Origin of the sequence: Silvibacterium dinghuense (genome assembly GCF_004123295.1) — a bacterium.
GTDB lineage: Bacteria > Acidobacteriota > Terriglobia > Terriglobales > Acidobacteriaceae > Silvibacterium > Silvibacterium dinghuense.
Genome location: NZ_SDMK01000001.1, coordinates 1,901,310 through 1,958,980, shown reverse-complemented (window position 1 = coordinate 1,958,980; position 57,671 = coordinate 1,901,310). Strand labels below are relative to the sequence as shown.

Annotated in this window: 38 protein-coding genes and 1 other RNA gene (1 of these 39 only partly in view); 18 read left to right on the top strand and 21 right to left on the bottom strand. The window is 62.2% G+C overall.

Annotated features, from left to right (window positions below; all coding sequences use genetic code 11):
* Positions 1-55 precede the first annotated feature (55 nt).
* Positions 56-1,333, bottom strand: a complete 1,278-nt coding sequence (locus tag ESZ00_RS07645) for a serine hydroxymethyltransferase (protein ID WP_129207510.1) — start codon at positions 1,331-1,333, stop codon at positions 56-58.
* Positions 1,334-1,594: 261 nt separating this feature from the next.
* Between ESZ00_RS07645 and rnpB the strand changes: the two genes are divergently transcribed.
* From rnpB to ESZ00_RS07630, 3 genes are all read left to right on the top strand, one after another.
* Positions 1,595-2,042, top strand: an RNA gene (gene rnpB, locus ESZ00_RS07640) — RNase P RNA component class A.
* Positions 2,043-2,269: 227 nt separating this feature from the next.
* On the top strand, positions 2,270-3,754 hold the full coding sequence (locus tag ESZ00_RS07635) for a M20/M25/M40 family metallo-hydrolase (RefSeq protein WP_129207509.1): 1,485 nt from the start codon (positions 2,270-2,272) through the stop codon (positions 3,752-3,754).
* Positions 3,755-3,994: 240 nt separating this feature from the next.
* The gene (locus ESZ00_RS07630) at positions 3,995-6,532 is read left to right on the top strand and encodes a M1 family metallopeptidase (protein WP_229741022.1); all 2,538 of its coding nucleotides are present in this window, start codon (positions 3,995-3,997) and stop codon (positions 6,530-6,532) included.
* 123 nt (positions 6,533-6,655) lie between these two features.
* On the opposite strand, the gene ESZ00_RS07625 is transcribed toward ESZ00_RS07630, so the two are convergent.
* The 7 genes from ESZ00_RS07625 to ESZ00_RS07600 form a co-directional block, all read right to left on the bottom strand.
* Entirely contained in the window at positions 6,656-7,039 is a 384-nt protein-coding gene (locus ESZ00_RS07625) for an RNA-binding S4 domain-containing protein (RefSeq protein ID WP_129207508.1), read from the bottom strand.
* Positions 7,040-7,051: 12 nt separating this feature from the next.
* The gene (locus tag ESZ00_RS20295; protein ID WP_229741021.1) at positions 7,052-9,484 is read right to left on the bottom strand and encodes an exo-beta-N-acetylmuramidase NamZ domain-containing protein; all 2,433 of its coding nucleotides are present in this window, start codon (positions 9,482-9,484) and stop codon (positions 7,052-7,054) included.
* A 24-nt stretch (positions 9,485-9,508) separates the two neighbouring features.
* Positions 9,509-11,005, bottom strand: a complete 1,497-nt coding sequence (locus ESZ00_RS20290) for a sodium:solute symporter (RefSeq protein WP_229741020.1) — start codon at positions 11,003-11,005, stop codon at positions 9,509-9,511.
* Complete coding sequence (locus tag ESZ00_RS07615; RefSeq protein WP_129207507.1) at positions 11,006-13,102, bottom strand: glycoside hydrolase family 20 zincin-like fold domain-containing protein; 2,097 nt, start codon at positions 13,100-13,102, stop codon at positions 11,006-11,008.
* A gap of 239 nt (positions 13,103-13,341) precedes the next feature.
* A complete protein-coding gene (locus ESZ00_RS07610) occupies positions 13,342-14,070 on the bottom strand; it encodes a hypothetical protein (protein WP_129207506.1) in 729 nt (242 codons plus the stop codon).
* Positions 14,071-14,249: 179 nt separating this feature from the next.
* Positions 14,250-15,587 (bottom strand): MFS transporter, encoded by a 1,338-nt coding sequence (locus tag ESZ00_RS07605; protein WP_129207505.1) that lies wholly within the window; start codon positions 15,585-15,587, stop codon positions 14,250-14,252.
* 90 nt (positions 15,588-15,677) lie between these two features.
* A complete protein-coding gene (locus ESZ00_RS07600; RefSeq protein WP_164981389.1) occupies positions 15,678-16,676 on the bottom strand; it encodes a peptidylprolyl isomerase in 999 nt (332 codons plus the stop codon).
* A gap of 271 nt (positions 16,677-16,947) precedes the next feature.
* Between ESZ00_RS07600 and ESZ00_RS07595 the strand changes: the two genes are divergently transcribed.
* Together ESZ00_RS07595 and ESZ00_RS07590 are read left to right on the top strand one after the other, a co-directional pair.
* Positions 16,948-19,326, top strand: coding sequence for an Orn/Lys/Arg family decarboxylase (locus ESZ00_RS07595; protein ID WP_129207503.1), 2,379 nt, complete (start codon positions 16,948-16,950; stop codon positions 19,324-19,326).
* A 219-nt stretch (positions 19,327-19,545) separates the two neighbouring features.
* Positions 19,546-20,442, top strand: a complete 897-nt coding sequence (locus ESZ00_RS07590) for a hypothetical protein (protein WP_129207502.1) — start codon at positions 19,546-19,548, stop codon at positions 20,440-20,442.
* 54 nt (positions 20,443-20,496) lie between these two features.
* Here ESZ00_RS07590 and ESZ00_RS07585 read toward each other — a convergent pair whose 3' ends face one another.
* Both ESZ00_RS07585 and ESZ00_RS07580 read right to left on the bottom strand, forming a co-directional pair.
* A complete protein-coding gene (locus ESZ00_RS07585) occupies positions 20,497-21,249 on the bottom strand; it encodes an SDR family oxidoreductase (RefSeq protein ID WP_129207501.1) in 753 nt (250 codons plus the stop codon).
* A 195-nt stretch (positions 21,250-21,444) separates the two neighbouring features.
* Positions 21,445-22,941, bottom strand: a complete 1,497-nt coding sequence (locus ESZ00_RS07580; RefSeq protein ID WP_129207500.1) for a TolC family protein — start codon at positions 22,939-22,941, stop codon at positions 21,445-21,447.
* A 487-nt stretch (positions 22,942-23,428) separates the two neighbouring features.
* Between ESZ00_RS07580 and ESZ00_RS07575 the strand changes: the two genes are divergently transcribed.
* Positions 23,429-24,691: a sensor histidine kinase gene (locus tag ESZ00_RS07575; RefSeq protein WP_129207499.1), complete on the top strand. Its 1,263-nt coding sequence runs from the start codon at positions 23,429-23,431 to the stop codon at positions 24,689-24,691.
* A 212-nt stretch (positions 24,692-24,903) separates the two neighbouring features.
* On the opposite strand, the gene ESZ00_RS07570 is transcribed toward ESZ00_RS07575, so the two are convergent.
* From ESZ00_RS07570 to ESZ00_RS07560, 3 genes are read right to left on the bottom strand one after another with little or no spacing between them, the layout of a single operon-like run.
* Positions 24,904-26,181: an alpha/beta fold hydrolase gene (locus tag ESZ00_RS07570; protein WP_229741019.1), complete on the bottom strand. Its 1,278-nt coding sequence runs from the start codon at positions 26,179-26,181 to the stop codon at positions 24,904-24,906.
* A complete protein-coding gene (gene alr, locus ESZ00_RS07565; protein ID WP_129207498.1) occupies positions 26,168-27,361 on the bottom strand; it encodes an alanine racemase in 1,194 nt (397 codons plus the stop codon). Before alr ends, ESZ00_RS07570 begins: the two co-directional genes overlap by 14 nt.
* Positions 27,362-27,372: 11 nt before the next feature.
* Positions 27,373-28,014, bottom strand: a complete 642-nt coding sequence (locus tag ESZ00_RS07560) for a nuclear transport factor 2 family protein (protein WP_129207497.1) — start codon at positions 28,012-28,014, stop codon at positions 27,373-27,375.
* Positions 28,015-28,284: 270 nt separating this feature from the next.
* Here ESZ00_RS07560 and dnaB point away from each other — a divergent pair, with 270 nt between their 5' ends.
* The 5 genes from dnaB to ESZ00_RS07530 all read left to right on the top strand — a co-directional run bounded on the left by dnaB (position 28,285) and on the right by ESZ00_RS07530 (position 38,438).
* A complete protein-coding gene (gene dnaB / locus ESZ00_RS07555; RefSeq protein WP_129207496.1) occupies positions 28,285-29,679 on the top strand; it encodes a replicative DNA helicase in 1,395 nt (464 codons plus the stop codon).
* Positions 29,680-30,158: 479 nt separating this feature from the next.
* A complete protein-coding gene (gene dnaA / locus ESZ00_RS07550) occupies positions 30,159-31,589 on the top strand; it encodes a chromosomal replication initiator protein DnaA (RefSeq protein ID WP_129207495.1) in 1,431 nt (476 codons plus the stop codon).
* A 679-nt stretch (positions 31,590-32,268) separates the two neighbouring features.
* Positions 32,269-35,655, top strand: coding sequence for a TonB-dependent receptor (locus tag ESZ00_RS07545; protein WP_164981388.1), 3,387 nt, complete (start codon positions 32,269-32,271; stop codon positions 35,653-35,655).
* A 228-nt stretch (positions 35,656-35,883) separates the two neighbouring features.
* Positions 35,884-36,897, top strand: coding sequence for a hypothetical protein (locus ESZ00_RS07535; RefSeq protein ID WP_129207492.1), 1,014 nt, complete (start codon positions 35,884-35,886; stop codon positions 36,895-36,897).
* A gap of 227 nt (positions 36,898-37,124) precedes the next feature.
* Positions 37,125-38,438 (top strand): PQQ-dependent sugar dehydrogenase, encoded by a 1,314-nt coding sequence (locus tag ESZ00_RS07530; protein ID WP_129207491.1) that lies wholly within the window; start codon positions 37,125-37,127, stop codon positions 38,436-38,438.
* Positions 38,439-38,733: 295 nt separating this feature from the next.
* Here the strand turns inward: ESZ00_RS07530 and ESZ00_RS07525 are convergent, their stop codons facing one another.
* Positions 38,734-39,606, bottom strand: a complete 873-nt coding sequence (locus tag ESZ00_RS07525) for a lipase family protein (RefSeq protein WP_164981387.1) — start codon at positions 39,604-39,606, stop codon at positions 38,734-38,736.
* Between the two features lie 236 nt (positions 39,607-39,842).
* Positions 39,843-40,808 (bottom strand): M23 family metallopeptidase, encoded by a 966-nt coding sequence (locus ESZ00_RS07520; RefSeq protein ID WP_129207489.1) that lies wholly within the window; start codon positions 40,806-40,808, stop codon positions 39,843-39,845.
* A gap of 352 nt (positions 40,809-41,160) precedes the next feature.
* Between ESZ00_RS07520 and ESZ00_RS07515 the strand changes: the two genes are divergently transcribed.
* Positions 41,161-42,345 carry a thiamine-phosphate kinase gene (locus ESZ00_RS07515; RefSeq protein WP_129207488.1) on the top strand — a complete coding sequence of 395 codons (1,185 nt, stop codon included), beginning with the start codon at positions 41,161-41,163 and terminating at the stop codon, positions 42,343-42,345.
* A gap of 375 nt (positions 42,346-42,720) precedes the next feature.
* Positions 42,721-43,284 (top strand): hypothetical protein, encoded by a 564-nt coding sequence (locus ESZ00_RS07510; RefSeq protein ID WP_129207487.1) that lies wholly within the window; start codon positions 42,721-42,723, stop codon positions 43,282-43,284.
* Here the strand turns inward: ESZ00_RS07510 and rsmD are convergent.
* Positions 43,261-43,875 (bottom strand): 16S rRNA (guanine(966)-N(2))-methyltransferase RsmD, encoded by a 615-nt coding sequence (gene rsmD / locus ESZ00_RS07505; protein ID WP_129207486.1) that lies wholly within the window; start codon positions 43,873-43,875, stop codon positions 43,261-43,263. The two genes, ESZ00_RS07510 and rsmD, sit on opposite strands and share 24 nt — an antisense overlap.
* Positions 43,876-44,184: 309 nt before the next feature.
* On the opposite strand from rsmD, the gene ESZ00_RS07500 reads away from it, so the two are divergent.
* A complete protein-coding gene (locus tag ESZ00_RS07500) occupies positions 44,185-45,282 on the top strand; it encodes a CBS domain-containing protein (protein WP_229741018.1) in 1,098 nt (365 codons plus the stop codon).
* On the top strand, positions 45,283-46,176 hold the full coding sequence (gene rsmI, locus ESZ00_RS07495; protein ID WP_129207484.1) for a 16S rRNA (cytidine(1402)-2'-O)-methyltransferase: 894 nt from the start codon (positions 45,283-45,285) through the stop codon (positions 46,174-46,176).
* A gap of 117 nt (positions 46,177-46,293) precedes the next feature.
* On the opposite strand, the gene prmC is transcribed toward rsmI, so the two are convergent.
* Positions 46,294-47,133 carry a peptide chain release factor N(5)-glutamine methyltransferase gene (gene prmC / locus ESZ00_RS07490; protein ID WP_129207483.1) on the bottom strand — a complete coding sequence of 280 codons (840 nt, stop codon included), beginning with the start codon at positions 47,131-47,133 and terminating at the stop codon, positions 46,294-46,296.
* 326 nt (positions 47,134-47,459) lie between these two features.
* On the bottom strand, positions 47,460-48,536 hold the full coding sequence (gene prfA, locus ESZ00_RS07485) for a peptide chain release factor 1 (protein ID WP_129207482.1): 1,077 nt from the start codon (positions 48,534-48,536) through the stop codon (positions 47,460-47,462).
* A 193-nt stretch (positions 48,537-48,729) separates the two neighbouring features.
* Here prfA and ESZ00_RS07480 point away from each other — a divergent pair, with 193 nt between their 5' ends.
* Entirely contained in the window at positions 48,730-50,559 is a 1,830-nt protein-coding gene (locus ESZ00_RS07480; protein WP_229741017.1) for an ATP-dependent DNA ligase, read from the top strand.
* Positions 50,560-50,777: 218 nt separating this feature from the next.
* Here ESZ00_RS07480 and ESZ00_RS07475 read toward each other — a convergent pair whose 3' ends face one another.
* Positions 50,778-51,752, bottom strand: a complete 975-nt coding sequence (locus ESZ00_RS07475) for a cation diffusion facilitator family transporter (RefSeq protein WP_308419047.1) — start codon at positions 51,750-51,752, stop codon at positions 50,778-50,780.
* 216 nt (positions 51,753-51,968) lie between these two features.
* Here ESZ00_RS07475 and ESZ00_RS07470 point away from each other — a divergent pair, with 216 nt between their 5' ends.
* Complete coding sequence (locus tag ESZ00_RS07470) at positions 51,969-53,150, top strand: PHP domain-containing protein (RefSeq protein ID WP_129207480.1); 1,182 nt, start codon at positions 51,969-51,971, stop codon at positions 53,148-53,150.
* A 21-nt stretch (positions 53,151-53,171) separates the two neighbouring features.
* Complete coding sequence (locus ESZ00_RS07465; RefSeq protein WP_229741016.1) at positions 53,172-54,458, top strand: glycosyltransferase; 1,287 nt, start codon at positions 53,172-53,174, stop codon at positions 54,456-54,458.
* Positions 54,459-54,791: 333 nt separating this feature from the next.
* Here ESZ00_RS07465 and ESZ00_RS07460 read toward each other — a convergent pair whose 3' ends face one another.
* Both ESZ00_RS07460 and ESZ00_RS07455 read right to left on the bottom strand, forming a co-directional pair.
* Positions 54,792-55,589 (bottom strand): plasmid mobilization protein, encoded by a 798-nt coding sequence (locus ESZ00_RS07460; protein ID WP_129207479.1) that lies wholly within the window; start codon positions 55,587-55,589, stop codon positions 54,792-54,794.
* A 127-nt stretch (positions 55,590-55,716) separates the two neighbouring features.
* On the bottom strand, positions 55,717-57,671 hold the 3' portion of the coding sequence (locus tag ESZ00_RS07455; RefSeq protein ID WP_129207478.1) for a phosphoenolpyruvate carboxylase. 862 nt of this gene lie beyond the right edge of the window; only the last 1,955 of its 2,817 coding nucleotides appear in the window; its start codon lies off the right edge, out of view; the stop codon is at positions 55,717-55,719.

Here is a 57,671-nt window from a genome sequence, read left to right as displayed (position 1 = left end):
GTCGCCCTGCGCGCAGCAGCCGAAGGCGAAAGGCCAGGCCGGCTAGTCCAGGCAGCTACTTTACAGCCACCGGCTCACGCAGCCAGCCATACAGCGGGAACTGCTCCGCCAGCTCGGCCACCTGCCCCTGGATCTTCTTGAGCGCGTCGGGATTGTTCCGTCCCTCGAGTGCTGCGACGATCCACTTGCCGATCGTCTGCATCTCGGCTTCCTTCATGCCGCGCGTGGTCAGTGCTGGCGTGCCAATGCGGATGCCGCTTGGCTTCAGCGGGGGATTGGTGTCATACGGAATCGCATTCTTGTTCACCGTGATGCCCGCCGCGCCCAGCGCCGCCTCGGCCTCGCTGCCCAGAATGCCCTTCTCAAAAACATCCACCAGCATCAGGTGCGTATCCGTGCCGCCCGAGATGATGCGCAGCCCCTCGGACTGCAGCGTCGCGGCCAGCACCTTCGCGTTCGCGACCACCTGCTTGGCATACTCTTTGAAGTCCGGCTGCAGCGCCTCGCGGAAGGCCACGGCCTTGGCCGCCATGATGTGCACCAGCGGTCCACCCTGTTGGCCGGGGAATACGCTGCGGTCGAGCCCTGTAGCAAATTCCTGCTTGCACAGCACCAGTCCCGAGCGCGGACCACGCAGCGTCTTGTGCGTGGTTGTGGTGACAAAGTGCGCGTGCGGTACGGGCGAAGGATGCGCTCCGCCCGCCACCAGGCCGGCGAAGTGCGCCATATCTACCATCAGCAGTGCGCCCGCCTTATCGGCGATCTCGCGCATCCGTGCAAAGTCAAAGATGCGCGGATAAGCGCTGCCGCCGCCTACGATCACCTTTGGCTTCTCGCGCAGTGCGATCGACTCGAGCTCATCGTAGTCGATCACTTCCGTATCCTTGCGGACCGTGTAGCTGACGACCTTGTACAGCTTGCCTGAGAAGTTCAGCTTGTGGCCGTGCGTCAGGTGGCCGCCATGCGCCAGATCGAGGCCCAGAATCGTGTCGCCCGGCTGCAGGACCGTCATGTAGGCCGAGGCATTGGCCTGCGAGCCCGAGTGCGGCTGCACGTTCGCATGCTCGGCACCGAAGAGCTCCTTGGCGCGGTCGCGCGCCAGGTTTTCGACGATGTCGGCGAACTCGCATCCGCCATAGTAGCGCCGTCCCGGATAGCCTTCGGCATACTTGTTGGTGAAGACCGAACCCGCGGCTTCAAGAACCGCCTCGCTCACAAAATTCTCGGAGGCGATCATCTCCAGCCCTTCGTGCTGGCGATGAACCTCGTGGTCAATAGCGGCGGCGATCTCCGGATCGGCCTGCGAAAGCGGCAAAGACATACGGTCGGACATGTCTAAATTGTAGCTCCACCCTCAGCTCTGTCATTCCGACCGAAGCGAAGCAGAGTGGAGGAACCTGCGGGTTCCAGGCGCTACAAAGATAAAGGTGGTCCATATAAGCCCGAAGTTGGCTTATGTGGGGAGGTGCGAACCTAGGTGCTTCACATCTCGCTTTTGAGACGTGGGTTCTCAGCATGCAGGATCGCGACCAAAGGGAGCGGGTGCCGAAGGCGATTCGCCCTGCGCGAAGCAGGCGCGGTATCATAGACACTGCAGGCAGGCCGGGCGGCCGCTGCCGGAGAGGCGCAAGCTTCGATGGGAGAGGAAAGTCCGAACTCCGCAGGGCAATGTGCCGGATAACGTCCGGGATCGCAGCGTCAAGGCTGCGAGACGGCCAGTGCCACAGAGAACATACCGCCCGCGTCCCGTAAGGGCTGCGGGTAAGGGTGAAAAGGTGCGGTAAGAGCGCACCGCGCTGACGGTAACGGCAGCGGCATGGTAAACCCCACATGGAGCAAGACCAAATAGGGAGGAAATCCCCGGCTCGACCCGAAAGCCGTGGATGCGCATCGGCCCGGTGCGCCAACGCGGGTTATTCAACAGTCGCGCAAGCGGCTGAAGAAGCGGAAACCTCCGGGTAGGTTGCTGGAGCGCGTCAGTAATGGCGCGCCTAGAGGAATGGCCGTCCTCGACAGAATTCGGCTTACAGGCTGCTTGCAGTATGGCCCCGGCGATCCTTCCGATCGCCGGGGCCTCCTCGTTTCCCCATCCCGCAAGAGATTGGCATCCCCGCCGGATGCGGAGGGACTTGCGTTTCTCTCCGCACAGCGAGGACCAGGGTGCCCCATCCAAGCTCCGCTTGGGTGGGAGGCACGAACCCGAGGGAGCGGGCCCGCAAAGCCCAGGGCCCGGACGGCCAGTCCCGCAGCAGCGTGATAGCGTAACGCCATGAACTCCAGAGCTTGTCTTGCTCTCGCCGCCGTGCTCGGCTGCGGGCCTCTTTGTCTTTCCTCCGTTGCTCAGACGCAGGCTGCTACTGCTACGAATCTCACCCCCCAGCAGCGCGTTGAGCAGATGATCGCCGTTCCCAACGGAGCATGGACTGCCGGCGACCTCGCCACTATGGCCCGCCTGCGCGATGCCGCCATGAGTGACGACTACGCCTACCGCGAGCTGCGCCACCTCACAGACAACATCGGTCCGCGCATCGCCGGCTCACCGCAGGCGCAGGCCGCCGTCGACTATGTCGCAGCAGAGATGCGCGCCCTCGGCGCCGAAGTTTCGCTCCAGAAGACCATCGTTCCGCACTGGGTCCGCGGCGCGGAGACAGGTGCTCTCATTGTCTGGCCCGGCATGACGCCCGCGACCACGCAGAAGATTGTCCTCACTGCGCTCGGCGGCAGCGTCGCGACCCCGGCCGACGGCCTTACCGCGCCTGTCACCGTCGTCGACAACTTCGATCAGTTCCGAGCCCTTCCGGCCAGCGCTGTGCAGGGCCACATCGTCCTCTTCAACGAGCACTTCGATAAGCAGCTCGCCGCTGTCGGCAATGGTCTCTCGGCTTATGGAGACGCTGTCGCCTATCGCGCCCTGGCTCCGAGCGTTGCGGCGACGAAAGGAGCTGTAGCAGTCTTGGTTCGCTCCGTAGGCAACGCCGACTACCGCCTGCCACACACTGGCGCCACCGTCTACACCGACGGTATTCCGAAGATCCCCTCTGCTGCCGTCGCTGCCGAGGATGCCGACCTCCTGGCCAATCTCACTGCGCAGGGCGATGTAAAGATGCGCCTGGTCCTCACCCCGCAGACCCTTCCGCCAGTCCCGAGCTATGACGTCGTTGCCGACTGGAAGGGAACCGAGCACCCGGAGCAGGTCGTCATTGTCTCCGGTCATCTCGACTCCTGGGATCTCGGCACGGGCGCCATCGATGACGGCGCGGGCATTGCCGTCTCCATGCAGGCCATCCATCTCATGCAGAAACTCGGCATTCATCCGAAGCGCACCGTCCGCTTCGTCGCGTGGATGGACGAAGAGCAGGGGGGCGAAGGCGCCGAGTCTTACGCAAAGGATCACGCCGCCGACCTCATCAACCACGTCGGTGCCATTGAGTCCGACCTCGGCGCCGATCATGCCTCCGGCATCAGCTTTGCCGGAAGCCCCGCGCTCGCCGACTATCTGAAGCCGGTGGCTCATGTCCTCGAGTCCATCGGCGCTTCGCAGGTCACCAGCGGAGGCTCAGGAGAAGATGTGAGTGCGTTGAAAGGTGTTCCAGGCTTCGCACCCATTCAGGACAGCCGCTTCTACTTCAACTACCATCACACCGCCGCCGACACCTTCGACAAGGTAGACCCGAAGCTGCTCGACGAAAACGCCGCCGTGATGGCCGTCCTCGGCTACGCATTGGCTGAAGCCGATACCCCAGCCCCGCGCTAAACCAAGGCGAGGATGTTCTCTCCATCTCCCGCGGTTGTCATTCCGACCGGAGTGAGCCAAAGGCGAACGAAGCGGAGGAACCTGCGGTTCGCACGTACAACGAAGATCCGGGTGCCCCACGTCTCGCGGTTGAGACGTGGGAAGGCAAGATCTTCTCTATAGAAAATTCCGTAAAGCGAGGACATTCCGTTGCGTATCGTAGCCTGCTTCCTGATGACTCTCGCCGCTGCATCTTCAGCCTTGGCGCAAGCCCCCGCAGGTATCCCGCGCGAACTCGCCAAAGAGCGCGCCGCCCGCGTCAGCGATGTCCGCTATGCGCTGCACTACACACTCGTTCCGCATAGCGCGCAGACGGAAGCGACGGAGATCCTCCGCTTTCGCCTCGTCCATACGTCACAGTCACTGTTGCTTGATTTTCGTGACGGAAAAGTTGCCTCACTCACCATCAACGGCACCAGCTCCACGCCGGATGAGAGCAACGGTCACCTCATCCTCCCCGCGGACAAACTGCATGCGGGTGAGAACACCCTCGAGCTGCATTTCGTCGCGAACACCGCGCCCGCCGAGAAAGCCATCACCCGCTTCGAAGATCACGACGACGGATCGGAGTATATCTACACGCTCTTCGTCCCCATGGACGCGAGCATGGCCTTCCCCTGCTTCGATCAGCCGGCTCTCAAGGGTCGTTTTCAGCTCACCATGACCGCGCCCGCTGCGTGGACTGTTATCTCGAACACCGGCGCCGTCTCAACTAAAGTCGTTGGCGATATGAAGGATACCGCCTTCGCTGAAACTCACCCCATCAGCACCTATCTTTTCGCTTTTGCTGCCGGACCCTTCGAGAAGATTCACTCCGCTCCCGGTCTGCCCGGCCTCTATGTCCGCAAGTCAAAAGCCCAGGCCGCGCAGAGCGAAGCCCCCGAAGTTCAGCAGATGGCCGCGGATGGAATTGCTTACCTTGGCAAGTATTTTGCCCAGCCCTATCCCTTCCCCAAATACGACATGGTGCTCATCCCCGGCTTCGCTTATGGCGGCATGGAGCATGCCGGAGCCACATTCCTGCGCGAAGAGTCGGTCCTCTTCCGCACCGCGCCGACTGCAACCAACCTGCGCAACCGCGATATCCTCGTCCTCCACGAACTCACCCATCAGTGGTTCGGCGACTTCACCACCATGCGCTGGTTCGACGATCTATGGCTCAAGGAAGGCTTCGCGCAGTACATGGCCTATGACGCCCTCGCCGCGCTTCACCCCAACGATGAGGTCTGGAAACACTTCTACGAATCCATCAAGCCCGGCGCCTACGGCATTGACGAAACCCAGGGCACCACGCCCATCTACCAGGACATTCCTAATCTGAAGGACGCGAAGTCCGCCTACGGCGCGATTGTCTACTCCAAGGCCCCCGGTGTCTTGCGCCAGCTCGCCTATGTTCTCGGTGAACATGATTTTCAGCTCGGCCTGCAGCAGTATCTTGCCGCGCACCGGTACAGCAACGCGGAGTGGAGCGACCTTATCGGCTCCTTCGAACAGGTCTCCGGCAAATCTCTCCAGCCCTGGGCTGCCATGTGGATCCGCCATCGCGGTATGCCGCAGGTGGAAGCTTCATGGTCATGCACAGATGGCAAACTCGCGCGCCTCACGCTCTCGCAGCATGACGTGCTTGGTACCGATGCGCTGTGGCCCATCGCTTCGGAGGTTCTCCTCGGCTACGCCGACGGTCGCACCGCTCATCTGCATGCGCAGTTCGCTGCGCAGTCTGCTGACATCCCGACCGGCAGCAACGCCTGTCCTGCCTATGTCTTCGCGAACGAAAACGATCACGGTTACGGACTCTATCTACTTGACGAACAGAGCCGTGACTTTCTCACGCAGCACATCGCGGATGCAAACTCTTCCGCCATCTCGACTCCCTTCACGCGCACACTGCTCTGGGGCGCGCTTTGGGATGCTGTTCGCACTGCGACCTATAATCCTGCCGATTACGCACACCTCGTACTGGCCGCGCTGCCCAACGAACGTGACGAGTCGCTCACGGCCTCGCTCCTCGGTCATAGTCAGACCGCGCTCCATCGTTATGTCGGCGACGCCACGCGCACGCGGCTCACCACACAGTTCGCCACGCTAGCCGTCGACCGCATGCAGCACGATGCCGCGCAGGATCTCCGCATCGACTGGTTCCGCTCGCTCAACGGCTTCAGCGAAAGCGAAGCAGGCCGCAGCGCCTTGCGCAGCCTGCTCAACGGAACGCTCACCGTGCCTGGCGTCACGCTCCGCCAGCAGGACCGCTGGAGCATGATCACCGCACTCGTCGCCTATGCCGATCCGCATGCCGATGCCATGCTCGCCGCCGAAGAGCAGCGCGATCCCTCAGGCGACGGAAAGAAGTTCGCCTGGGCCGCTCACGCTGCACATCCCGACGCCGCTACCAAACAGCAGTATTTCGACGAGTATCTCCACAATCCGCAACGGCCGGAAGATTGGATCGAGAGCAGCCTCGGCGCGTTCAATTACTGGAACCAGTCGCGCCTCACCGCGACATACATGGAGCCCGCGCTCGAAGCCCTTCCGCAGATCAAACAGACGCGCAAGATCTTCTTCCTCGTCGGCTGGCTGAACGCTTTTATGGATGGTCAGCAATCGGAAGCCGCGCGCGATGCGGTCTACACCTATCTCAAAGACCACACGCTGGATGAAGACCTTCGCCTCAAGATCCTGCAGGTTGTCGATGAGCTCGACCGCACCGTCGCCATCCGCAAGAAATATCCAAACGTGTAGTCTCCCAGCATCGAAAGTAGACTGTCATCCCAGCATGCAAGTTGCGACCATCGGGAGCGGAGGCCGAAGGCAATTCGCCCTGCGCGGAGCAGGGCGAAGGTGAAAGGCCTGGACGACCAGTTCTTATCCCCGTCCGCGAATGCGGTTCAACGTTCGTCGGTCGCGCTTGTCCGGACGCGCCGTGGGCAGCACTTCAAATTCCCGCATTGCCTTGCGCGCGTCGGCGACCTTTTGCCGCGCCGCCTTGCTCTCCTCGGTTTCGCGATACAGAGCCTGCGCCGCCGCTGCTGGCCCGCGCACCTCGCTCAGCGCCAGCACCTCTATCTCGAACTCGCCGCCCTCGGTCTTTACTCGCAGCGTGTTGCCCGCGTGTACATCGCGCGCTGCCTTTGCCGGCTGCCCGTTCAACTCGACGCGCCCCAGCTCGCAGGCCTTCGCCGCCAGCCCGCGCGTCTTAAAGAACCGCGCCGCCCACAGCCACTTGTCCATTCTTACTGCGTCTGCCATGGCTCTATTTTCTCAATACAGCAGATAAGCTTTCCGCTTCGCCTCAAATGCCTCGATCGCCGGACGCCAGTCTTCCGCAATATGCTGCGGATCTTTCCCCGCCTCCAGCGCCTCGAGCGTCGTCTGGCTGGCCAGCAGCGTCTGCAGTTTCTCCATATGTAACTGCTGCGGATACAGTTTCCGCACCGCCGCAACAATTTCAATGCCCATCTCTGGAGCATCCAGCACATTACGATCCGTGATCGTAATCGCCACGCCATGGCACAGCTCGCCTGCATAGGGATACGGCTTCTCCGGCGTAAAGCTTACGGGCAGAAACCGTACTCCAGGCAGAAAGCGCGCATTCAGCGCACTCGCCAATGCGACAGACCCAGGCCCGTCGATCCACGCCGCGCCTGCCTGCTCGAATGGCGTATCGGTCCCACGTCCGACAGAAAGATTCGTCGTCTCAATCAGTCCGATCCCCGGATAGAGCATCGCCGCCCGCTCGCTGCGCAGGTTTGGTGAAGGATTCGTCCACGCAAGCCCTGTATCGTCGAACCAGTCGCCGCGCTGCCATCCCTGCATGGCGATCACCGTCAGCGGAGCTTCCAGCTTCAGCTCGCCGTTCAGATATCGCGCCATCTCGCCCAGCGTCATCCCGTGCCGCGCCGGTACCGGAGCCACGTTCACATAGCTCTCCAATCCCGCATCTGACACCGGTCCCTGCACATACGCGCCATTCACCGGATCGGGCCTGTCCAGCACCACGATCTCCGTCTTTGTCTGCGCCGCGGCTTCAAGGAAATATCGCGTCACGGCTTCATAGGTGTAGAAGCGCACGCCCGCATCCTGCAGGTCGATCACCACCGCGTCCAGTTGGCGCAAGGTATCGAGCGAGGGGTGCCGATCATCCGGCTTCGCGCCATACAGGCTCACAACCGGCAACCCTGTGCCCGCGTCGGTAGTGTTCCCGATACCCTCTTTATCCAGCGCGCCCGCAATCCCGTGCTCCGGACTGAAGAGCGTCACCAGCTTCAGTCCTGGCACCGCCGCCGCCGCGTCTTTTGCCAACACGTCGATCGTTCGCCGTCCCTGCGCATCCAGGCCGGTTTGATTCGTCAGCAGTCCCAGCCGCAGCTTTCCGCCATGCGCCTCGGCCAGCTTTTTCAGCGTGGCAAAGTTCTCGGCTTCCAGCACATCGATGCCCGTCTTCACCGCGCCATTGCGATCCGGTCGTCGCCGCATTCCCGCCAGCGATTCGTCGTACCCCGTCAGCTTCGCCGCCAGCGCGCCACCGTCGTCGCGCACGCCTACGGCCTCAGCCGCTGCGTTGGCTAAGGCTGCGCGCACCGGCGTGATGCCTGTCGGCCCATTCGGATACACGGCGTTCGCCATCATCACCACGTAGGTGTCGCTTGCCGGGTCCATCCAGATCGAGGTGCCCGTGAACCCGGTGTGCCCGAACGATCCTACAGGGAACAGCTCACCGCGATTGCCCGAGAATACCGTGTCGATATCCCATCCGAGTCCGCGCATCGCTACTGCGGTTGCCGGCTGCTCGGGTGCGGTCATCTTCTCGAGCGTCAGCTGGTTGAGTGGAAAGCGGCTGGGCCGCCCGGCCAGCCGGTCCAGCAGGTTCTGCGCATAGATGGCGACATCCCCCGCCGTGCTGAACAGCCCCGCATGTCCGGCTACGCCGCCCATCCGCCGCGCCGTCGGATCATGCACCACACCGCGCAGCATCACGCCGTGCTCGTCGTATTGTGTTGGCGCAATCTCCGTGCGCCAATCCTCCGGAGGCAGATAGCGCGTATGCATCATGCCCAGCGGCGCTGCCACATACTTCGCCACATACTCGTCCTCTGTCATGCCGGAGAGTTTCTCGACCAGTGCGCCCAGCGTAATGAAGTTGATATCGCTGTAGCGGAACTGCACCCCCGGCGGCGTCATGGGGGCTGACGCAAATGCGAGCCGGAAGCCCTCGTCCTTGCCCTCCCACGTACTCTTCAAGTCGAGATCAGGAGCCAGCCCCGAGTAATGCGTCAGCAGATCGCGGATCGTGATGTCGCCCTTGCCGTTCGCCGCAAACTCCGGCAGATACTTGGCCACCGGATCGTTCAGCCGGAATTTTCCCTGTTCGTAGAGCTCCATCACGCTCGGAGCCGTCGCAATCACCTTCGTCAGCGATGCCACGTCGAAGATGGTGTCTTCGGTCATCGCTTCGGGATGATCGCCCAGCGCGCGGTGTCCGTAGGCTTTATGAAAGACCACGCGTCCATCGTGTCCGACAATCACCATCGCGCCGGGAAACTTCTTCTCCGCAATTGCCTGCTCGATGATGGAGTCGATTGCTGTAAACGAAGGCTGTGCCGCCTGTGCGGATGCCGGAGTCTCGGCAGAAACAGCATAGGGCGAGGAAACCAGCAGCGCGGCAGCAAGAGAAACAGCGGTCAGACGAGACATCGGCACCACGAACTCCTTCACATGTTACGAATTGGTCTTGCGTTCCTGCATCAGCAGGCTGGCCAGCCATCCGGTAGCGCAGGTTACCAGCGAGCCCGCGAGCACGAACCATGTCCAGGCAATCTTCGGAAAGATAAAATGCAGCGAGCCCTCATCTATAGCCACCGGATGAGACTGCTTCCACAGCAGAAAATTCACCGTAAAACCGCACAGCATGCCCACCATCGCGCCGCCTTCGTTGGCGCGCTTGCTCAATGTACCCAGCAGAAAGACTCCGAGCAGAGAGCCATAGGCCACAGACGCAATCGAAAGCCCAACCTCGACCACGTGGCCGCCGCCGCGCGAGAGCAGCGCCAGCACAAACAGCACGAATGCCCAGAACAGGGTCAGCCCGCGTGAAAGCCGCGTCTTGCCTGCGCCGTCTATGCTCGGTCGCCGTGGCAGAATCAGGTCCACCATGGTGCTCGAGCTCAACGAATTCACTGCTGCGCTCAGGTTGGACATCGCCGCAGCCAGAATCGCCGCCACCATCAGTCCCGCTACGCCGCGCGGCATCTCGTCCATCAGGAACTGCGGATAGAGCCGGTCCGGCGCCGTCGTGGCCGCGCGTCCATAGAAGAAATAAAGCCCTGTCCCGATCGCGAGGAACAACGCGAACTGCACCAGCACCATCACGCCGCTTGAGAGCAGTGCAATCCGCGACTCGCGCAGGTTCTTCGCAGCCAGCAGCCGCTGCACCATCAGTTGATCCGTGCCGTGGCTGGCCATGGTCAGGAAGCATCCGCCCAGCAGTCCCGCCCAGAAGGTGTAGGCCGTTGTCACGTTCCATGCAAAGTGAAAGATCGTGATCTTGCCCGCAGCCATCGCCGCCGCATGAATGTGCTGCCATCCGCCCGGCACCAGCCGTCCCAGCAGCACAAAGCTGGTCAGCGTGCCCACCGCGTATAGCGCCATCTGTGCCACGTCGGTCCAGATCACCGCCGCCAGTCCGCCCTCGAGCGTATAGATCAGCGTAAGCAGGCAGATGATCCCGATCGATAGCACATCGCGCGTGCCGATGGCGATGCCCACCACGATCGACACCGCGAAGACGCGCACGCCTTCTGCGGCTGCGCGCAGAAAGAGAAACAGAAATGCGGTGAGCCGGTGCAGCTGCGGGCCGAAGCGCTGCCCGATCACCTGATAGGCCGTCATCAGCTCGCCGCGAAAATACCGCGGCAGAAACAGCACGCAGATCACGATGCGTCCCAGCAGGTAGCCGAGCACGATCTGCAGAAAACCCCAGTCGCCGGTGTACGCGACGCCCGGCACGCTGATGATCGTCAGCGTGCTCGTCTCTGCCGCCACGATGGAGAGCGCAATCGCCCACCATGGAATCCGCCGGTCCGCAAGAAAATACGACTCGAGCGAGCGTCCCCCGCTCGTCTGCCCGTAGTTGCGAAAGCGCAGGCCGAAAACCGTGATCGTCGCCAGATACGCCGCAACGATCAGCAGGTCCAGCCCGCTCAGGTGATGGGCCACCTACCGATTCTCCGCAGGAATACCCAGCGACTCCGGCGCCGGCAGCGTGTGCTGTGCCGACCACTGTACATGTGCAGCATGGATGGCCGCGCTGCGCGTCACCCATAGCTGCGATGCCAGGTCATAACGCGTGAGCACATTCTGCAGCCAGTAAGGCCGGTTCTCCTTCAGCCACACATCGGAATAGCGCAGTCGCCCATAGTTGTAGCCGTCGCGCACGTCCTCGCACAGCCCGTTCGCGCCCGAGAGGGTGTAAAGCGTGCCGCCGATATGCTTCTTTTTCTCCGCGTCGTTTTGGCTCGCGTAAGCTTCGCGATACATCTTCGCGATCAGCTCAGCGGTCTCGAACTTCTGCCCGATGAAGTCCAGCCGCCGCGCGCCTGTGTCCAGCGCGTCCACCGCATCCGGCTCGCGCAGCGGCCCTGCCGCGCGTGCTTCGGCGATCAGCGTGATCGCCCGCTCCGCATGCAGCCGCATCTCGTGCACCAGGGGATTCAGCTTCGCGCCCATCGCCTGCCCTTCAGCAGACCACGGGTCCACCCAGTAGAGCCGGTCCGTCTGCCAGCCGAGCTCTGCTGCGTTCAACGATTGATAAATAGCAATGATCTCGCGCTGTGCCTGGTCGAGCTTGCCCGTCGCGTCGCCGTGAAAGACTTCGCCGTATGCCGAGCCGAAGGCCGCTGCATCGGTCGCTTCCGTCGGCTGCCACGCGGCGGCTGCGCCAAAGAGAATGCCGTACCAGTCGCCGTTGAAGAGGCCCTCGCCGTCGTCGTTCCACACCGTGTTCAGCATGCCCGTGCTGTGTGCCAGCTGCCCGTCATGCACAAAGCCCTGGATATTTCGCGTGGCGTAGTCGTTATCCGGATACACGCGATTCCAGTCGTTCACGCCCGGCGCCACCCACGTCTCCATGCCCGCGTCCGTGTAGGGCTTCAGCCAGTCCGCATAGCCCTTCGGGTTCGGGGAATACTCCCAGCCGATGGCGATCATGTCCTTCGGCAGCCGCTTTACCTCCGCCGGATCGTGCATGCCGATATCGCCCCAGAACATCAGCCGCCGGTTCAGCGGTGTAAGCTTCTGGTGGATCTGCAGCAGGAAGTCCACGTACACCGCGCCCAGCCCGCGCTTGTCGACCTCATCCCTCGTCTGCCCCTTGCCGAGGTCCGCTGTCTCATCCGCGCCGATATGCAGGAAGGGCGATGGAAACTCCTGCGCAATCTCGCCGAACATCTGTCCGATCAGGTCGAGCGATCCCGCCTGGTGCGGTGCCAGCACGTGGCCCATCGGCGTCTCCGCCAGCGGCGCATACTCTTCGTACTTCAGCACGTGGTGCAGATGCCCAAAGGCCTCCTGCTCCGGGATCACCATCACGTGATATTGCGCCGCATACGTCACCAGCGCCTTCACATCATCCTTTGACATGCTGCCGCCCGGGAGTCCCGGCACCGGGTCCGATGCATACTGCAGCGTGTTCTCGAAATATGGCGAGTACACGTTCATCTTGTACGCAGCCAGCGTGCGAATCTGCTTCTTTTGGAAGTCGAGTGTCGGAAACGGCCCGCGCGACAGATCATCCGAGACGCCGCGATATTTCATCGCCGGCCAGTCCCGGATTGTCGCTTCGGCGAGTGTCGCTGATGCGCCTGTGCCGGTCACCATTTGCTTCACGGTCTGGGCGCCGTAGAAGACGCCTTCGGCCGTATCCGCTACCACGGCGAGCCCGTGGTCCTCGGGGACAATCGCGTAACCCTCGTCGTGCATGGCTGTGTCCAGCTTCACGCCTGCGGATGCCAGCACCTTCTCGCCGCGCTTCGAATCTGCGCGCAGCAGCTCGATCTTTACCGACGAGTGCCCATGTTCCGCATGTACGCCCAACTCGTCGAACCACGCCGCCAGGTCCTGAGCCGCAAACCGGTCCTCGGGCCCATCGTCGCTCGTGATCGTCACACCCTGTGCCAGGGCTGCTACCGTGCCGGCCTTGTACTCCCGCGGCATCGGGATCAGTTTCGCTGCTGCCTGCGCGAAAGCCGCAGCCGGAGCCAGCAGCAGAGTCCCTAGGCAAAAAACCTTCGCAACCGAGCATGAACGTAGCTTCATCGTTCTCAAGTCCTGCATCCTGTGTGCGTTCCTCCACTGCCTGTGCGCTCGCATCTCTCCAGCGTCGTACGAGCGAATCGATTGTCCTGCGTGTTCCATCCTTTCTACACCACGCGGCGGCTGGGTGCCCCACATCTCGGTTCCGAGGCGTGGGAGGGAACAGAACTCTGCATCCGCAAACAGGACAGGCGCAGAGAGCATGCCGCTCTCTGCGCCTGTCTTCCACCGGAACACCTCGCTTACTGCTGTTGCACGCTCGTCGCCTTGTCGTTCTGGAAGGTGACCGTCCACTTCTTCCCGCCGACATCGTAGTGCACTGTGCGGTCGCCTATGGTTGAGGCATCCGACTGCTGGATCATGCCCAGCGACATTGCCGTCTGCAGTTCGTTCATGCCCGGCTTGGCAATATGTTGATCCACGGCCTGCCAGACTTCCGCACCCCAGAAGCTGTACATCTTGTGAGGATCGTCATAGTAAAAAATGTCGTCGCAATAGTACTTTTCATCCGATCCCTGCACATAGCCGATCGCCGTGGCGTACGTCTTCTCGTCATTTGGCATGGTGAAGACGACAAATACCTGCTTGTTGCCCTGCGGTATTCGCGTGGCCAGGTTTGCCGGAGTCTTCTGCTCCACGACCTCTTTCACCGCCAGCGGTGTTACGCCGGGCAGCACGCCCGCGGGATGCGCGAAGTCCACGTGGTGCGTGGCATATGGATAGTAGTCCAGCGTGAAACCGGCTTGTACCCACACGGTTGTGCCCGCCAGCGCCTTCGCGTCGGCCAGTGTGTTCATGTACATCTTTCGCGGTTGCACCACATCGTCTGCGGTGAGCCTGCGTTCTGCGCGAGGCGGACCCTGCATGGTGGATGGCGCATTGCGTTCACGCCACAGGAAATAGAATCGTGTTCCCACGATGCCCACGACAAAGATCGTGATGATGAGGATTGGTTTCAGTGCTTTCCACATAAAGAACCTCTACAAGATAAAAATAACGGAACCGGGTCTCCCATCCATGCTCCGGCAGAGTGAGCCATGGACTCAAATCGCGACCAGAGGGAGCGGAGGCCGAAGGCAAAAAGCCGCGCGGTTAGCGCCGCGACCAGAGGGAGCAGAGGCCGAAGGCGGATCGCCCTGCGCGCAGCAGCTCAGAGCTGCCGCACTTCCTTCGATGCTTCTTCGGTCTCTACCTGCAGCAGTGCCTGGGCCGTCAGCTGATCCACGCGCCGCAGCGGAGGAAACAGCGCAGCCCATAGCCCGGTCACCATCATCGAGCCGATGCCGCCGAAGATGACCGCCCGCACCGCACCCCACCACTGTGCCGTAAGGCCGCTCTCGAACTCGCCCAGTTCATTGGATGCGCCGAGGAACAGCGCATTCACCGCGCTCACCCGCCCGCGCATCTCCGGCGGCGTGCCCAGCTGCAGCATCGATGAGCGGATCACGACCGACACCATATCCGACGCGCCCACCACGAAGAGCGCCGCCATCGAGAGCGGCAGGCTCTTCGAGACGCCGAACAGCACTGTCGCCGCGCCGAAAATTCCTACACATGTGAACATCAGCGTACCCGCTTTGCGGTGAATCGGCCGGAAGGTCAGCGAGATCGACACCAGCATCGCGCCCAGCGCCGGAGCGCCACGCAGCAGTCCCAGACCGCGTGGTCCCGCATGCAAAATATCCTGCGCAAAGATCGGCATCAGGGATACAGCGCCGCCCAGCAGCACGGCGAACAGGTCCAGCGAGATCGAGCCCAGCAGAATGGGCGTGCGCCGCACATAGTGAAAGCCCGCAAGGATCGTCGCCATCGAGGTAGCCCGATGCTCCATCCGTCCCGGGCGCACGGAGAGCGAGCCCACCAGCACCAGAAAACAACAGAGCGTAGTGAGTGTGAAGAGAAAGACAAGCGGTGCTCCGGCCAGTCGTGCCACGATTCCATGCGTGAGCGGCAGCGTGAACAGCACGCCGCCCAGCGCCGGGCCCGAGATGTTCGCGATCTGGAAGACCGTCGCGCCCCACGTCACTGCGTTCACGAAGTGCTCTTTCGGCACCAGGTGCGGCAGCAGCGCCGAGCTGGCCGGTCCGCTGAACGAGCGTCCCGTTCCGACCAGGAAAAGCACGACATAGATCGGCAGTATGCTTCGCATGCCATGCAGTGCGAAGAGGAACAGCGTCAGTGTGCAGAAGATCTGCAGCCCGTAGCAGACAAGGATCACGGCGCGCCGGTCGAAGCGGTCCGCCACATGGCCGGAGGGGAGGATGAACAACAATCCCGGCAGAAACAGAGCCAGTCCCGTATAGCCCAGGTCGATGGCCTTATGCGTGATCTGGTAGACCTGCCAGGCCACGGCCAGTGACTGCGCCTCGGCCCCGATAATCACCAGCAGCCGTGCTATCTGATAGAGCCGGAAATCCCGCGAGAGGAATGCAGCCGCGGCCCTGCCTGGATCTGAGTCTGGGTGGGGGTCTGGGGAGTGGTCGGGCATGCTCCTCGCTTCGTATGCAGAAAGGGACGGCCGCGCGGCAGGTGTGCCGCTGCCAAGCCTCATTCTACGCAATTGTCGGGTGCGGCGGCTTTATTGCAGCAGCCGTTCCGCATAGTAATTCCGCACATGGGCCTGGTTGCGCAGGATGTCCAGATATGCGGCCTTCAGCAGGTCTCCGCGCTGCGTCCGCAGTGTTTCCCGGATGTACTGTTGCACCCGTGGATCTTCAAAGCTGTAATCGCCGGCCGGCATGCGCGAGAGCAGCTTGTAGATCGCATAGGTTGTCCCATCCGGACTCGCCAGCACATCGGTTGTCTGTCCGGGCAGTAGTTTTTCCACGCTCTCTTCCAGCGATGCGTCGGTGTGCAACTGTGATGCCGACACTGTAATGTCTGCGTCCGCCGCGATGGCTGCTGTCTTTACCCGGGCCAGGCTGCTGGCCAGCGAGGCAAAGTTCTCGCCCTCCTGCAGCCGCAGATGCACCAGCTGGATCGTCCGCAGTGCCTCGGCGCGGCTTGCCGCCGCATCCTGCTGCTGTCCTCCTGCGGAGACCGGCAGCGCCTGCACCACGATCCGCGACAGGTGGTAGCGCGTTTCCGGGAAATGAAATTCGTCCTGGTGGCCGGTGTAATAGGTCGAGAGGTCGGCGTCGGTGATGTTCACCCGCGAGAACACATCTTTATTCAGCAGCCGGTCGATGGTCAGCTCGCGCCGCACCTGTGTCCGCATATCCTGCATCGTCAGGTGAGCCGCCGCCAGCTGTTGCTCGAACTCCTCCTGCGTGTAGCCGGATTTCATGTCGGTCAGCTTCTCGTCCGCGTCTTCGTCGGTCGCCTCCAGATGGTCCTTGCGCGCCCGCTGTTCGAGGACCTCTTCCATGATCACCTCGTTCAGCACATCCATCCGCCGCTGGTCACCGCTCTCGTTGCCGAAGGCCTGCGGATGCAGCCGGTCGTACTCGTCTACGCGCGCCGCGGTGATGATCGTGCCGTTCACATCCGCCATCGCGCCGTCCGGAGCGGACCGTCGGCAGCCGGAAACAGGCAGAAGCGTGCCGCACAGCGCCAGGCCGGCCAGTACCACCGTCATCCATGGAGCACTCCCGGCGCGTTGCAAGGTCACGCTTTCACTGACGCAGGCCGGGACACGAGGAGAGCAGCACATCTCTGTATTTGAGTGTAATGAATCGGCTTACCGGACGCCTCTCGGCGGCTGGGCTGCCGCGCCTTTTTACGCCCCGTAAAATAAGCCTCCCCGCTCACCGATTCTTCATCGGTTTTCTGTAATATTTGAGACTGGATTTCGCCCCGGTTGGGGTGATTTTCGGTCAATTCGACCGTGGGAGTAAGAAGGGTTGGGAATGAATCAAGGCCGCTGGGTACTGCTCATCGCCAGTGAGGTTGGCAACACCGATTCGGTCGCCGACCGCGCGATGGAGCGACTGGTCTCGGCTATCAATGAAGAAGGTTATCGCGTTGTCCGTACCGTTACGCCGGATGACGGTCTGTCGCTCGTCAAGTCCGATCCCTCGCACAGCGCCATTCTGCTCGACTGGGATTTAGAGGACGACAACCAGTTCGACGAGCGCGCCGCGCTGCGCATCATCCGCGAAGTCCGCTATCGCAACAAGAAGCTGCCGATCTTCCTCATCGCCGACCGCACGCTGGTCAGCGAGCTGCCGCTCGAAGTGGTCAAGCAGGTGCACGAGTACATCCACCTCTTCGGCGATACCCCGGCCTTCATCGCCAACCGCGTCGACTTTGCCGTTGAGCGTTACCACGAGCAGCTCCTGCCGCCGTACTTCCGCGAGCTGGTCAAGTACACCGACCAGGGAGCCTACTCCTGGGATGCCCCCGGCCACATGGGCGGCGTCGCCTTCCTCAAGCACCCCGTCGGCATGGCCTTCCACCAGTTCTTCGGTGAGAACCTTATGCGCTCCGACCTCGGCATCTCCACCGCCGAGCTCGGCTCCTGGCTCGATCACGTCGGTCCGCCGGCTGAGTCCGAGCGCAATGCCGCCCGCATCTTCGGCGCCGACTGGACCTTCTATGTCCTCGGCGGCTCCTCGACCTCGAACCAGATCGTCGGCCACGGCGTCATCGGCCAGGACGAGATGGTCATCGCCGACCTGAACTGCCACAAGTCCATCTGCCACTCGCTGACCGTCACCGGCGCTCGCCCGGTCTACTTCAAGCCCACGCGCAACGGCTATGGCATGATCGGCCTGGTCCCGCTCGAGCGCTTCAAGCCCGAGCAGATTCGCGCGCTCATCGACAAGAGCCCCTTTGCTGCTGGCGCCGTCTCGCGCGATCCGAGCTATGCCGTCGTCACCAACTCGACTTACGACGGCTTCTGCTACAACGTCGATGCGGTGGTCGAAGAGCTCTCGAAGTCCGTGCCCCGCGTCCACTTCGACGAGGCCTGGTACGCCTACGCCAAGTTCCACTCGCTCTATAAGGGCCGCTTCGCCATGGACGTGCCAGATGAAATGCCCGACCGGCCGCTCATCTTCGCCACCCAGTCCACGCACAAGATGCTGGCCGCCTTCTCCATGGCGTCCATGATCCACGTCAAGCTCAGCCCACGCGCGCCGCTCGAGTTCGATCAGTTCAACGAGTCGTTCATGATGCACGGAACGACCTCGCCCTTCTACCCGATGATCGCCTCCATCGACGTGGCCACGGCCATGATGGACGAGCCGGCCGGCTCGACCCTGATGGAAGAGACCATCCAGGACGCTATCACCTTCCGCAAGGCCATGGCTTCCGTCGCCCACCGCCTCAAGTCCGAGGAAGGCGACTGGTGGTTCTTCGGTATGTTCCAGCCCGACTACGTCACCGACAAGGAGACGGGCGAGATCTTCCGCTTCGAGGACGCGCCGGACGATCTGCTGGGCGACAACGCCGACTGCTGGACCCTCAAGCCGGGTGAAGACTGGCATGGCTTCACCGACGATGCCGTCCAGGACGACTACGTCCTGCTCGATCCGACGAAGGTCACCATCCTGCTGCCCGGTATCAGCCCGCAGGGCGTCATGCAGGATTGGGGCATCCCGGCCGCCATCCTCACCGCCTTCCTCGACGCTCGCCGCGTCGAAATCGCCCGTACCGGTGACTACACCATCCTCACGTTGTTCTCGGTCGGCACCTCCAAGGGCAAGTGGGGCAGCCTGCTCGAAACGCTCTTCGAGTTCAAGCGTCTCTACGACCAGGAAGCCATGCTCAACGAGGCTCTGCCCGCGCTGACGGCCAAGTATCCGGACCGCTACGGCAGCATGACCCTCAAGCAGCTCTCTGACGACATGCACAACGCTATGCGTGAGCTGAACCTGCCCGGGCTGCTGCATGCCGCCTGCGACACCGAGCCGAACCCGGTGCTTACCCCGGCGCAGACCTACCAGAAACTCATCCGCAACGGTACCGAGCGCGTCAAGGTGGCCGAGATGGCCGGCCGCATCCCAGCCGTCATGCTCGTCCCCTACCCGCCGGGAATCCCGATCCGCATGCCCGGCGAGCGGCTGGGCGGCATCGACAGCCCGACCATCCAGCTCCTCATGGCTCTCGAAGACTTCGGCCGCCGTTTCCCCGGCTTCGAGCGCGAGGTGCACGGTATCGAGGTCGACGCTCAGGGCCAGTACTGGACCCGCGGCGTCATCGAGACCCCGCATCTGAACGGCAACGGCAAGGCCAAGCCTCGCACCCGTCCAGCCACCCGCGCCACCAAGAAGACCAACAACTAAGCCGCTTCCGGCTCCTTGTTCCAGCAAAAATCCCAGCCGCAAGGCTGGGATTTTGTTTGCGCACCATGCTCTCAATGAAAGAAATAGAACTGTCATCCCGAGCGAGCGAAGCGAGTCGAGGGACCTGCGGTTTCTATGCGGTGTCGCGAAAGTTCATGGATAGCGACATCGGCCATAAAGTTGAGGTGCGGCATAAACGGCGCCTGGGAGGGTATTTCGATGAATACAATGCTTATTTACACAGGAATAAAGCGTTTGGCCCTCGGCGAACAAGAAGAAATATTTTTGGCCGATGGGTTGAAGCTTGTTAAACCCAACCCGCTTCTTCTCTCTGGGAGAATGCGCTATGCCCAGAGTGAACGTGAATATGACGAAGCGGAAGAAGCGAGTCATTACCTCGTTTATAGCTATGAGGATTTTCCGGTCGTTCGTGGAAGAGAGGAACCAAAGGACCATAATGCAATGTTCTATGGGAGTCTAATGGCCCTCCAGATAGTGAAGCCTGTATGTACATTGGGATTCGTCTATAGGGGTACGCATTACGGCGAAGATTCGATGCACACAGCTATCGAGCACATGCCTCCGATGCATGTAGGAGAATGGGCAAGCCGCAAGACTTTCGATAGAGCCTGTTTGTCGGAAGCAATAGCCTTCATCCCTCGCGTACAAGCAGCACTCACAGGAGCCAGCGTTCCTGAAAAGAATGCAATTACTGCTCTGCAACTGGGCTTAGAAACCTATGCGTACCACCAGTACATTGCAGGACTACTCTGGGTGATAGGAATGGAAGCGATCTTCGACAGTGAGAGCAAGAACGATTTTAGTGACAAGCTCTGCAAGCTTCTCGGAGCAGATACGCGAGTATTTCCCGATTGGAACAATGTCCCGAATCCACCTCACTGGACGGTCAAAGGTATCGCCTTAGACCTATATATGTTCAGGAGCAAACTCGCTCATGGTGTCGATCTGCGGCAAGCAGCGCAGGATAAAAAGACGCCTGTAGATTTGCTCAAGATGGTACAGCTCCATGGATATTCTCAGGAAAGATCCCATGCAAGGGTTCTATGTGAGGCGGCTTGCTATCTACTCTGTCGCGTCATTCAACTTTCGATTTGAGCCCATGCCGGGTGCCCACGTCCCGCTCTTGAGACGTGGGACTCTTCTCAGCCTTTACACAGCCACAAACCCGCCATCGACAAACAGCTCCACGCCGGCGACGAAGCTGCTGTCGTCCGAGGCGAGAAACACCACGGCCTTGGCCAGCTCATCCGGCTCGCCTATACGGCCGAGCGGTACGCCGGCGGCCAGCCCGGCCTTCAGCTGCTTCTCCTGCTCGGAGTCGTTGCCCACCAGCCCGGCAATCGCCGGTGTATCGATCGGCCCCGGGCTGACCACGTTGACGCGGATCTTGCGCCCCTTCAGCTCGTTGGTCCAGGTGCGGGCAAACGAACGCACCGCCGCCTTGGTCGCGTTGTAGACACCGAAGTTCTCGAAGCCCTTCACCGAAACGATCGAGCCGTTCAGCACGACGGTCGCGCCATCGGGCAGCAGCGGCAAGGCCTTCTGCACCGTGAACACCAGGCCCTTCACGTTGATGCCGAAGGTCTTGTCGAAGTGCTCCTCGGTGTAGCTGCCGAGCGGCACGAACTCGCCTCCGCCCGCGTTGGCGAAGACCACGTCGAGCCGGCCCTTCTCCTGCCTGATCTGCTCAAACAGTCGGTCCAGGTCGCCGAGCTTCGATACGTCACCCTGCACCGCGGTTACGTTCGAGCCGATCTCCTTCGCCGCCGCGTCCAGCGACTCCTGGCGGCGGCCCGTGATGTAGACATAAGCGCCCTCGGACACAAATCGCTTCGCTGTCGCCAGCCCAATGCCACTGTTTCCGCCAGTAACGAGTGCAATCTTGCCACTAAGCTTTCCCATAACCTGCCTCTTTCGATTCAACGCTTCGATGCATGTCGAATAATTCGACGTATATCGAATTGATGTGGCAATGTGCGAACAGATTCAGATATTTGGGAAGCTTTCTCAAAAAGGAAGAGACGCCGGAACCGGCGCCTCTTCCTTGTAGCGTTACTCGAGACAAAGGGAAAAACAACTACACCCTATCCCCTAAATCTACTTCCCTCCCTGCGGAGGCACAGCCGAGTTCCCAGGAATGTAGTTCCGGTATTGTGTGTCGATGATGCCCAGGTTGCGCGCCAGTCCCAGCTTGGCCTGGTTGAACTGGTAGACCGAGTTCACATACTGCGTCTGCGCCTGCGCCAGCGTCGACTGTGCCTGCACCACCGGCAGGTTGTCGTCGACTCCGGCCTGGAAGCGGTCCGTCGTTTGTTCGAGCGCCGTCGTCGCCAGGTCCACGTTGCTGCGTGCCACCTTCACCAGCTCGGAGGCCGTTTTCAGGTCCAGCAGGCTGTCCCGCAGCTGCTGATCGATCTTCGTTTCCAGGTCGTGGAACTGCGACTGTAGCTCTTCTTCCTGGGCCACAGCCACGTCGCGATCGCCGCGAAAGGTCGCTTCGTTGAAGATCGGGATCGACAGCGTGCCCATGGCGGTGAACGTGCCGTGGTAGACCTCGCCGGTTACGCCGGTCACGCCGTAGTTGCCGCTAAAAGTCAGGCTCGGAAGGCGTTCATGCTTTACCGCCTGCCGCTCCAGGTGCGCGGTCAGCATCTGCGCCCGCATGCTCTGGAAGTCCTGGCGGCTGGCATAGGCCTTCTGGCGTGCCTCTTCGATGGTCATCGTCGCCAGGTCCGAGTACGGCGTCGCGTCCGTCAACTCGATCTTCTGCGCCGGATCGAGACCGATCTCGCGGTTTAGCGCGACCTTGGCCTTCTCAAAGGCATTCTGTTCTGCGATCACCGTCTGCTGCTGGGTCTGGTATTGCACCCGCGCCCGCAGCTCGTCGAGATTCGCCGCCGTTCCCGCCTTGTGTTCTTCCTGCGCCTGGTAGAGCAGGGTTTCGTCGGTCTTCAGCAGCGCCTGCGCGTAGTCCACCTGCGCCGAGGCCTGAAGGGCCTGCAGATAGGCCGTGCCTACGTTCAGCACCACCAGTCCGCGCGAGGACTGCGTGTTGTAATAGGCTGCCTTTTCGTTGGCCTTGGCTGCCTTCCACACATCCCAGCCTTCCCAGGTGAAGAGCGCCTGAGAGACATTCAGCTGCCCCACCGTCGAGTCGACCGTGGCGACAAGCGGGAAGCTGGCGGCTTCCGAGGCCGGTAGTCCGAATGGCGTCAGAAAACTGGCGATGAGCGCCGTATTGAAGCCTTCGGCTTCCAGATTGAGCTGGTGGGTTCCACGTTCCGCGTGCGCCGAGATGTTCGGCAGCAGCGCGTTGACCAGCTGTTGCCGCTGTGCCGTGGCCGATTTCTGATTTTCCCGCGCCAGCGTCAGTGCCAGGTTGTTGGCAATGCCCAGCTGGATCGCCTCGTCCAGCGACAGTTTCTTCGCGTCGGGCGAGAGCGCCACGGCTTGTACGCTGCCCACGTAGGCGTTCTGCGCCGAATCGTTCGGATTTGCCTGCCCAAGCGCGGCGGGGCCGGCGCTCATCAGCGCAGCCAGCGCAACAGCCAGCCCGGCCGGATGCGGGCGGCCGGAAAAACGCAAAGCCTTCATGCGGTTACGGAGTCCCTTTCGTCGGTCACCTTTACTTAGATTTTCACGGGGCCGCGGGGATGCCAAATAATTCCCGGCAAATTGTAGGGCGAAAAAGCCTTCGACCCGGGAAAATCTGCCGGGAAAGCTTCTGGACTCCTACGATTTCGCCGTCTCTGGCGAGCGTTCCCGCGCCCGTTCCTTCGTAGTTACCAGTGCCGGAAGCAACAATACGGGGAAGTGCTACATCGTATTTCCACAGAACACCTGTCAGGGCGTTTGGCAGGGAATCGGGCAGTCCGCGGCCAGGGTCCGGTCCGCATCAGCCAAAAAGGGAGGCATTCGGCTACCTGCCAACACATCGACATCCGGAACCTGTTTCCCCCATGCTCGCGTCCGGAGCCGGCTTTCCGATAGATACAGGAAATGCATCTGGCTTTATCTGGGGTCTGGCTTTGATCTGGAGTCTTTTGGAACCGATTTGGGAGGTAGAGAGGTACACGAGGTCATGCTGAGCGCAATTTCCATCCCGTGCGTGGTATTTTTCACCATGGATTCCACCGCAGTCCACGGACTGCGCCAGTCCATGAGACGCATTGGCCTTACGGCCCGGATCGAATCCTTCGATGAGCGGGAGGAACTGCTCGCCCGCCTCAGATCGCATGACACCGATTTCCTCCTGATTGCCGAGGACGCCATGGCGCGGCTCGATATCTTTACTCTTCAGGAATTTCTCGGCCATCTTTCCGCCGCTGCACCGCTCAGCTCACTTGTTCTGGTTGAGCGCGAGCCGGATTCCATGGACGCCGCTCTGTCCGCTGCGCATCGTGCCGTTCTGCAGGGGTTGCAGCGCTCCGATTCCCGCCGCCTGCCCGAATATCTGGAACGGGCCTTCAAGCTGCGGCGCGATCAGAAGATGCGCGCCAGCGTGCAGGGAGAGATCGATCGCACCGCCGAGATTCTGCGCGCCAACCAGAAGCTTATCGCCCTCGGCCGCCTGACCGCGTCCATCGTGCACGAGATCAATAATCCGCTTGAGTCCATCACCAACCTGCTCTACCTCCTCGAGGTCGATCCGTCCTCCGAACATCGCCAGGAATATCTGGAGCTGGCTCAGAGCGAACTCAGCCGCGTCGTCCAGATCAGCCGCCAGACGCTGAATTTCTCCCGTGAGAGCGCCGGCCCGGTTCCCGTGCACCCATCCGAGCTCATCGAAGAGGTGCTCACCCTTTATGGCCGCAAGATCGCGGACAAGCAGCTGCAGGTCGAGCGCGAGTTCGAAACCGCCGAAACGGTGAAGGTCCTCCCCGGCGAAATGCGCCAGGTCTTCTCGAATCTCATCGCCAACTCCATTGAAGCCACCGCGCCCGGAGGCCGTCTGCGCCTGCGCCTGCGCTCAGCCCGCAACTGGGCCGATCAGGGGGTTCAGGGGTTGCGCATCAGCGTTGCGGACACCGGCTCGGGTATGCCGGCGGAGGTCCGCAGCCGCATCGGAGAGCCATTCTTCACGACGAAGGGCGCGCAGGGTACCGGGCTGGGGCTCTGGGTTTCGCGATCCATCCTGCATCGCTACGGCGGCGGACTGCAGCTCCGCTCTTCTGTCTCGGGCGCACATCACGGTACGGTCTTCAGTGTCTTTCTGCCGACGAACATGCGCCCCCAGGCGGTTGTTGCTTCCCGGGCGGCATCGGTTGCATCTACGCCGCAGCAGACGCTGCTCTCGCTCTCAGACTTCGATCCCACCGTTTCGCGTGCCGTGAATAAAGGCTAGGGCGTACCCACCTATAGAGGCACAGGAAACAAAGAATTTATCACTGCATTGTCATCCCGACCGCAGCGAGCCAAAGGTGAGCGAAGTGGAGGGACCTGCGGTTTGCGCCTGTCCGGGTAGAAACCCGCAGGTTTCTCCACTCCGCAGGACTACAAAACAGTCCTGCTCCGGTCGGGATGACAATTTGTGTAATGGCTCTTGGGGATACGGCTCTAGGGCGTTGCATGCCTTGCCATTTCGCGACCAGAGGGAGCGGAGGCCGAAGGCGGAATCGCCCTGCGCGCAGCAGCGCGGAAGGCGCGGTACACAAAAGAGCCGAGGAACCAGCCGTCAAGATAGGCATAGGGCTTTTCGCCGGTCGTGTAGTGGCCGCAGGGCAGCACCTTCGACTCGTAATTGATCCCCAGCCGTGAGAAGTGTTTCAGCGTCTCGAGCGAGTATGCCTCGATGAAGGTCAGGTCATACTTCGCGTGCACCACTAGCACCTGCTTATCGGTGAGTGTCGCAAACCGCTCCATGTAGGAGAACGGGCTGACCGAGGCCCACGCCGTGCGCAGCCCTTCCTGTGTCAGTCCTGCTTCTTCTAGACCCTGGCGGATATGCCGCGTGCTCTGCCCGGTCCACACCACGTCGCCGAATGCGGTGGACGCATGGTTGAAGGCATTCACCTGCAGCCGCGCGTCGTGCGCGCTGGCGATAAACGCATAGCAGGAGCCGAGGCTCGTGCCCAGCACACCGAACTGCTCGTAACCTTGCTCTTCGAGCCAGTCCATGCAGCAGCGGATATCGACCACCGCCTGCCGGCAGGCTGCGATCGTGCGGCCGAGATTGGCGCTCACCGCGTAGTCTGAGCGCTCCAGCTCTGCCGGGCGGCGGATGTCGTGATACGGCTTGCTGAGCCGCAGCGCCGAGATACCGAAGCGGTTGAAGAGCGAGCACAGCACGTTGTGGCTGAAGGCGTCGGCATTCCACTGCGGCATCACGATGATGGCCTGTTTCGGCTTGCCTGCCATCTTCTCCGCCGGAGCCGGATACCACCGTGCATTGACGAGATCGTTCTCCGGATACTTCGTGCGCACCGGCGAGGTGAAGCGCAGGAACTGCGCCTTCTCGATCTCGCCCGTCTCTGCTTTGCGTTTCCACTCTGCGTCGTTAGCCAGCGTCTTCGGCCGCACGTTGGTGGGGAAGAGCTGCGGATAGCGCTCCTCGAGCACGTAGTCGGTCGGCTTCTCGTAGCCGAAGAACGCATCGCTGCGCGCCACGATCTCCGCGTTTAGCGCGGCCATCGCGTCTTCCGCCTCGAAGCGGCTCAGGCTTTCCGGATCACGGCCGCCGAAGAGCTTCTCTCGCAGTCCATGCGCGTCGATGAAGTCCTCAACCCAGTCGAAGCCCCACTCCAGCGGACGCACGATGCGGTTGGAGTCCTCGTTCGTCAGCCGCGTTTCCCAGCAGTACATCCAGTCGGCATACCAGCCCTTATGCGTCGCCATTCTCGTCCTCGGCAATTCTTCGCGGCACGCGCGGCCCGATGGCGCACAGCACCTCGTAGGGGATGGTTCCCTCTATGGCGGCCAGCTCATCTGCCGTAATGCGTGCCCAGCTTCGCTCAGCGCGCTGTTCGCCGAGGATCACGGCCTCGTCGCCCAGCTTCACGCCGTCGATGTCCGTCACATCCACAATGGTCAGGTCCATCGACACGCGGCCCGCAATCGGCGCCCGCTGCCCGCGAATCAGCACTGCGCCGCGATTGGAGAGCAGCCGGTTCAGCCCATCCGCATAACCGACAGGCAGAAGCGCCAGCCGTGTCGGCTTCTCCGCATGAAAGGTTGCGTTGTAGCCCGCCGTTTCACCTGGCTCGATGGTGCGCAGCGAAATCACCCGCGTCTTCCATGCAAGCACCGGCTGAAGCTCGGTGTTTTCCGCGGCCGCGCCTTCGCCGGAGAAGCGTGGCGCGTAGCCGTAGAGCGAAAGGCCGGGCCGCACCATCGCCGCTGCTCCATGCTTGTTTCCGAGCGCTGCTATGGCGCGGGTCATCGCCGGTGTCAGTGCTGTTGCCGAGTTTCCCGCGTGCACGATCGAAGGCGTTACGCCTGCTGCAGCCAGCCTCGCCAGCGCCTGATCGAAGTTTTCCAGTTGGCGCGCAGTGGCAGGATCATCCAGCACCTCGGGCGAGTGGAAGTGCGTCATCACTCCCTCTACGTGTATGTGCGGAGTCCGTGCCAGTGCAGCCGCAAACGCTTCTATCCGGTCGAGACGCACACCCTGCCGCGACATCCCGCTGTCGATTTCGACGTGCACGGCAAAGGACGCAATCCCGCGCTGCGCCGCGGCCTCTTTGATCTCTGCCAGATGCGCTGTCTCCCACACCACCGGCGTGAGCCCGTGTTCGATCGCGGCCTCAGCCTCGCCCTGCCAGATGCCGCTCATCAGCAGTACGCGGGCATCGGGACAGGCCTGGCGCACGGCGATGCCTTCATCAAGACAGGTGACGCCCAGCCATCGCGCACCGCTCTCCACCAGCGCGGGCGCGCACAGCGCGGCGTTATGGCCGTAGGCATTGGCCTTTACCACGGCCATCAGCTCCACACCGGGCGCGGCTGCGCGCAGCAAGGCATAATTGCGCCGCAGGCGGGGAAGCGAGATCTCCGCCCATGTCGGGCGCAGCGACATCGTTCGACCGCCTATGGCTGCGGAGCCGCAGTGTTTGTAGTCGTGGTGGTCGAGCTGGCAGGCGTGGCCGTCGTATTGCTCGATACATTCGAGTCCTGCGTCGACTCCGCGCCTTTATGGAAGAACGGCACGTGGAAGGGAAGTTCGGCATTGCTCTTCTTCTCTGCCTTGGGCTTCGTCTTGTCGTCGGCCTTTTCCACCACTTCCGTCTGCTGCGCGTGGATGCAGACCCAGCCGCCGTGCGCGCGCTGGTAGACATGCGTGAAGATGCCGCGCTCTTCGTGGATCGAGTTGCCCACCTTCCACTTGTGGATGTAGGTGCCGTCGACGATAGTCACATCTTCGACAGTACGGATGTTGACGACCTTGTGCTCCAGGCTTACCGGCTGCGGACCGGTCTTGGCATAGAGATCCGCGATCTGCTGGTTGCGCGTGGTGATGTCGCCGCTGGCCGAGATCTCGAGATAGGTCGGCGCCATCAGGTTCTCGAGCGTATATTGATCGCGCTTCATCAGCGCGGTGCTCCACTGATCTTCAAGACCCTGGAACTGCTTTACTTCTGGTGTCGCTGCCGCGTCGCTTGCCTGCTGGGCAAAGGAGGCGCTGCTTACCAGCGACAGTGTCGCCGTTGCTGCTAGGAGAATCCGTTTCATACGCTGCAAAAATGCTCTCTTTCGATGATATAGGTTTGCCGCCGCCGGCGTCCGCCTGTCTGGGTTTTAGACGGATGATTTCCTAAATTTCCACAGGCCTTGCACAGGAAAGTCTCAGCCTTTCCCTCAGGGCTGCACTAAAAGTAGTTCGCAATTTGTACTTGCATTGGCCGCGAAATGTGCATACCCCCATGAACCGACTCCTCATGCACACTTCTCCACTCCTGTCTCGACCTTGTCATCTCCCCACCACGCGCCTAGCCTATACAGATGGCGACTCCGGCAGACATTTCGTTCGAGCGTGGACTGCCGGCCTCCATCGATGCCGAGCGGTCGATTCTCGGCGCCATCCTGCTCGACAACCAGGCCTATAACGAAGCTGCCGAGAAGATCCGGGCCGAGGACTTTGCCCTCGATTCGCACCAGCGCATCTTTTCGCGCATGGCCGAGCTCATTGACGCCGGCCGCGCCCTCGATATCGTTACCCTCTCCGAAGAGCTTGCCCGCCGCAAGGAAATCGAATCCGTCGGCGGTGTCGCTTATCTCGCCTCGCTCACCGAAGGCCTGCCGCGCCGGCTCTCGATTGAAGAGTACGTCCGGATTGTTAAAGACAAGTCGCTGCTGCGCCAGCTCATTCGGATCTCTTCCGATGCCATCACGCGCGCTGCCGACCAGAGCGAGGAAGCCCTCGAGATCATTAATGCGGCCGAGTCCGCGATGCTCGAGGTCACGGAAAAGGGCATTTCGCGCGGCTTTGCCGGCATTCCCGAGATCGTTCGCGACTCGTTCGGCTCGATCGACAATCTTTATAAGGAAGGCCGCGAGGTTACCGGCCTGGCCACGCACTTCGAAGAATTCGACCGCATGACCAGCGGCCTGCAGAAGTCCGAGCTCATCATCATCGCGGCGCGTCCTTCGATGGGCAAGACCGCATGGGCCATCAACATCGCGCAGAACGCAGCGGTGCGCGGCAACAGCACGGTGGCCGTCTTCTCGCTCGAAATGAGCAAGGAGTCGCTGCTGCGTCGTATGCTCGCCTCCGAGTCGCTCGTCGATTCGCAGAAGATTCAGAAGGGCTTCCTTGGCCGTGACGACCAGGAAAAGCTGGCCGCGGGTCTCGAGCGCCTGGTGGAAGCGCCCATCTTTATCGACGACACGCCGGGCATCTCGCTCACCGAAATGCGCGCCAAGGCGCGCCGTCTGCGCCAGTCGCGCGGCGGCCTCGATCTCATCGTCATTGATTATTTGCAGCTGATGACCGCCAGCACCGGCCCCGGCAAGCGCCAGGAGAACCGCACCCAGGAGGTCTCGGCGATTTCGCGCGGCCTGAAAGCTCTTGCGAAGGAGCTGGAAGTGCCGGTGATTGCGCTCTCGCAGCTCTCCCGCGCCTCCGAACAGCGTGGCGGCGACAAGAAGCCCATGCTCTCCGATCTGCGTGAATCGGGTTCGATCGAGCAGGACGCCGACGTCGTGGCCTTTATCCATCGCGAGGCGTATTACAACCGCGACGAGAACGGCAATCCCGATCCCGACACCGAGGGCAAGGCCGAGATCATCATCGCCAAGCAGCGTAACGGCCCGACAGGTTCCGTGCACCTGGCCTATCTTTCCAAGTGCACAAGGTTCGAAAATCTCGCCTTCGGAGGCGATGGCTATGCGCAATAAAAATTATCCGCGTTTTCGGCAAAGATTTCGCGTGGAGTCACATCGAACCGTCTGTCATGCGCATCGAAAACTTTGCCAGCAAGTTCTTAGGGGCGATTGCAGAATCGCCTGTACCTGGGGCGCGTACCCGTAGCGGCAGCGCCCTGATTCCCCTTTTTCCATCGCGGCATTTGCAAAGAAACGCGATATTTCACACTTCGTGGTGCAACTTCGGCAGCTGAGAAATTTCGCTCCGAAAGCTCCGTAAATCGGCCCCCGAATTGTGCTAGTATCGGCAACGTTCATATGAGATTTTCCTGACGCCTCGCGGCTGTCAGCCCGCTCGTACAGCGCACTGGAATTGAGAACGATCCAGATCATGCGCCTCCTGACCAGCGAATACGCATCGTCTCAGCCCGGTATCATCGGGGCCGCGTCGCATTGGTTACAGGTTTGCTACGAAGCCGGTATCGCCGCGAGCGTTCAAGCAAGGAACCTGAATGTCTTTTGTTGCTACTCCCGCCACCGTGCTCAATCCGTGGGTCCGGATTCTCGGTGCGCTCGAAAAGAAGATCAATCGCCAGTCGTTTGACACCTGGCTCAAGCCCACGCGTTTCAGCCATGCCAAGGAACGCCTGCTCTACGTGCGCATCCCCACGCCGGAGTTCCAGCATGTGGGCGATCACTACGGCGATCTGATCCAGGAAGCCATCGACGCACTGCAGCTGGAGTTCGACGACGTCAAGTTCGTCACTCCCGAGGATGATCCGACCCTCGCTCAGCCCCGTGAAGACGGCGGTTTCCCGCCTGTGCCCACGCACGCGCCCAATGCGCCTGCAAGCAACAGGAATGGTTACGCGCGTAACAACGCGCCCGCGCCGCCACAGCAGGGTCGCTTTGACTGGTCCTCAGCCGCGCAGCTGAACCCGCGCTACACCTTCGACGCCTTCGTCATCGGCGCCGGCAACCAGTTCGCGCGCGCCGCGGCCGAAGCCGTCGCTGAGCGCCCCTCGAAGGCTTACAACCCGCTCTTCCTCTACGGTGGCACCGGCATGGGCAAGACGCACCTCATGCAGGCCGTGGGCCACGAGGTCAAGCAGCGCATCCCCAATGCCTCCATCTGCTACGTCTCGGTCGAGAAGTTCACCAACGAGATGATCAACTCGCTGCGCTATGACAAGATGACCAGCTTCCGCGACAAGTTCCGCTCGGTCGATCTGCTGCTCATCGATGACATCCAGTTCCTCTCGCAGAAGGAGCGCACGCAGGAAGAGTTCTTCCACACCTTCAATGCGCTGCACGAGAACATGAAGCAGATCGTCATCGCCTCGGACCGTCCGCCCAAGGAGCTGCCCGAGATCGAAGACCGCCTGCGCTCGCGCTTCGAGTGGGGTCTCATCGCCGACATTCAGCCGCCGGATCTCGAGACCAAGGTCGCTATCCTGCAGAAGAAGGCCGAGAGCGAGCATGTTGCGCTGCCGACGGACGTGGCGCTGTTCATCGCCTCGAATGTCCGCACCAACGTGCGCGAGCTCGAAGGCGCGCTCACGCGTCTCTTCGCCTGGTCCAGCCTGAACGGAGTGGAGCTGACACTGCCTACCGCGCAGCAGTGCCTCAAGCAGTTCATCGACACGCAGGTGCGCAAGATCACCATCGAGGCCATTCAGCGCGCCGTCGCCGAGCAATTCGGCATGCGCGTGGCTGAACTCAAGCAGAAGAACAATTCGCGCGCTGTCGTCGTGCCTCGCCAGATCGCCATGTACCTGGCCAAGCAGATGACCGAGGCCTCGCTGCCCGAGATCGGACGCCAGTTCGGCGGCAAGCACCACACCACCGTCATGCACTCGATCGCCAAGATCGACGAGCAGCGCCGCGCCGACAAGAACCTCAATAGCACGCTCAACAAGCTGAACGAGACGCTGAACAACTAACTGCTGCGCGCAGGGCGGATCGCCTTCGGCATCCGCTCCCGCTGGCCGTGCAGGTTTCTTGCCTCCGGCCCCCGCTCCCATTGATCGCGTTTCGGGCCTGCCTTCCTCAAGAGAAGAAGGCCCCGGGTGCCCATGTCTCGATTTTGAGACATGGGAAAGTACACATTGACGGTGGGGTACTACAGGACTCTTTCTGACTCAAGGCTCGGAGCTGGGGGCTTGAACCTTTCCACTTCTCAAAGGCGAGAGCCTGCGGGGGGCTTACGGGGGTACCTAAGTGGAAACGCTGTCGAGATTTTTCCGAGGCAAATTCGGACACAAAAATCCGCGATTGTACTTCTTTGGCGTGGACGCAAGGTTATAACCCTGTTACTGTGTTGCCATGTCACCCGCAATTCACAATCTTTGTTGTCGCAAGGTGTCGTGTATTTCGCGGGCGGCTTCCATCGAGGTTTGATCCAAAAGCGATTCTTCGATCGCTCTAACCTCTAAAGTCCGCTGCCAGGCTCCTGGAGCGGCTTCTCTACCTGCGCCGTTGCACATCGATATAGTCCAACCGGCTTGGCACCCGCCACGAGGTGCGAGCCTTTGCCTTGCATTTTAAGGGAGACCTGATTTGAAAGCAGTTGTGACGCTACACCGTTTGCTCGTATTGTTGCTGGTATTAATTCTTATGCCATTGGCATCATTTGCACAGGTGACCAAGGGCTCGATCTCGGGAACCGTGGTGGATGCCTCGGGCGCATCCATTGGTGAAGCGGCCCTGAAGGCCACCAACACCCAGACCGGAGTCGTCTTCCAGGCGACTACCGAGAAGTCTGGCACCTTCCACTTCAGCCTGCTGCCCCCGGGCACCTACAAGATTGAAATCATCAGCGCCGGCTTCGATACCAGGAAGGTGGACGGCGTCGTGGTCACCACCTCGCAGGATACCGGCCTCGGCGCGGTGACCCTGGGCGTGGCCGGTGCGCAGTCCACCGTCGAGGTCTCCGGCTCGACCACGCCGCTCATCGAAACTACCCAGGCGCAGGTCACCAACGACTTCTCCGCCCAGACCATCGCCTCCTTCGCGAACGTGAATGAGAACCAGGGTCTGGACAATCTGGCCCTGCTGGTGCCCGGCGTTAACGCCAGCCGCGATCTCGACTACGGCGATACCAACGGCGCCGCCATCGCTTCGAATGGCAGCCGAGGCCGCAACAACGATCAGCAGATCGACGGCCAGAACAATAACGACAACTCGGTGACCGGCCCGGCGCTTCAGGTCGGCGATGCCGAATTCGCCAGCGAATATCAGATCATCACCAACAACTTCGGTCCCGAGTACGGCCGCAACGGCGGCTCGGTGATCAACGTGGTGACCAAGTCTGGCACCAACAATATTCATGGCAGCATCTACGGCAACTGGACCAACAACGATCTCGAGACGCTGACCCCGTACCAGAAGAACTTCGACGACATCACCGAGAATCCGCGCTCGAACACCGAGTTTGCCGGCTTCACCATCGGCTTCCCCATCCTCAAAGACCGGGTCTTCTTCTTCAACGGCTTTGACCAGCAGCTCTGGCACGAGTCGGAGATCTACACCTCGGGCGGCATCACGCCGACCCAGACCGGCCTGACCGAGGCCGCGGCCTGCGGCGCCGTGAATGCGAATGCGCTTTCCGCGCTGAATACCTATGGCCCTTTCAGCTTCACCACCGGCAACCCGAAGGTGGTGGGGACGCCGATCGAATCCACCATCAACGGCAACAGCAGCTGCCCGATCGAGTACGGCTACGTGCAGCGCAGCGTGCCTGAGCGCTCGCACCTCTTCAACTGGCTGCCACGTGTGGATTATTCGAATGGCCGAGACACGATCGTCGCTCGCTACATCCTCTCGCGTAACAGCTTCTTCGACATCGGTGACAACGGCGCCGGCGGCTGGTTCTACAATGAGCCCTCGCTCTCCCAGGCCGTCAAGCTGGGCTGGACGCGCGCCATCACTCAGCACATCGTCAACGAGCTCTCAGTCGGCTTCGACCGCGAGAACACGCAGTTCGGCGGCAGCAGCAACAACTCCGACCCCTCGACGGCAAACCTGCTGCAAGGCGTGACGCACGTCTACGTCGGCAACACCGCCGGCAACTCCAGCCTGGCCTATGGTCCGGCGACCAACCTGCCCCAGGGCCGCATCGTCAACACCTGGCAGCTCCAGGACAACTTTAACTACCAGCTCGGCAACCATCACCTGAAGGCCGGCGTGAACTGGACCTACCAGCGCTCGCCCAACACCTTCCTGCCCTATGTGAACGGAGAATTCTACTTCTCCAACTGGTCCAACTACATGACCAGCACGCCGTATCAGATCAACATCGCCGACGGCAAAACCACGCTCGACTTCCGCGAGTACGACACCTTCCTCTATGCCGGTGATGACTGGCAGATCAAGCCGAACCTGACCCTGAACCTGGGCCTGACCTGGAGCACCTATGGCCAGCCGGGCAACCTCTTCAATAAGCTCGACACCGAATCGCAGGAAAGCTCCGATCCGCTCTGGGATCCCTCGCTGCCCCTGTCTGTAACCACGGCGACCAAGCTGCCCGCCGATAACCATATGTTCGGCCCCAGCATCGGCTTCGCCTGGACGCCCGGCTTCCTCGGCACCACGCACAAGACCGTGCTGCGCGGCGGCTATCGCCTCTCCTACGATCCGCCGTTCTACAACATCTACCTGAACACCGCCGACTCGGCTCCGCAGGTGCTCTCGCAGTCCCTCACTGAGGCCTCGGAAGTCGATAGTGTTCTGCCTGCGGACCCGACCGGGGCGAATGTGCGCTCGGCGCTCTCCTCTTATTTGACCAAGGGCGTCGCCGATCCGCGCGACTACACCCAGATCAACGAGTCGAAGAATTTCCGCGCCGATTACGTCTCGGCATGGTCGTTCGGCGTCCAGCGCGAGCTCTCGCATAACCTGGTGGCCGAGGTGCGCTACGTGGGCAACCACGGCGGTGATCTCTTCCAGACCATCAACGCCAACCCCTACCTCGAGGGTCTGGCCGAGGCCTTCCCCAGCGCCATTCCCTCCAACGTCACCTGGTCGACGACCAATGGCCGCGAGGATGGCAGCAGCTACATCATCCGTCAGCGCACCAACACCGGCTATTCGGACTACCACGCGCTGCAGAGCGAGCTGCGGGCCAACGACCTCTTCCACCAGCTGATGTTCTCCGCTGCCTGGACCTGGAGCAAGACCACCGACAACTCGAGCGAGATCTTCAGCAGCGGAGAAGGTGGCAACACCTCGGCCATTGCCCAGAACCCGCTGAACTACAAGAGCGGCGAGCACGGCCTCTCGGGTCTCGACTTCCCGCAGAATCTCACCCTGAACTTTGTCGAAAACATCCCGTTCTTCAAGGAGCAGCATGGCCTTGAGGGTCACGTGCTCGGCGGCTGGGGCCTTTCCGGAAACTACTTCATCGCTTCCGGCCAGACCTACACCCCGATCCAGTACGGCTTCGACGACTACGGCAGCCACTCGGGCGTCTCCGACTACACCTTCAATGGCTCCTACGGCGCGGGTCCGGATAACCTCCGTCCCTTCCTGGGCAGCCGCAAGGCGAATGTGCAGCAAGTGGGCGCCTATGCCGGCGACGTCTGCGCCTACTACGGCGGAGCTTCCTGCAACGCCTCGGCCACCACGCTGATCAGCTGGAACAATGCCAACAAGACCGACGATGCGAGCGTGCAGACGGTTTCGAAGTCCGACGTCCGCTACATCATGAACAGCACCTACGCCCAGAAGGCCTTCAACTCACCGTGGGGCAATGTCGCCCGCAACGATGCCCGCGACTTCTGGACCAACACCGCCAACCTCACCGTGACCAAGAACTTCAAGCTGAACGAAAAGATGAATGCCCTGGTCCGCGCCAACTTCTCCAACGTCTTCAACCACCCCAATTACTCGAGCGTCGATCCTTACCTCGACGATGCCGGCCTCTATGCCTCGTACACCGGCTTTGGCAATCCGAAGGTAACGACCTCGAATCCTCGCCAGGCGACCTTCTCTGCGAAGATCAGCTGGTAGTGGCTTAGCTCTTGGCTTCTAGCTAAAAGCTGTTTTCTGCGGGCTCCGGCATTCTTGCCTGAGCCCGCATTTTCTTTTGGCTGCGAAACACAAAGGGTACCCACATCCTCGACACTCTCATCTGAGCCCTGAGCCCTGAGCCCTGAGCCCTGAGCCCTGAGCCCTGAGCCCTGAGCCCTGAGCCCTGAGCCCTGTGAGCTACACTGCTCACAGGGTCACTCCTCACCTATGCGTCGCCGCACCCGGCTTACCATCGCGATCGTTGTTCTCTTCCTGCTGCTCGTTGGCGCTGCCATCTACCTTCGCAAGAAAGCGCCGCCGGAAGCGGCGCGGCTGCTGCCCGAATCCGACGGCATCGTCTACGTGGACCTGCGCCCCCTGCGCGCTGCCACGCACTTTGACCGTCATCCCGTGGCGCACGATCCTGACTACCAGAAGTTCATCGATGCTACCGGCATCCAGCCCGAGCGCGATCTCGACGAAGCTGCCTTCGCGCTCCATCGCATGAGCGACCCCAAGGGGCCGAATGGCCCGGTGGCCTTCTCCGAGGTGTTTGTTGGTCACTTCGATGGACGCCGCGTTGCCGCGTGGCTGCAGGGAGAGTCCGCTTCGACCGAGTCCTACGCCGGTCACGATATTTACAGCATCACCAATGACGGCCGCACCGTGCGCGTGGCTCTTCTCAGCTATGACATGATCGCCGTCAGCAATACTCCTTCGGCGGAGCAGATTCACTCCATTCTCGATCGCTATCGCACCGCCGCATTGCCGTTCACCGGCTCCACGCTGCTGGCGAAGCATTATGTAGACGTGCCGCTGCTCTCGCTTGCCTGGGGCATTGGCCAGATCGGTCTGCCGCTCGGAGATAACGACGGGCGCCTCAGCGTCATGGGACTGTCGCTGCCTCTCGCGCAGGACGCGACCTTTGTCGCCTCGCTCAGCTGGGCCGGAAAGACGCATCTTCGCGTGGAAGAGATTGCCTCCAGCGACGCCGATGCCAAGGCGGCCGTGGACTCCCTGGGCACCCTGCTCAGCCTGGCCCGTGCCGCCGCCGACCAGCCCGGTATCTCGACCGATCCGGCTGAAGCGGCTGTCGCCAGCGATACCCGCACCCTGCTGGACAGTGCCCGTATTGATCAGCATCACAACCGGGCCGTACTGACGGCGGCGATTCCGGACGATCTGCTGCAGCGCCTGGTTGCCGTGCCCGCTACGCTTGGCCGTACATCCGCATCACACTGAGGTTTTCGTTCCCTGCATGAGCGGCATGGTTCCCTGCACGATCCGGACGGTTGAGTGCTGAAACGAGTACACTGCTTTCCGGGGAAGCGTAACCATCCATTTGCTTTCCGTGGTTGTTTCAAACCTGTCTAAACTCTCGTTCGTTTGGGCGCCGTTCGCTTTTTTGCATACCTGGCTCGTCTATTGACGCCATTCACTGCTTTCGCTCACCGCTTCAGGAGGAACGAATGTTGAGCACTCATCTGCTCCGTCTCGCCCTTGCCCCTGCCGTCTGTGGCCTTTTGGGCTGCGCTGCTTTTGCTCAGGATTCCGGTCAGGTTCTCACCGGCCAGGATGCCTTTACCAACTATCAGAAAGAGAAGCCGGGCGTGACCCGCAAGCTCACCGTCGCCGATCTGCCCGCTCCCTATGCCACCAAGGGTGTCGATAACGGAGCGCAGATGGTCCAAAGGCCGGAAGGCGCCATGCCGATCGCGCCGGACGGCTTCAAGGTCAGCCTGTACTACACCGGACTCAACCAGCCGCGCCTGATTCGCAAGGCGCCGAACGGCGATCTCTTTGTCGCCCTCAGCTATGAGAACAAGGTAATGGTCTTCCGCGGCGTCGGCGCCGACGGCAAGCCGAAAGAGGTCTCGACCTTCGCCGACAATCTCAATCTGCCCTTCGGCATCGCCTTCTATCCCGCCGGTCCTCACCCGAAGTGGGTCTACGTCGGTAACACGGACGGAGTCGTCCGCTTTCCTTATAAGAGCGGCGATCTGAAGGCGACCGGCGCGGCCGAGCAACTCGCCGAACTGCCGGGCGGTGGCAAGCTGCGCGGCGGTGGCCACTGGACGCGCGATATCGCCTTCTCGAAGGACGGCAAGCGGATGTTCGTCTCCGTCGGTTCGCACTCGAATGTCGATGATTCCGACACGCATCCGGAGGAGTTCCACCGCGCCGATGTGCTGGAGTTCACCCCTGCCGGCAAGTTTGTGAAGATCTATGCCTCAGGCATCCGCAACTGTGTGGGTGAGGCCATCAATCCGACGACCGGGCAGCTCTGGTGCTCGACCAACGAGCGCGACATGCTCGGCGACAACCTGGTGCCGGACTACATCACTCATGTCCAGGAGGATGGCTTCTACGGCTGGCCCTGGTACTACATGGGCGGCACCCAGGATCCTCGCCATGCGGGCAAGCATCCCGAGCTGAAGGACAAGGTGCTTACGCCGGATGTGCTGCTCCAGCCGCACTTCGCCTCGCTCGAGATGACCTTCGACGAGAGCTCCCAGTTCCCGGCAGCATGGAAGGGCGACGCCTTCGCCGCCGAGCACGGCTCCTGGAACAAGGCCCAGCGCGCCGGGTATGAAGTCATCCGCGTGCCGATGAAGGATGGCAAGGCGACCGGCGAATACCAGGACTTCCTCACCGGCTTCACCACCGAGGATGGCCACGTGTGGGGTCGCCCGGTAGGCGTAGCCTTCGCCGCTGACGGCTCGCTCTTCGTCACCGACGACGGCTCAGGCTCCATCTGGCATGTGGAGCACACGGGCAAGTAGCGGTGAGTCAGTCGCCAGCGGCCAGTCACAAAACCGGCCAGCAAAACAACGCTACCGGGTGCCCCATGTCTCGCTTTTGGGGCCCAATATACTTCGCTCACTACGCTTGTTTTCGGATATCTGGGTAGCCCACACAAGCCAGCATCTGGCTTGTGTGGGGTGCTTGAGCGCTGCTGGGGCTGTTTCCGCTCACGCCATAAAGGTCCATGAGTGGAACTCCGTCCACTCATGGTGAGTGAAGCAGGTTGGTCCCCGAATCACGGCCGCATCGCCGCTCTCCGGCGGACTGGGGGTTCTACCGCGCCAGCGCGGCCTGCTGCTCGGCCAGGCTGACGTCGTAGGCCAGGGTGGCCGCGGCGTGGAGCGTCGCGGCATGGCCGGTCGCGGCATTCGTACCCGCCGCGCCCTGCAGCTTCTGCAAGCCGTTCAGGTAGGTGGTCAGGGCATGGGCGTAGGCTGGGTCGAGCTTGAAGCCGCCGAAGACCAGCGTGCCCGTGCCTACGTGCTCGTAGGCCGGAGGCAGCGGCAGCTGCGGCACCACGTCCATGAAGTTCACGATCCGCTGGCACTGCGGGATCAGCGTGTCGAAATCCGCGGCAAAAATAGGATTGCCGACGCGGGGGCCGGCAAAGGTGTAGAGCTCCGGCACCTTGGCTGTGGGATTGCTCTTGGCCAGGTCGTAGGCAGTGAGGATGGCCAGGGCGCCTCCAAGGCTGTGCCCGGTCACCCAGATCTCATCGGCCTGCGCGACATAGGGCGCGACCAGGTCCTTGATGCTCGCGGCGATGTGCTCATACACCAGCTGGAATCCCATGTGCACCAGCCCGGCGGCGGGGTAGCGGGGCCAGATCGCCGGCACCGCGTCGAGATCGGCAATCCACTCGATCGGCGTCTTGGTGCCGCGGATGGCGACGATCAGCGATTTTTCATCGGCGTTCCAGCAGACCAGGCCGAAGATGCTGCTTTCGCTTACCAGCAGGTGAGGGAGCGCCTGGGCTGCGGCTGGTGCGGCGGCCACCGCGGCTGCCGCAGCCTGGGGATTGGCGGTAATGGTGCCCACCAGCGTGTATCCGGCCGGGAGGGGTGGTTGCGGAGTGGTCATCGCCAGGTAGGCCGCGCTGGCCGCCGGGTACATCTCATCGATTGCGAAGTTCACGTCGAACGCCATAATTTTTCTCCTTCTGCCCTGCATTGCGAAGCCTGCGGCCAGCCAACAGCGGCATCTCACCACGGATGAGGCGTGGAAATGCCACGGTTTGGGACAGAAGGAAATCCGAAGTAATGGGAGAACGGCGAGGCATTCCCTATTCGGGGCCGGCACGCATTTTTTGTTCCTATAAACACAAAGGCCGCCCAACGGGCGGCCTTTGTGTTTGCGCGCGAAGCGCGCGGTTGCTGGAATGGCTAGTTCCCGATGCCGGAGGAGGAGCCTTGCGTGCTGGCCAGCTGCTCCATGGTCTCGCGGAGGTACTTGTGCGGGTTCACCGGAGTGTTGCGGATGTGCACCTCATAGTGGAGGTGTGGGCCGGTGCTGCGGCCGCTGGTGCCTACGTACCCGATGATCTGGCCCATCTTCACCTGCTCCCCTGCGGTGCAGGCAAAGCCGGAGAGATGTCCATAGAGCGTCGCAATGCCGTTGCCGTGGTCGACCAGGATTTCGCGTCCATAGCCGTTGCCCATGCCCGCTGTGACGATCACGCCATCGGCGGTGGCGCGCACCGGGTCTCCATAGTGGGCCGAGATATCGATGCCTTTATGGAAGGCACCTTCGCCGTTGAACGGGTCTTCACGCTCGCCGAAGGAGCTGGTGATGGGGCCGGTCACCGGCCAAAGCGCGGGAGCATCCGCCATATTCAGCCAGTTGTCGCCCGTGCCGGAGGTCGAAGGGGAAAGCCCAATCTCGAAGGCCCGCGAGAGCCGGCCGGAGAGTGCCGTCGAGCGCAGCGAGCTCAGCTGGTCGAGGCTGGCCGAATAATTCGCGTCGGTAAAGTCGTCCGGGTTGTCGACGACGGCAGGAGCGGTCGCCGCGGCTCCGGCGCTGTGCGAGAGCTTGCTCTGCTTCAGGCCGTAGAGCGCGCTCACTTCATTGGCCAGCGCTCCCAGCGATGCGGCCTGGACTTCCTTTTGCTTGGCGACTTCTTCCAGCTGCTGGTAGTTCTTGCGCAGTGCATCCTGCTGTGAACGGATCTGGTTGAAGCTTGCTGTCTTGATCAGCATGCGGGAGTAGGAGCCTGCCATCCCGGTAATGGTGAAGAGACCAATCACCGCAGCGGCCGCGAAGACATACGCGTAGTGGAGAGGCACCGGGATTTTGCGAAGCTTGCCGTTCTCCTCGGCCGCGACAAAAATAATGTAATAACGCTTGCGCAATCCGCTTCTCGCAAAAAAGGAAATTTACGTCACGTTCAGGAAACTTCCGCCACTCGAAAAGTCTCTAAGTGTAAAGACGGCCATCCGGCCGTGAAGACGCAAACCTGCGTCCGGTCCCTGATCCATTTTTGACGCTAACAGCCCCCTCCCGCCGGGTCAACCGCAAGATGGATACGATATTGCGTCCGGTAATCCAGGACGGTACCTCTGGATTTGCCTAAGCGCTTCATTTTTCAGGCTGTTCCGCGGTGATCGAATCAAATGAGCGAATCGGCATTTGCGTTTGCGAATTTCTCTTCCGCAGTAGCTTTGCGCACCGAACTGCCGCTCTTACGCTACCCTGATGAGGTTTATGGCAGCCACACGCAAATCGCGCTCCGCTTTGTCTGTCTCCGTGCCTCCTCCGGCTCCTGGCGGAGAGCGAGCCTTTATCGCCCGGCTGCGCGCTGAGGCTGAGGCTCACCGTGGCCGCCATGCGGGGCTTCGGCTGGGCATCGGCGACGATTGCGCTATCCTGCGCCCCCCTGCGGGACACGATGTGGTCGTCACCACCGATTTCTCGCTCGAGCAGGTCCATTTCCGCCGCGACTGGCACCCGCCCGAATCGGTCGGCCACCGCTGCCTGGCTCGGGGCCTCAGCGATCTCGCTGCCATGGGCGCGACGCCGCTCGGAGCCTTTCTCTCCATCGCGCTCCCGCCCGAGCTGGCGGTCGCGGCAGCGGAGACGATGCCTAAAGCTGCAAGACGGAAGGCTTCCGGGGCTCGTGCTGCTTCTTTACCCGGGTCCCTCAAGCCGGAATCCTGGTTCGATCGCTTTCTCGCCGGTTTCCTCGCCCTGGCCGAAAAGGAGCATGTGCCCCTTGCCGGCGGAGATACGGCCCAGTCTCCGAGCTTCGATTTCTCCGGGCACAAGCAGTCGGGTCTGGCCGCTGCCGATATCACCCTGGTCGGAGCCGTGCCTCGCGGACATGCCCTGCTTCGTTCCGCGGCCCGGCCCGGCGATGTGATTTATGTAACCGGCGCTCTCGGAGGCTCGGCAGCCGAGTTGCTTGCCCTGGGCCGCTCGCCGCAGGACTTTGCCGCCCGCACCCTTGCCGCCGCGCATCATCCGCATCTTTATCCGCAGCCACGTCTCGCGGCCGCCCGCCGCCTGGTCGCAGGCCGCCGTCTTCATGCCGGAATCGACCTGAGCGACGGTCTCTCCACCGATCTGGCCCACATCTGCGAGGAGTCCGGCGTTGCCGCCGAGCTCGATACTTCGGCGATTCCTATTCATAAGCTCGCCCGCGACGCTCAGCAGGACGGATGGGTACCCTCGGCGCTCAGCCTCGCACTGCATGGTGGCGAAGACTATGAGCTGCTCTTTACCGCGCCACGCTGGACGAAGATCCCGCGCACCATCGCCGGCGTCTCCCTGCATCCGATCGGCGAGATCGTGAAGCCGCGGCGTAACCGGCCTTCCGTGATCCTCCGCGAATCGGACGGCAGCCAGACCCCGCTGGATTCAGGCGGATGGGAACACTTTCGCGGGGACTAGAGCCTGTTATGAACTTTCGCGCGAGCGGCGTTGCTGGGGAAAATCGGCCCAGACGAGGCGGAGGACGAAGACATTGGCGATTCCAAGGCGAGGCCGACAACGAAGTATGGGCCGATTTTCCCCGCAACCCTTCAGGGCTGGGGCCAATTTTCCCGATCTCCTCGTCGCTCGCTGCTCGGAGATAACCCGATATCCGTCGCAACTCGCTCCTCGATCTCGAAAAAATTGGCTCCCAGTGTCCGCCGCGGGAAAGTTCATAACAGGCTCTAGCTATAGAGGCAAGGGCGCGCTCTGTGCGCGTCCTTGCGGGAACACGCGGTTTTGGCGCTCCTGCTGGTCGCGAGAGGGCTGCTCGATAATGGAGATCGAGCGATCATGGCGAGCCCGACACCCACGGTAGACCTCACCTTCCCCCATCCCTGGACAGCCGAAATCCTTCCGCGCCGTCCGCTGATTTTGCCTGCGCGCCGTTTCACCTATCCTGCCGCGGCGGAAGAGGTGGAAGAGGGTGCGCTCGAGCTGCTGGTGCGTCCCGCGGAGGGTGAGCCGTTTCTCGCTACCTGTGCGCTGGGGTTCGACGATCCGGCCGTGCCATCCGGCCTGTGGAGCTGCCCCGATCCCGATTGGCTGTGCGCGGTCTCGGGTGGTTATGCCTATCTCCTCGATACAGCGGAGCCTAACCGATTCCTGCAGATTCCATGGCGGCCCGTGCTGGGCATCCGCAGTCTGCCGGAGCAGGGACTGCTGCTCTTCACCGGACACCATGCGCTGCTGGCCTGGGGACGGAATGGCGAAGCATGGCAAAGTCCGCGCCTGTCGGCGGAGGGTATCCGCATCGACCGCATCGAGGGCGGTATCCTGCACGGCGCAGGATGGGACCTGATGGCGGATGCGGACGTGCCTTTTACCCTCGATCTAAAGACCGGTCTCCGTATCTGATTCTGTCGCGCCTGGATTTTTGTTTGCGGTGTTCTCCAGCCGGAAGAAGCTCAGCGCCGCGTCGCCCTGCCGCAATACCCGGTAGGCTCGCAGCAGGTCATAGCTTTCTGCGAGGGCATGTTTTTTCTCGTGCTCCGCGATCACGATGGCGTCTGTCGATAACAGTCCCGCGCACTCGCCGCCGAGCAGCCCCAGCGTCCGCTCATATTCTTCCTGGGCGGCATAGGGCGGATCGAGAAAGACGATATCGGCCTGCCTGCCTGCTCCGGCAATCCGCTTCAACGACGCTGCCACGCTCCGGGTCTCGAGCACATAGCTGCTCCTGATACCCAGCGTGGCCAGATTTTTGCGAATCGCCTGCACCGCAGGCTCGGCCTTCTCGACGAAGACTGTTTCCACCGCGCCCCGGCTCAGCGCTTCGATGCCCACTGCGCCTGAACCCGCGAATAGATCGATGAAGACCGCGCCCTCGATGCGCGGCGCCAGCACGTTGAAGAGCGTCTCGCGAAGACGGTCGCTGGTGGGCCGCGTGTCCATGCCGCGCGGTGCCGTCAGCGGCCGCGATCGATAGGTTCCTGCAATGACTCGCATCTATTCTTTCGATCCTAATGGCTGTGCAGGGGGCAGGTGATAGGGGTGGGGTGCAGGAAATCTTGCATTGCCCCGGATTCTCTTCTTACGTTTCAGATTCGTGTGAGACCCTTGTCCCCACCCAGGCAACACCGGCTTGGATGGACCAACGGGAGCGGAGGCGCGAAGCGCAAAAGGCCTGGACGGTCAGTCCCGTCCTGCGCGAAGCAGTCCTCCCTCTACAATAGGGGACAGCCCGGCTTCCGCCGGACTGCGAGGCTGGCAACAACCATGCGTGGATGGTCATTCCCCCTGGGTCGATGGTTCGGTGTGGATCTTCGCATCCATACCTTCTTCCTGCTGCTGCTCGGCTTCTGCCTGCTGTCGACGGGCGTGGCCGGTGTCAGCGGGTGGCGCGGCTTCTTCCTCTGGGGAACGCTCTTTTTTGCCGTGCTTATCCGTGAGCTCGCGCGCCTGCTGGTTGCTGCCTACCATGGCCTGCAGCTGCGCAGCGTGCTGCTGCTGCCTATCGGCGGGCTTTTCTCTTATACGAACCCGGAGAGTGCCGAGCGTGCGCAGGACCCGCGCATCCAGTTCCAGCTGGCGATTGCCGGCCCCCTGGCCAGCCTGCTGCTGGCGGGGATCATCGCCGGCCTCATCCTTGGATCGACGACCGGGGTGCCGCTGCTGGTCCGTCCCTGGATTACCGCCTCTCACCTGATGCGCTCTGCCGTGTGGCTCAGCCTGGGCCTCGCGGCGCTGCATTGTGTTCCGGCCTATCCGCTCGATGCGGGGCGCGTACTGCGCGGCATCATGGCCGATTCACGAGGCCATGCGCGGGCGACCAAGGCAGCCTCGGGCCTGGGACAGGCCTTCGGCATGCTCACCATGATCGCTGGTCTGGCGCTGCTGGCTATGCCGAATACGGGCGCGGCGGCGGGTATCAGTCCGTGGCTCATCATGGGCGGATTCTTCGTCTTCATCGGCGCGCAGCTCGAGGACCAGGGCGTGATGTTTCAGTCCGTGGTCGAGACGGTGCGGATGAAGGACGTGATGCTGACCGAGTTCTCGACCATGTCGCCCTCGGACACGCTGGCTGACGCGCTCTTCAAGGCCGTCCACAGCCTGCAGGATGAGTTCCCGGTGGTGCGCGGACCGAACCTTGTCGGCGTGGTCTCGCGGCAGGGCATTCTCTCCGCGCTGCGCACCGACGGCAACGGCTACGTGCAGTCCATTATGTCGCGCAGCTTCCAGGTGGCTGCGCCTGAAGATTCCCTCGGCCTGATGATCCGCCGCATCGCTGGCGGTCGCATGTCGCTCGTGCCCATTGCGGAAGCCGGCAGGATTGTCGGCATCGTGACCTGGCAGAACCTGAGCAACAGCATGGGCCTGCTGGCCGAGCATCGCCGCTTCGAACGCGAAGGCTGAATGTCTGACCAAAACACTGCGCCGCTGGCGCCCGGGCTTTATCTGGTCGCGACGCCCATCGGCAACCTTGAGGACATCACACTGCGCGCGCTGCGGGTGCTCAGGTCCGTCGATCGCATCGCCTGCGAGGACACGCGGCAGACGCAGAAGCTGCTGAATCATTTTGTCATCGAGACGAAGACCACCAGTGTGCACGAGCACAACGAGGCCGGCCGCGCCGCTGGGCTGGTGGAAGAGATTCGCAGCGGCGTGCGCATTGCCGTGGTCACCGACGCGGGCATGCCCGGCATCTCTGACCCGGGAATGCACCTGGCGCGCGCCGTCATCGAGGCCGGGCTGAACGTGATCCCGGTGCCGGGTGCGAATGCCGCACTGACGGCGCTGATCGCCTCCGGGCTCGACACCGAGCGCTTTCTCTTCGAGGGCTTTCTGCCGCCCAGGCAGGGCGCGCGGCAGGCCCGGCTGACGGCACTGCGTGCATCGCTGCCGGAAGATGCCGCAGGTCCGCTGACCGTGGTGCTGTATGAGGCGCCGCACCGGATTCTCGAAACGCTCGCAGATATTGCTGTGGTGTACGGCGCGGATTGCCGCATCGCGCTCGCCCGTGAGCTGACCAAGCTGCATGAGGAGTTCCTACGTGGCACGGTGACCGAGGTGGAGTCGCTGCTGGCCGAGCGCGACCGCGTGCGCGGCGAGATGGTGCTGCTGGTCGAGGTGCAGCCCGCAACTGCAGGTGAAGCTGCGGGAACAGTATCGCTGCTGGAGCGCATCGCAGAGCTGGCGAAGAGCGAAGGACTCGACGAGATGGCGGCGCTCAAGAGGATTGCGAAGGAACGCGGCGTCTCGAAGAGCGAGCTCTACCGCGAGCTGCAGCGCGCGCGGAACAGGAAGTAAGGGGCCCATTCAAGTCCGATGATGGCTTGAAGGGGCAAACCAATATCGCTGTCATCTCGATCGGAGCGGGACACAATAGCAATATCATCCCGCGTAGCGGAGAAACCTGCGGTTTCTTCAGCCTCTCCGCGCCATTGCTACCCTCGGAATCCCTTGCAGGTCATCGACAAAGCCAATCTCTTCCCAGCCGCTCAACAGCGTGGTGAGCACCTCGCGCTGCCCGTAGCCGATCTCCATCAGCAGCCAGCCGCCAGGCTTGAGCGCGGCGTGAGCCTGGGGGATAAGGCGGCGATAGATGTCGAGTCCGTCTTCACCGGCATACAGTGCCGAGGCGGGTTCATAATCGCGCACCTGCGGCTCCAGAATATCGGTGGAAGGAACGTAGGGCGGATTCGAGACGATCATGTCGAACTGTTCGCCTGCGACAGCCGTCAGCAGATCGGACTCCAGAAAGCGGATGCGCTGCTCGACTCCATATCGCGCTGCATTCTCCTGCGCGATAGCGAGCGCAGCGGGCGACAGGTCCACCGCCGTCACCTCGGCCTGCGGCAGCAGGTGTGCGAGCACGATGGCGATGGCTCCGGAGCCTGTACCTATGTCCAGGATGCGCGCCGAAGAGTCTCGCGATCCATGCTCAAGAGCAGCCTCGACAAGATGTTCGGTCTCCGGGCGTGGGATGAGCGTTGCCGGGGTGACGCGGAAGGTGAATCCGTAGAATTCCTGCTCACCGGTGATGTATTGGATAGGCTCGAGCTTCGCGCGGCGGGCGATCTTCTCGAAAAACGCGGCCTGCGCTTCGGCACTGATTCCCGCATCGGGATGCATGAGCAGCCAGACGCGGTCTTTCTTTAACGTGTGTAGCAGCAGGAGCTCGGCATCGCGTGCCGCAGTCGGCGCAGGCCGCAGTTGCTCTGCGGCCTGCTTCAGGAGGTTTCGAACTGTAGCGGAATTTTCCATGAATGCATCGAGGCTCCAGGTCGCATCCACCTGTAACTCAAACAGAAACCTGCGGTGTACCCCACCCAGGCAAAACCGGCTTGGGTGGGCCACTGTCGGGTTCGTGCCTGCGCAGACAAACCGCAGGCCCCTCCACTTCGCTCGCCTTTGGCTCGCTCCGCTCAGGATGACAATGCAGGGGGGAATTTTATCTGCAATGCCTCTATAAGAGAGGTGTATTCCACCTCGGATTTATTCGCACCCCACATTCGCGCCCAGCGGGAGCGCTCAGTCGGAGTGCCTCCGCAGGGATGCGCCGAAGCCGCGAACGCCTGGACGGCCAGTCCTTAGGCTGCGTTTTCGCCTTCCGCCTTCAGACGTTCGGCGTTGAAGTACGAAATCGTTGCATCGATCACCGGCTGCAGGTGGCCTTCCATCGTAATTCCGAGCTGGTGGATGGTCAGCCCGATGCGGTGGTCGGTGAGGCGGTTCTGCGGGAAGTTATAGGTGCGGATCTTCTCGCTGCGATCGCCAGAACCGACCTGCTGCTTGCGTTCCTTGGCCATGGCCTCGTGCTGGCGCTCCATCTCGACCTCATAGAGGCGGGTGCGGAGGACGCGCATCGCTTTTTCACGGTTCTTGATCTGCGACTTTTCGTCCTGGCAGCTGACCACGGTATTGGTTGGCAGGTGCGTGATGCGGATCGCCGAGTAGGTCGTGTTCACCGACTGGCCGCCGGGGCCGGACGAGCAGAAGGTATCGATGCGCAGATCTTTCTGCTCGATCTTGACGTCGACTTCCTCGGCTTCGGGCAGCACGGCCACGGTAATGGCCGAGGTGTGCACGCGGCCCTGCGTCTCGGTGGCCGGCACACGCTGCACACGGTGCACGCCGCTCTCATACTTGAGCTGCGAGTACACCTTGTCGCCCTCGAAGCTGGCGGTAATTTCCTTCAGGCCGCCCACCGAGGACTCGGACGAGGAGAGGATGTCGACTTTCCAGCGGCGCTGCTCGGCGTAGCGGGCGTACATGCGGAACATCTCCGCGGCGAAGAGCGAGGCCTCGTCGCCGCCGGTGCCGGCGCGGATTTCGACGATCACGTTCTTCTCGTCGTTGGGGTCCTTGGGCAGAAGCAGGATCTTCAGCTCTTCCTCGATGCCCGGCAGCCGCTCTTCGAGCCCGGCAAGTTCTTCCTCGGCCATGGCGCGGATATCGGCGTCGTCTTCGTTGGCCATCGCCTTGGCGTCGGTGATGCCGGTGGTGACGGTGCGGTATTCGCGGAACTTGTCCACCAGCGCTTCCAGGTCGCGGTGCTGCTTGGCGATCTTCTGGTACTTCTGCTGGTCGGAGATGATCTCCGGCTCGGACATCTGCCGGCCAAGATCCTCGTAGCGGGTTTCGATCTGTTCTAAGCGTTCAAACATGGTGGTGTCTCTCTGGGATCGGCTGAAACGGGCCTGTCAAACGGGTCCTGGTCAGGCGCGGAATCTGAAATGTCAGGAAAAAAGGGCACAACGCGGCGCAATCGGCTGGGGGCCGCTAAAGGAGGACGCCGGGGATGGTGCGGTGCTGCATCATGGATAGTTTACCGCTGTTTTAGATGTCGGAGAGCGGGAAATGACGCAGCGAGTCGTATCCTGCGCATCTATCGGGATGATCATGTCCGCCAGCTTTCTCGAATTCGCGCAGGAAAATGCCGCACTGACCGCGACCACGAAGAAGCTCGAAAAACGGGCGCTGCTGGCTGCATATCTGCGGAGCCTGGCTGTCGAGGATGCGGCTCGGGCTGCGCTGTACTTTGCGGGAACACCGTTTGCTGAGACCGACCGGCGGAAGCTGAATGTGGGAGGATCGCTGCTGACCAAAGCGCTCCAGAAGGTCGCCGGGGTAACGCCTGCCATCCTGAGCGCGGCCTACCGGCGTTATGGCGACCTGGGCGATGCAGCGGAAGAGCTGTTCAATGCCCGCGAACGGCCTCAGGCCGGAGGGCTTACGCTGGGGATCGTCGCGGAAGCCTTCACCCGTATCGCCGCCGCCCGTGGCCCGGGCGCAAAGCTGCCGCTGGTCACGGCGCTCCTCGAAGTGGCCACGCCTGTTGAGGCCCGCTACCTGCTCAAACTCATCCTTGGCGACATGCGCACCGGGGTAAAGGAGAGCCTGGTCGAGGAAGCGATTGCCGCCGCCTGGGGGGCCGAGCCTGCTGCCGTTCGCCGCGCCGGGATGCTGCTGGGCGACCTGCCGGAAGTGGTCCGGCTGGCTGTCGCAGGTAGGCTTGAACAGGCCCGGATGCGGCTCTTCCATCCGCTGAGTTTCATGCTGGCCAGTCCCGTAGCGACGGTCGAGGAGGCGGTCGAGCGCTTTACGAAGGAGTTGGCTGCGGAGGGTGAAACCGCGTCCGCCATCCACGGCGTGCTCGAAGACAAATACGACGGTATCCGCGCACAGCTGCATTGCGGCGACCGTTCCCAGCCCGGCCGCGTCGAGTTGTTTTCACGCAGCCGTGAGGACCTTGGCGCATCCTTTCCCGAGCTGATGGAGGCCTTTGCCGGGTTGCGCGAGCCTGCAATCCTGGATGGCGAAATCCTTGCCTGGCAGCCGGATACTGGCCGCGCCCTGCCGTTCAGCATTCTCCAGCAACGCATCGGCCGCAAGCGCGTGACCGCCGAAATGCGGGAGCGGATACCGGTCGTCTTCATGGCCTTCGATGCGCTCTATCTGGGGGAAGCCCTGCTGCTGGAGTGGCCACTCGGAGAGCGCCGCGTCCGGCTGGAGGGTTTTATCGCGCGGCACGCACCCGCCACGGCGGAAGCGATCGGCCGCGAACAGCAGAACCTGTTTGCCGCGGCTTCACCCGGCTTTCCGCGGTTGATCGTCGCCCCGCAGGTGCCACTCGAGAGTGCGGAGCATCTGGACCGCGCCTACGCCGAGGCCCGGGCACGGGGCAACGAGGGAGTGATGCTGAAATCGCTGCGCAGCGTCTATCAGCCGGGACGTCGTGGGCTCGCCTGGTTGAAGCTGAAACGCGAACTGGCGACGCTGGACGTGGTGGTGACGGGCGCCGAGTTCGGCCATGGACGGCGCGCCGGAGTCCTCAGCGACTATACCTTCGCCGTGCAGGATGGAGACCGGCTGCTGAATGTAGGGAAGGCCTACTCCGGTCTGACGGACGCCGAAATCGACGAGCTGACCGCCTTTTTCCAGGCCCACACGCTCGAGGACAACGGTCATTTCCGCACCGTGGAACCGCTCAAGGTGCTCGAAGTCGCCTTCAACAACGTCATGCGCTCCGATCGTCATAGCAGCGGCTTCGCTCTGCGTTTTCCCCGTATTCTGCGGATAAGAGAGGACAAGCCGGTCGAAGAGATCGATACCCTCGCGCGGGTGGAGGAGATTTATGCCTCACAGCCAGATAAGCCTATGGAACAGGGTGTAGGGGATGGGGTGTAGGGGGGTAGTAAAACCCAGGTGCCTCATATTTCGCGCGAAAGGCATGGGGTCGGCGCAGATTCAGGTTCGGGGGCGATACCTTCCCACCCAAGCAGAGCTTGGATGGGGCACCCGGTTCCTCACTTGTGCGAGCGCAACTGCGGGTCCCTCCACTTCGGTCGGGATGACAGTGCTCTTGTTTTAGCTAGAAGCTAAGAGCTAGCAGCTAATGGTTGGATTTAATGGCTGTGCTCATGATCATGGTTGTGGCCGTCATGGCTGTGCCCATGATGATGGGAGTGGGCGCTTACCTCATCGACCGGCATCACGCAGCCATGGGCGACCGGGCAGTTGGTGTGTTCGAACTGGATGGTCGTGTGGTGGATGCGGAAGTAGCGCTTCAGCGTGCCGTTGATCTGTTCGAGGATCAGCGCGCTCTCCGACGGCGGGATGTCGGCGATGGTCACATGGCTGGCCAGCGCGCTGGTCTGTGAGCCCAGGCTCCAGACGTGGAGATCGTGTACATCCTGCACCCCTTCGATGGAGACGAGGCGAGTACGGATTTCCATCAGCGAGACGCCGCGCGGCGTGCCTTCGAGCAGGATGTTCAGCGTTTCCCGGACGATCCCGATCGAGGACCACAGGATGAGCGCGGCGATACCCAGCGACAGCGCGGGATCGATCCAGACGGCGGCGTGCCCGCTTCTGCCGGTGAACCAGATCACCACTCCGCCCACAATGACCGCGGCGGTCGAGAGCGTGTCGCCTAGCATGTGGACGAAGACTGAGCGCATGTTCACATCGTGGCTGACCTTCCACAGCATCAGCGCGACGACGCCGTTCATGAGCACGCCGGCTGCGGCCACCAGCATCATGATGCGCGGCTGTACCGGTGCCGGCTCGGTGAAGCGATGGATGGCCTCGAACGTGATCCATAAGCTCAGCAGAATCAACGTTAGTGCATTCAGGAAAGCGGCGAGCACGCCGGCCCGCTGGTAGCCGAAGGTCTTCTCGTCAGTGGCCGGACGGGACTGGAAATGCACGGCGACGAAGGACAGCAGCAGCGCCAGGGCATCGGAGGCATTATGTCCGGCCTCGGAGACCAGGGCCAGGGAGTGCGCTCGCAGTCCGGCCAGCAGCGTGAGCGCCACATAACCGAGCGTTGCGGCGAGCGAAATGCGCAGAATCCGCTGCATCTTGCCTGTCGAGCTCACGTGGACATGCATTACGCTTAGTCTATCGGCGCTCCAGGCCGCGTTCAATGATCAGTCGGTCACTCCGTTTTTCGGGTTAGCGTTATCCCATTTGATACCCGCGATTTATTGAACTTTCTTTCTTGTTTTCGTAATGCCGTTTTCATCCTGGCGACCGATACTTTGCGCAAGAAGCTCCTAAAAAGTTGTTTATTGATGTCGGGGAGGTCCAATCCTATGACCGGTTTCCGCCGTATCTCCTATCTCTGGAAGGACGCTGACAGCGCCCGCGATTACACCACGGGTGTGTCGCTGCACAGCCACACGAACCAGTCCAAGGAAACCCTCGACTTCCTGGCCAACTTCGGAGCCAAGTATGGCTGGGTCCGCAGCCTCATCCAGGGGGCGGAATCCCGTGCCCGCGCCAACCACGGCGTCGGGATCAACTACTCCGCCAGCTACTGGACGCCGCCACTCACGCCGCGCCTGGCCTTCGATCTCGAGAGCAAGCAGATCGAGAAGATCGGGCTCTCCCCGCTGGTCTCGATCACCGATCACGACACCATCGCCGCGCCGATGCTGCTGCGCACTGTGGCTTCGGCCCGCCACATCCCGGTATCGGTCGAGTGGAGCGCTCCGTATGGCGGCGACCAGTCCTTCCACCTCGGCATCCATAACCTGCCCAGCGAGTCCGGCGTGGAATGGATGAAGACCTTCGAGGAGTACACGGCCAATCCTGGGACTCCGGAGCAGCAGTCGAAGCGGCTCACCGAGATCCTCGCCGCGCTGCATGCTCTGCCCAATGTCCTCATCGTCTTCAACCACCCGCTGTGGGACCTGTACATCATCGGCCGTGAAAAGCACCTGCAGTATGTGCAGAAGTTCATGACCGAGAACAAGGAGTTCATCCATGCGCTCGAGCTCAACGGCCTGCGCAGCTGGGATGAAAACCGCCAGGTGAAGGCGATGGCTCGCGAGTGGAATAAGCTGCTGATCTCCGGCGGCGACCGCCACGGCATGGAGCCCAACGCGAACATCAACCTGACCCGCGCGACCTCCTTTACCGAGTTTGTCCACGAGATCCGCTACGAGGACCGCAGCCACGTCCTCTTCATGCCGCAGTATGCCGAGCCCTGGAAGCACCGCATCCTGCAGTCCACGCTCGACGCCATCCGCAACTACCCTGAGTTCCCGCAGGGCTCGCAGCAGTGGGATGAGCGCGTCTATCATCCTGACTCGACCGGCACGGTGCGTCCGCTCAGCGAGCTGTGGCCCGGCGACGGCCGTGCTCCCTGGTACTTCCGCTACATCCTCAGCGCTGTCCGCATGATGGGCCAGGCTCCTGTCTCCGGCGGTCTGCGCATGGCCTGGAGCGAGTCCCGCCAGCTCAACCTCGCGCTCGGCGAAGAGGCCTTCTAACTTCCAGCGGGGCGGTGAGCCATGCTTACCGCCCCGCCTCAACCTGAACCGTGGTACCGGAAACCCGGCCACCCCTTCCCCGGCTGGAATTCCCTCGATACTCTACTTCGCATGCGGGTCGCCTACTTCCCGGACTCCTTTCATGAGATCAATGGCGTCGCCCACACGAGCCGCCACTTCGCCGAGTACGCCCGGCGGCGCAATCTTCCGTTCCTCTGCATCCGGGCCGGAGAATTGCCTACCCGGCAGACGCGGGAAGGGGAGTTCGTGGCTCTCGACCTCCATCGCGGTCTGCTCTCATTTCCGCTGGACAAGGGGCTCAGCTTCGATCCCGCGTATGTCCGCCACCTGCCGCTGATCACGACTGCGCTGCGCGAATTCCGTCCCGATCTGATCCACATCACCGGCCCTAGCGAGAACGGGTTGCTGGGGGCCGCGCTGGCCCACCATCTCGGACTGCCGCTGGCCGCCTCCTGGCATACCAACGTGCACGAGTATGCGGCGCGGCGCTCGGGTTGGTTTTTGCGCATGCTGCCGAAGGCGAAGCGCGAGCCTGCCGCCGCCCGCATCGAGCATCTGGCGCTGCTGGCGAGCGCGAAGTTCTACTCGCTGGCCAAGGTGCTCTTCGCGCCGAATCCAGGCCTTTGCGCGCTGCTCGAGAAACACACCCACCGTCCCTGCCGCCTGATGCAGAGGGGCGTCGATACGCAGCTTTTCTCACCTGCGCACCGTGATCGCCGGGCTGATGACACGGCTTTTGTGCTGGGCTTCGTAGGGCGGTTGTCGATCGAGAAGAATGTTGCCCTGCTGGCCGAGGTGCAGAAGGGGCTCGCTGCGCGCGGTATTACGAACTTCCGCTTCTGTGTGGTCGGCCAGGGCGCCGAGGAGGCGTGGCTGCGGGAGAACCTGCCGGGCGCCGAATTTACCGGAGTCCTGCGCGGCGAGGCCTTGTCCCGCGCCTACGCCAACATGGACCTCTTCGTCTTCCCCTCGCATACCGATACCTTCGGAAATGTGGTGCTCGAGGCGCTGGCCTCGGGCGTACCCGCCGTAGTCACTCCGGACGGCGGTCCGGCTTCGATCATCCAGCCGGGCGTAACCGGCCTCGTCGCTCCCGATGAAGCATTCCCCGCCGCCGTAGCCTCGCTGATTGCCGACCTCGCCTGCCACGCTGCCATGCGCGAAGAGGCCCGCATCGCGGCTGGCCGGGCTTCGTGGGACTCGGTCTTCGACGCCGTGTATCAGGGATACCGCGACGTGCTTTGTTCTCCTGCTGCTCTGCCGGAGCCGGCTGTTGGCAGGGTGTAAGGGGTAGCTATATCCATGCTGCCACGATCGGGAGCGCGTGCCGAAGGCGACTCGCACTGCGCGTAGTCCTAGGTTGTATCCACATATAGATGGTCTGAAAATAAAGAACCTACCCTTATCGTTGTTATCCCGACCAGAGCGTAGCGCAGTGGAGGGACCTGCGGTTTTGTTTAGCCCGCAACACTCCAACATGCGACCAACGGAAGCGGAGGCCGAAGGCACATTCGCCCTGCGCGCAGCAGAACCGCAGGTTTCTCCACTCCGCAGGACCACAAAACGGTCCTGCTCCGATCGAAATGACAGCCTTTTACGATCGCTATATGTGGATACGCCCTAGCGCAGGGATAGGGAGTTCGATCCGCCGCTCAGCGCCCGCTTCCAGCGCGTCCACCAGCCTTCTCGCGCGGCGGAAGGGCCAGCCAGCTCGGCCAGGCGGCTGCGCGTGGCCGCCGCCATCAGCTGATCCACCTGGGCCCGCAGCACCTCGACCTCCATTGCGCACTGCCGCAGGTATGCTGAGGCGGAGGTGCCGGCTTCCGCTGCCCGTATGCGGATGAAGGCCTGCTCCGAGCTGCCCATCCGCACCGTCATGGAGGTCTGCCGCTCCTGCGCCGCGCGGCTTTTTGCGAGCACCAGGCTGCGCGGCCGCACTGTCTCGGCCATGACTGCGCGGAAGGCTCCGTCGCCTGTCCCTGCCTCAGCGTTTGTCTCCGCCAGTGCCGAGATGTTTTTCGCGCTCTTCCCGTCCACCGGGAGTCTTGGGGAAGGCCTCGAGGTGGGAACGGAAACCGGACCGGGCATAGGCCATGCCGCCGGGATTACCCCCGGTTCAGCCCGCAGCGGGTTTTCGATGGGTGCAGATTCCCGGTGCGGTTCCGCTTCCCGGTGCGGTTCCGCCGGTTCTTCGATTGGGGCTCCGATCGTTTCTGCTGTTTTCGCTGGGGCGTCCTGCCGCGTCCCATGCTGCGACCAGCGCGAGCGGCTCGAGGCCAGGGCCTCTTCGTAGCTCAGCTCGCGGACCCCCCTGGGCATGTTCTCGGCTTTGCCCGAGGTCCATTTCTGGAAGCGGCCGAGGATGGCTTCGATCTCCTCGTTCGCTTCGCGCTCTGCCTGCATCGCGTGTCCCGGCATTTCCGATCCCTCCGTGAGCCGAGCATATGCAAGAAGACCCCGCCGGCTGAGGCCGCGAGGTCGTCTTTCTTTGCTGATTGTCCCGGATCAGGCCAGAATTTTCGCCTGTTCCGGAATGGTGCAGGGATCAGCCGGTATTTCTCAGTCCGGCCGAGATGCCGTTGATGGTGCCGGCAATGGCGCGGTTGACCTCGGGCGTATCTTCACCGGCGCGCTTGCGGCGCAGCAGTTCCACCTGGATGAGGCTCATGGGATCGACATAGGGATTGCGGACCTTGATGGAGCGGGCCAGCACCTGGTTCGTCTGCAGCAGCTCCTTTTGCCCGGTGACGGCGAGGATCGCCGCCAGCGTGCGCTCGAACTCCGCCTTGACCTTGCCGAAGACACGCTCGCGCAGGCCCGCGTCTTCGACCAGCGAGGCATAGAGCGCGGCGATGCCGAGGTCGGCCTTGGCCATGGCCATCTCCACGTTGCGTACCAGGTCGATGAAGAGCGGGAACTCGGCCATCATTTCGCGCAGCCGTTCGAGACCGCCCGGCTTCTGCATGTAGGCTTCGAAGGCATGGCCGACACCGAACCAGGCAGGGATCAGCTGGCGGCTCTGTGTCCATCCGAAAACCCAGGGGATGGCGCGCAGGTTCTCGAAGCTCATGCGGCCGCTGCGCCGCGAAGGGCGCGAACCGAGCTTCGCGTGTTCGAGTTCACTCACCGGCGTGCCGAGCTCGAAGTACTCGAGCACCTCGGGGTCTTCGAGGATGCTGGCCTTATAGAAGCCGTAAGCCGTTTCCGACATCTCGTCGAAGGCCGCTTCCCAGTCGGGCAGCAGTACGCCTGTCTGGTGGCCGTTGGCAAGTCTCGCATTCGGGCGGGCCAGGGCATCGAGCGAGGCTGCGATCATCAGCTCGAGATTGCGCTCGGCGAGGACCACGTCCGAATACTTGAAGTTCAGCACCTCACCCTGCTCAGTGATGCGGATGCCGCCCTCAAAGGCGTTCACCGGCTGCGCGTAGATCGAGCGGTGCGTGGGGCCGCCGCCGCGTCCGACGGTGCCACCGCGTCCATGGAAGAGGCGCAGCGTCACGCCGCACTCCCGCGCCACCTCGTGCAGGGCGCGGTGGGCGCGGAAAATCTCCCACGTGCTGGTGAGCATGCCGCCGTCCTTGTTCGAGTCGGAGTAGCCGAGCATGACTTCCTGCGTGTTGCCCCAGCTCTCGAGGAGTTTTTTATAGGCAGGCATGGTCCACAACGTGCGGCAGACCTCGGGCGCATTGCGCAGGTCTTCAATGGACTCGAAGAGTGGCACCGGCATCAGGCCTGGATCACCGGTTTCGGGATTGCCGGCAACATTCACACCGCCGAGACGCGCGAGCCAGAGTACGGCGAGGACATCCTCGACCGAGGTCGCGCCGCTGATGACATACTGGCGAATAGTCTCCGGGCTCGGACCGGCCTTGACTTCGGCGATTGTCCGCATGGTCTCGATGACGTCGTGGCTGGCAGCGTTGAGATCGCCGGGGACGGTGGCCGCATCGCCTGCGCACCACGCCGAAGCCTCCTCGAGGGTCTTGCTGTGGACGCGCGCATGCTGACGGACGTCGAGCGTGTGCAGGTGCAGCCCGAAGGTGCGGACCTGCAGAATCAGCGGATCGATCAGCGTCTCGGCCAGGCGCAGGCCCTTGTTCACTGCCAGGCTCTCGCGCACCAGGCGCAGGTCCTGCTCGAACTCATGCGCGGAGGCATAGGCCGGCAGAGCGCTCAGCGCCGCCTCGAGCGTGACCGCGCCCTCGGCCTCATAACCGGCCGTAGCCAGCAGCCGCGCATGCACGCAGACCATGAACCGCCGATACTGCTCGAACTCGAAGTGATGCCCGAAGACGGGGTCGCCGGCACTTTGTAACTGTTGCAGATACGAATCGAGACGCGCCTTCAGCTCCGCGCTCACCGGCAGTTGCTGCGCCGAGGTGGTTAACAGGTCAATGATCTGCTGCGTCTGCCGGTCGTAGAACTCGAGCAGGCGGGCGCGGGCATCGGCAATGGCCTCGCGCGTCACCTCCGGGGTAACGAAGGGGTTGCCGTCGCGGT

Coding starts and splice junctions, on each gene's coding strand:
- ESZ00_RS07645 (WP_129207510.1), bottom strand. CDS start 1,333: ATGTCCGACCGTATGTCTTTGCCGCTTTCGCAGGCCGATCCGGAGATC.
- ESZ00_RS07635 (WP_129207509.1), top strand. CDS start 2,270: ATGAACTCCAGAGCTTGTCTTGCTCTCGCCGCCGTGCTCGGCTGCGGG.
- ESZ00_RS07625 (WP_129207508.1), bottom strand. CDS start 7,039: ATGGCAGACGCAGTAAGAATGGACAAGTGGCTGTGGGCGGCGCGGTTC.
- ESZ00_RS20295 (WP_229741021.1), bottom strand. CDS start 9,484: ATGTCTCGTCTGACCGCTGTTTCTCTTGCTGCCGCGCTGCTGGTTTCC.
- ESZ00_RS07615 (WP_129207507.1), bottom strand. CDS start 13,102: ATGAAGCTACGTTCATGCTCGGTTGCGAAGGTTTTTTGCCTAGGGACT.
- ESZ00_RS07610 (WP_129207506.1), bottom strand. CDS start 14,070: ATGTGGAAAGCACTGAAACCAATCCTCATCATCACGATCTTTGTCGTG.
- ESZ00_RS07605 (WP_129207505.1), bottom strand. CDS start 15,587: ATGCCCGACCACTCCCCAGACCCCCACCCAGACTCAGATCCAGGCAGG.
- ESZ00_RS07600 (WP_164981389.1), bottom strand. CDS start 16,676: ATGACGGTGGTACTGGCCGGCCTGGCGCTGTGCGGCACGCTTCTGCCT.
- ESZ00_RS07595 (WP_129207503.1), top strand. CDS start 16,948: ATGAATCAAGGCCGCTGGGTACTGCTCATCGCCAGTGAGGTTGGCAAC.
- ESZ00_RS07590 (WP_129207502.1), top strand. CDS start 19,546: ATGAATACAATGCTTATTTACACAGGAATAAAGCGTTTGGCCCTCGGC.
- ESZ00_RS07585 (WP_129207501.1), bottom strand. CDS start 21,249: ATGGGAAAGCTTAGTGGCAAGATTGCACTCGTTACTGGCGGAAACAGT.
- ESZ00_RS07580 (WP_129207500.1), bottom strand. CDS start 22,941: ATGAAGGCTTTGCGTTTTTCCGGCCGCCCGCATCCGGCCGGGCTGGCT.
- ESZ00_RS07575 (WP_129207499.1), top strand. CDS start 23,429: ATGCTGAGCGCAATTTCCATCCCGTGCGTGGTATTTTTCACCATGGAT.
- ESZ00_RS07570 (WP_229741019.1), bottom strand. CDS start 26,181: ATGGCGACGCATAAGGGCTGGTATGCCGACTGGATGTACTGCTGGGAA.
- alr (WP_129207498.1), bottom strand. CDS start 27,361: ATGTCGCTGCGCCCGACATGGGCGGAGATCTCGCTTCCCCGCCTGCGG.
- ESZ00_RS07560 (WP_129207497.1), bottom strand. CDS start 28,014: ATGAAACGGATTCTCCTAGCAGCAACGGCGACACTGTCGCTGGTAAGC.
- dnaB (WP_129207496.1), top strand. CDS start 28,285: ATGGCGACTCCGGCAGACATTTCGTTCGAGCGTGGACTGCCGGCCTCC.
- dnaA (WP_129207495.1), top strand. CDS start 30,159: ATGTCTTTTGTTGCTACTCCCGCCACCGTGCTCAATCCGTGGGTCCGG.
- ESZ00_RS07535 (WP_129207492.1), top strand. CDS start 35,884: ATGCGTCGCCGCACCCGGCTTACCATCGCGATCGTTGTTCTCTTCCTG.
- ESZ00_RS07530 (WP_129207491.1), top strand. CDS start 37,125: ATGTTGAGCACTCATCTGCTCCGTCTCGCCCTTGCCCCTGCCGTCTGT.
- ESZ00_RS07525 (WP_164981387.1), bottom strand. CDS start 39,606: ATGGCGTTCGACGTGAACTTCGCAATCGATGAGATGTACCCGGCGGCC.
- ESZ00_RS07515 (WP_129207488.1), top strand. CDS start 41,161: ATGGCAGCCACACGCAAATCGCGCTCCGCTTTGTCTGTCTCCGTGCCT.
- ESZ00_RS07510 (WP_129207487.1), top strand. CDS start 42,721: ATGGCGAGCCCGACACCCACGGTAGACCTCACCTTCCCCCATCCCTGG.
- rsmD (WP_129207486.1), bottom strand. CDS start 43,875: ATGCGAGTCATTGCAGGAACCTATCGATCGCGGCCGCTGACGGCACCG.
- rsmI (WP_129207484.1), top strand. CDS start 45,283: ATGTCTGACCAAAACACTGCGCCGCTGGCGCCCGGGCTTTATCTGGTC.
- prmC (WP_129207483.1), bottom strand. CDS start 47,133: ATGGAAAATTCCGCTACAGTTCGAAACCTCCTGAAGCAGGCCGCAGAG.
- prfA (WP_129207482.1), bottom strand. CDS start 48,536: ATGTTTGAACGCTTAGAACAGATCGAAACCCGCTACGAGGATCTTGGC.
- ESZ00_RS07480 (WP_229741017.1), top strand. CDS start 48,730: ATGACGCAGCGAGTCGTATCCTGCGCATCTATCGGGATGATCATGTCC.
- ESZ00_RS07470 (WP_129207480.1), top strand. CDS start 51,969: ATGACCGGTTTCCGCCGTATCTCCTATCTCTGGAAGGACGCTGACAGC.
- ESZ00_RS07465 (WP_229741016.1), top strand. CDS start 53,172: ATGCTTACCGCCCCGCCTCAACCTGAACCGTGGTACCGGAAACCCGGC.
- ESZ00_RS07460 (WP_129207479.1), bottom strand. CDS start 55,589: ATGCCGGGACACGCGATGCAGGCAGAGCGCGAAGCGAACGAGGAGATC.